Consider the following 47,391-nt stretch of genomic DNA (forward strand, 5'->3'; position numbering starts at 1 on the left):
TAGGCTGCCCCGCGTGACGACGCCTCCCCGCCTTCCCCCCGCCGATCTGCCGCTGCTCCTCGCCTTCGACCTCGACGGGACCCTGCTGCCCGACCAGGGCCGCGAGGTGCCGGGGGCGAGCGTGGCGGCGCTGGCGCGGCTGCGGGAGGGGGGCGTGCGCGTGGCGATCATCACGGGCCGCGACACCCCTCCCCGGCAGGTGCGCGACGCCGTGCAGCCCGACGCAGTGGCGACCAACAACGGTGGGCGCATCGAGATCGGCGAGGAACTGCACACCCAGGCCCACTTCACGGCGGGCGAACTGGAGGCGGTGCTGGCGCACGAGCTGGAGGATGCCCGCGTGGTCGTCTTCACGCCCGACCAGCTCTACATCGACCTTCCGCCGGGCCGCGAGCCGGAGCCGTGGATGCGCCACCGCTCCTACCGCCCGCTCGCCGAGGCCCCCACCGAGGGCGTGCTCAAGGTCGGCTTCTACCACCCCGGCGTGAGTGACTTCGCCACCCGTCTGCGCGGCAAGCACCCCGGCCTCGTGCTGACGGGTGCCCAGCCCCCCTACGACCACTTCCTGACCGTTACCCCGGTCGGCGCGCACAAGGGCGCGGCCCTCACCCTGATCGCGGAGGCGCTGAACATCCCGCTGGAGCGCACCGTCGTCTTCGGTGACAGCGACAACGACGAGGCGATGTTCGAACTCGCCGGGCACGCCGTTCAGGTCGGCACCCTGCCCCTCCTCGCCCGCCACGCCCACGAGCAGGTCGCCTCCCCCGAGGAGCTGGGAGCGTATCTGGACGCGCTGGCCGACCGGTTGGAGGAAAGGCTGGCGGGTCAATCGTCGGAGGGATAACTGGGGACTGTGCCGGTCGCTGGAAGCTGGCCGCTGACTGCCCCCTCCAGAGGTCGGCTGAACGCCACCCGCCCGCCCTCCAGATGGAGGTGATGCGTGAGACCGTGCGGCGCGTCCGTCTCCCGGTGCGCGATGACCAGGATGTGCGTGCCATTGCGGGCGAGGTCCGGCAGCAGGGTGAGGAAGCGGGCGCGGGCCACGGTGTCCAGAAAGTCCAGCCCCTCGTCGAGGATGAGCAGGCGTGGTTGATGTGCGACCGCGCGGGCGAGGAGCAGGCGGCGCAGTTGCCCCTGCGAGAGCGTCTCGGCATTTCTGTCCAGAAGGTCGGTGAGACCGAGGTGGGCGGCCAGCGTGTTCACCCGCCCGGCTTGCTCCGGCGTGAGGTCCGGGCTGAAGCCCTCCGTGCCGCCCCACGCGCTCCCGATCACGTCCTGTCCCGTCCACGCGCGCCGCTGGCGGATGCCGACCTCCGCACCGACCAGCCCTAGCGTGCGCCGCCGCTCGGTCAGCAGGTCGCGGGGGAGGTAGGGCCGCTCCACTGTGCCGCCAAATGCCGCATGAAGCTCCCCGGCGATCAGCCGCGCCAGGGTGCTCTTGCCGCTGCCGTTTTCGCCCGTCACGAGCCAGTGTTGTCCGGCCTCCCACGTCCAGTCCAGCGGCCCGAGGGCGAGATGCCCGTTGCGGTACACCCGCACGTCCCGCAACCGCACGAGGTCGCCGGAACCGGGAGGGGAGGGAAGGGGAGTACCCGTGTCCGACGTGTGGCCTGTCTCTCCATCCGCCGTCACTCTCCCTTCCCTAACGTGCAGCGTCCGCCAGGGAAGGGAAGGGGCTTCCTCCGGCCTGTGGGTGGCGAGGACGACCGCCACACCCGCCCCATACACCCGCGTCAGCACGTCGCCCAGTTCGGCCCTCGCCCGCCCGCTCAACCCATCGGTGAACTCGTCGAGGAGGATGGCCTCTGGACTCGGCATCAGCGCCCGCGCGAGGACCACCCGCCGCCGCTGCCCGTGGCTGAGGGTGCGGAAGTCGCGGTCCAGCAGCGGCCCCACGCCCGTCAGCGCCGCGACCTCCTCCAGCCGCGCCACCGCCCCCGGCGTAGGGTCCCACAGCCGCAGCGTGTCGCCCTCGAATCCCGCCAGCAGCACGTCCCGCGCTGTCTGCGCCCACTCCCGCGTCAGGTAGAAGGCTTCCGCGTCCGGCCCGACCACCGACAGGGTACGTCGCGCCCGCACCGCCGACCATTGCGTCCCGTTTCCCAGATGGTAAATGCGCGCCCCGCTCACGGGTGCCACCTCGCCCGCTAGTAGGCGCAGCAGGGTCGTCTTGCCGCCGCCGTTCGGCCCAGCCAGTCGCAGGGCCTCGCCGTGTCCCAGGCACAGGTTCACCTCCTCCAGCAGCACGCGCCCGCCCGCGCGGACCGTCACGTCCCTCAGTTCCACCAGCGGCCCAGTCATCGCCGCCGAGTGTAGAGCGGCGGGTGGACAGGAGAAATGAAAAGGCCGCCGCGCCTCAACGACGAGAGGCGCGGCGGGTAGTGCCCGTCAGGCTTACTTCAGGAGCGAATTGTGCTTCTCCAGGCTCTTGAGGAGCGCGGTCTGGCGGATGCTGAGCTTGGTGAGGCTCAGGGGGGAGGCAGTCTCCTCTGTCCAAGTCGAGGCGGTGTCCGAGGTGTTTGTCAAGCTGAGGCTGATGGTGCCGCTGCTCGTCGCCCCGTTGGCCGTCACGACGGCGCTACTCTTCAGGATGTTCCAGCCCGTGTGGAGGCGGGCGTTCTGAGACAGCGTGCTCGTTACAGTCACGCCTTCTACCGTGTCCGTGCAGTTCACGCTTCCACTGAGGTTCACATCGCGGTCGGCGTACACCCACACGCGGCCATCAAAGGTGATCGTCGTTTGAGTGTTGGTCGAAGTCTGGGTATAAGTCCGCGCCAGGATGGTCCGGCTGCTGCCTCCGGCAGTGGCTGTCAGGCTTCCCACCGGGTAGACCTTCGCGTTCTGGTCACTGACCGTCAGGCTGCCGCTGCATCCCGAGTCGTTGTAGGTGAAGTTCTCGACCGAGAACAGGTACGGCGTAATCGCGCTCGCCGCCGGGAGGGCCAGTTGGAAGGTGCCGTTCGCGTTCAGGGCCGCGCTGCTCAGGGTCGTCGTCCCCTCTTGGGCGCTCACCGTACCTGCCCCGGCACTCCACCCGCTGACCGTACCGTTGATGGAGGTGGGCGTGGGCGTGGGCGTCTCGGTGCAGGCCGTCAGGAAGCCACTGAGCAGGAGGACGGCGGGGGCGGAGCGTTTCAAGATTTGCATACGTGCCCAGCTTAGGCAGGTGGTGTGGAGGTCATGAGCGCAAATGTGCTTGCCGAAAGAAGTATGAGCTTTTGATAAAGTTGAAGAGTCGAGCCAGAAAAAGAACCCCCTCCACTGGGGAGGGGGTCTGCGTTCGCCGTGCTCGCTCAGCGCTTGCTGAACTGGGGCGCGCGGCGGGCCTTCTTGAGGCCGTACTTCTTGCTCTCCACCTCGCGGGGGTCGCGGGTCAGCAGACCACGGGGCTTGAGCTGGGCGCGGAAGTCGGGGTTGACCTTCAGCAGCGCGCGGGCGATGCCGAGCTTGATCGCGTCGGCCTGACCGCTGGGGCCGCCGCCCGTCACGGTGATCACGGCGTCGAAGCGGCCCGCCGTGCCCGTCTCGCGGAAGCCCTGGAGGGCGTGGACGGCGCGCAGCAGCCCACGGAAGTAGGTCTGGAACTCCTTGCCGTTCACGATGATCTTGCCCTCGCCGGCGCGCAGGAACACGCGGGCGACGGCGGCCTTGCGGCGGCCCGTGCCGTAGAACTGTTCAATCGCCATACTTACCGAACCTCAAGCCGCTGGGGCTTCTGAGCTGCGTGGGGGTGGGTCTCGCCCGCGTAGACCTTCAGGCGGCCATGCATCGCGCGTCCCTGGCGGCCCTTGGGCAGCATGCCGAAGACGGCGTGCTCGATCACGCGCTCGGGGTGCTTGGCGAGCGCCTGGCGCGCCGTCTCGGTCTTCAGGCCACCCTGGTAGCCCGTGTAGCGGGTGTACACCTTGGTGTCGAGCTTGCCACCGGTCAGCACGACCTTCTCGGCGTTCAGCACGACCACGAAGTCGCCCTGAATCACGTTGGGCGTGAAGTCGGGGCGGTGCTTGCCACGGATGCGGCTGGCGATCAGGGTGGCGAGGCGGCCCAGCGGGATGTTCGCCGCGTCCACCACGATCCAGTTCTGCTCGTCGTTCTTGGGAATGTAGGTTTTCACCGTCTTGCCTCGTGTGTGGGGATTTGGCTGCGACACGCCCCGCGACCTTGGGGGACAGGTGCTGCGTGCGTGTCCGGGTGCCTCCCGGTCGCCTCGGCCCTACCAAGCACGAGACACTAAAGGCCAGGGTAGCAGAGGAGGGGGGAGGGGGGCAAGCTCTGTGAGCTACCACGTAAGCTGAGCCGGATGACCGAAGCCGGGTTGCGCGAGTTCTTGTGCTGGTTCAAGGTGGAGTCCGAGCGTTTCTGGACCGGGCATGAGCCGGAGTTCTTGCCGGGAACATACCCCAGTCCCGGACATACTGTCACCGACTGGTACCAGGGCACGAGATGGCAGCCCTACACGGAGGCGCAGGTCACGGCGCTGGAAAAACGCTGGGGGCTGGAGTTCCCGTGGGATTACCGACTGTTCCTGCAACTCCTCGGCACGCCGGATCGGCCACAACTGGTTTCGGGCTTCCGCGACGGCGACATGATCGAAGTGTTTGAGCGGGACGGTTTCATGAACTGGCGGGCTGATGACCTGAGGGTGGCTGACCGCTTGAACTGGCCCGCAACGGGACTTCTTGACGGCACGGAACGTCCCTGGTGGTGGACGGACGAGTGGGGGGAATGGCACACCGACCCCTGGGAAATGCCTTCAAGTGAGGCGGCAGGAAAGATTCTCGGGGTGACGCGAGCGGCCCCACAACTCGTCCCCCTCTATGCCCACCGTTTCCTTTTGCCACAGCGGGGACAGCAGAGTGTATGCCTCTCCGTCATGGGATCGGACATCATCGTTTGGGCACACGACCTATATGGTGCCCTTTTGAACGACCATCTTGACCTCGTGATAGACCCTTGTGCCTACAATTCACCAGCCAAGTTCGAGGAGGAGCACGCAAAACTCTTGCAAAGCTCTTGCAAAGCTCTCCTCTTCGGGACTTGCCCCAGTACCCGGAACAGGATTTCTCGGCCATCCCGTTCTGGGGTCATTTCCTCTAGCTCACGCCCAGCAAGAACTCCAGCGCCCCCGGCAGCCTCCCCGCCCACGCGCGCTCGTGGTGCTCTCCCTCCGGGTCGGCCACAAAGTGCAATCTCTCGCCCATGCCCTTTTCGAGCAGCAGGTCGCGCATGGCGTGGGCGTCGTCCCAGTAGGCGCGCGACCGCTCGGGCCGCTCGGTGCTCTCCCGTCCGCCCACGTCCAGCCACACGCGCCCGGTGGGGGGAGGGCTGACGCGCACGAGCCGCTCGGCGTCGCCGGGGCAGGCCCAGAAGGCGGGACTCATCACCCCGGCGCTCCCGAACACGTCCGGGCGGGTCAGGAGGGCGTAAAGGCTGATCAGCCCGCCCATGCTGGAGCCGATCAGGGTGGTGTGTTCTACGTCGGGCAGAGTTCGTAAGCTGCCGTCCATGAGCGGCTTCACCGTCTTCGTCAGGAAAGCGAGATAGGCGTCCGCGCCCCCACCGCCCTCCTCCGGGAACTGGGGATTGGGCGACGTGCTGTACTCGTGGAAGCGCCGCTCGCCACCGTGGGGAATGCCGATTGCGATGGCCTCCACGCCCCGTGCCGCCACTCGCGTCAGCGTCTCGTCCGCCTCCCACTCGGAGCCGAAGGGGTTGGTCGCCGCGTCGAAGACGTTCTGCCCGTCGTGGAAGTAGACGACGGGGTAGCGGCGTTCCGGCTCGCGCTCGTAGGAGGGTGGCAGCCAGGCGAGCAGGGTGCGCGGGGCATGGTTGGCGTCCTCCACGCCCTCCCACTCCAACAGGGTGCCCGTGACGGTGCTTTCAGGCCGGGCCGCATAGGGCCGCCACGTCACAGGGCGCTCTCCGTCAGGGCCTCCATCGCTAGGCGGTAGCCGAGAAAGCCCAGGCCGCTGATCTTGCCCCGGCACACGGGGGCGGTGACGGAGGCGTGCCGGAACGCCTCCCGCGCGTCCACGTTGGTGATGTGGACCTCCACGACGGGCAGGGGCTGCGAGGCGATGGCGTCTCGCAGCGCGTAGGAGTAGTGGGTCAGGGCACCGGGATTGATCACGATGCCCGAAAAGCCGTTCGTCTGCGCCTCGTGGACCCATTCGAGAAGCTGGCCCTCGAAGTTGCTCTGGCGGCAGGCGACGGTGAGGCCGAGTTCGGCCCCCCAGCCCTCGCACAGGCGTTCGAGGTCTTCGAGCGTCTGCGCGCCGTACATGCCGGGTTCACGCAGGCCGAGGCGGTTGAGGTTGGGACCGTTCAGGACGAGGATCAAGGGCGGACCTCCGGGAGTGATGAGGGGTGAGTGATGAGTGATGAGCAGGGGCAAGCAGAGGCTAACGCGAAAGCCTCTCCCGTGTTCGATCAAGGCTCAAAAGCAAGTGCCAAAAGTCGCCTCAACGGTCAGGCAAGGCGAGTCACAGGGTCTTTTTCCTCCTCCCTCCTTGCGGGGGAGGCCGGGTGGGGGGTGGCAAGCCCCGCTTGCCCTACACACTCAACCGGGGATCAAAATCTTTGCAACCTCATCCCGCCACCCCTCGAACTCCCGCCGGAGTACGTCCCCCGGCACCCGCGCCAGATACGGCCTCGCCAGGTCATGCAGCAGGACGAAGCGCACTCCGTCTGCATCGGCTTTCTTATCGCGGGCCATATAGGGCCACACGTCCTCGAAAGTCAGGGTGGGAAGGGACCGGGGCCGCTGCCAGCGCAGGAAGGCGAGGGTATGTCCGGTCAGGTCCGCGCCGCCGAGGGCACGCGAGAGCCGCGCGGCGTAGTGCATCCCATACCCGACGGCTTCCCCGTGCGTGATCGCATGGTCGGTCACGGCCTCCAGCGCGTGCGCGAGCGTGTGCCCGAAGTTGAGGAAGGCCCGCTCACCCCGCTCCGTCAGGTCGCGCGTGACGACTCCTGCTTTGACGGCGATGGCGTCCGCGAGGGTGTCCTCCAATTGAGTACCGCCGGGCCGGAAGTCGGGGGAGAGGACGCGGGGCAGCAACGTCGGGTCGGAGATCAACCCATGCTTGTACGCCTCCGCCGCGCCCTCCGCGAAGACGGCGGGGGGCAGGGTGGTCAGCGCGTCCGTGTCGCACCACACCGCGCGGGGGGGCCAGAACGCGCCGACGAGGTTCTTGCCCTCGGGAAGATTCACGCCCGTCTTCCCGCCCACCGCCGCGTCCACCATGCCGAGGAGGGTGGTGGGCAGCGTGTAGAAGGCGACCCCGCGCAGGTAGCTCGCCGCCACGAACCCGGCGAGGTCGGTCGCTGCGCCGCCGCCGAGACCCACGACCGCCCCATCACGTGGGAGATTCGCCCTTGCCAACTGCGAGAGCACGTCCGCGAAGATTTCCAGCGTCTTGCAGTCGTCGCGGGCGGGGACGGGCACGGTGACGGCGGGGGAGAGGGCCGCCCACACCGTCTCCACGAGGGACGCGGGCAGGTCTACCGGGTGGATGAGAGCGATATGCCGTTCGGGGACGCGCACTTGCGAGAGCAGCCCCGCGCCGACCTCCACCGCGTAGGCTTGAGACCCGCCGACCTCAATCCGCCGCACGGTCAGCCCCGGCGAGTTCGGCCTCCTGCGGTTCGGCACTCTCCTCCTCGTCCCACTCCGTGTCAGACCACGCCCACAACCGCTCCACGATCTCCCCGGCGATCTCCTCGGCGGGGCGACCGTCGCTGTGGACGTGGAGGGTGCCCTGACGGTAGTGCTCCTCGCGCTCGTCCATCAGCGTGCGGATGCGCGAGAGGGGGTCGAAGGTCTGGAGGAGGGGGCGGTCGCTGTGCTTGGTCCGCTGGTAGACCGTCTCCGGCGTGGCCCACAGCACGACGACGGGGCCGCGCTCCAGCAGGATGTGGCGGTTGGCGTCGTGGATGAAGGTGCCGCCGCCGAGGCTCACGACCGCGTGATCGAGGCGGGTGACGCGGCGCACGACCTCCTGCTCGCAGGCGCGGAAGTAGCCCTCGCCCTCCTGCGCGAAGACCTCGGGGATGGTCTTGCCCACCACGCGGGTGATGAGCTTGTCGGTGTCCACGAAATGCAGCGCGAGCATCCGCGAGAGTTCCCAGCCCACCCGGCTTTTTCCGGTGCCCATGAAGCCCGCCAGCGCCACCCACGTGACGGGGCGCTCGATCAGGCCGGACCCGTGCATGGGGGACAGTCTAGTGGAAAGCCCCTCCGTGAGCGTGACCGTCACACCCTGCCCCCCTTCCTCTCCACCCTCACCCACACCCTCGGGCGGCTCCGGCTGCGCGAGGTAGGCCGCCAGCCCCGCCTCCACCTGCTCCACGAGCGACCCCACACCGCCCCCCACAGCGCCTCAGTACGTCCGCGCGTAGGCCCGCGCCGCGTCCACCCGCTCCTGAAGCTCGGGCAGCGTATCGCCCCCGAACTTCTCCAGCAGCGCGTCGGCCAGCACCCAGCCGATCACGCACTGGAGGATCACCCCGGCGGCGGGCACGGCGGTCGTGTCGCTGCGCTCGCGGGCGGCGTCCGACGCCTCGTGCGTGACGACGTTCACGGTCGGGAGCGGCTTCATCAGCGTGGCGATGGGCTTCATGGCGACCCGGACGATGAGTTCCTCGCCGTTCGTCATGCCCGCCTCCAGGCCGCCCGCCCCGTTCGTCTCGCGGCGGTAGCCCTCCTCGTCCCGGAACACGGCGTCGTGGACACTGCTGCCGGGCCTCACCGCGTTCTCGAAGGCCCGCCCGATCTCCACGCCCTTCATCGCCTGCACGCTCAGGCACGCCTGCGCGATGCGCCCGTCGAGCTTGCGGTCCCAGTGGACGAAGGACCCCAGCCCGACGGGCAGCCCCCGGAAGCGCACCTCCAGAATGCCGCCGAGGGTGTCGCCGTCCTTCTTCGCCCGGTCGATCCGCTCGCGCATCTGCGCCGCCGCGTCCGCGTCCGGGGTGCGGAGGTCGGACTCCTCGATGGCCTCCAGCGCCTTCCACGAGAAGGGCTGCCGCGTCTCGATGCCCGCGAGGCTGGAGACGTAGTTCGCTCCCTCCACGCCGAGTTCGGAGAGGAGCTTGAGCGCCACCGACCCGACCGCCACCCGCGCCGCCGTCTCCCGCGCCGAGGCCCGCTCCAGCACGTCGCGCAGGTCCTTGTGGCGGTACTTGATGCCGCCCGTGAGGTCGGCGTGGCCGGGGCGGGCGTCGGTGAGGGCCTTCTTGCGCGGCTCGCCCCCCGGCTCGGGCGACATGATCTCGGTCCAGTTGCGGTGGTCCCTGTTTTCGATGGCGAGGGTGATGGGTGCGCCCGTCGTCCGTCCGGCCCGCACGCCACTCAGAATCTGCGCCTCGTCCGTCTCGATCACCATGCGGCGGCCCCGCCCGTAACCGCCCTGCCGCCTCCGCAGCCACGGGTCGATGTCCCCCTTGCCGAGCGGCAGGTGCGACGGCACCCCCTCGATGATGGCCGTCAGTTGCGGCCCGTGCGACTCCCCGGCGGTCAAGTACCTCATGGGGGAAATCTAGCGTTGGGGCCGTGGGTGCTGAGGGGGGCTGATCAGACGAAGCGGGCCGGAATAGAGATTGCCCTCCTGGCGACTGGCGACCCTCCATCAAAAGAAGACGCCCCCACGATGGAGGGCGTTCCTATCCAACTTGTGTCTCTACTTGATGACGGTGCCGGTGATGATGACGAGCAGTTGGGTCTGCGTGCGGTTGGTGGCCTGCTTCCCGAAGGCGGCACCGATGATGGGGAGGCTGCTCAGGAAGGGCACGCCGTCGTTCGTCTTCGATTCGGTCGTGCCGAGCAACCCGCTCATCAGCACGGTCTGGCCGCTCTTGAAGGTGATGCTGCTCTGGGCCTCGCTGTTGGTGAAGTTGAGCAGGTTGGGCACGGTGGTCGTGGGCAGGGTGCCCGCGATGTTGTTGACCTGCCCCCGCACACGCAGGCTCACGGTGCCGTCTGGCGCGACCTGCGGATCGAAGAAGTCGAGGTTGAGGCCGTAGTCGATCTGCCGGATGATGTTGCCACTGCTCGACGGGATGTTGATCTCCAGCCGCCCGCCGCTCTTGATGCTCGCCGCCGCGTTCGAGGAGGCGTTCTGGGCGCTCGTGCCCGTGCCCAGCGACCGCTGGCCGCTCTGCATGGTGAGGTTGCCGTCGTACACCCGCTTGGTGAGACCCTGATTCTCCAGCGCCGTCAGGGTGGGGAAGATGTTGAAGCCCACCAGGCTACGGGTCGGGTCGAACGACGCCCCCAGGCCGCCGCTGCCCACGCTCACGTTGAAGCCGCCGAAGCCCACCTTCCAGTCCATACCCAGGGTGCGCCCGGCGGTCTCGGTGATCTCCTGAATGCGGACCTGCACGTTGATCTGCGGCACGACCTGATCGAGCTGCGGCACGAGTTCGGCCACCTGCGAGACCTGCTGGGCCGTGCCCCGCACGATCAGCGTGTTCGTGCGCTTGTCGGCGATGATCGTCGCGGCGTTGCTGTTCTGGGGCGTCGGCTGAGCGCTGGGCTGGGCCTCCGGCTGCGCCCCGCCTGTGCCCGTCGTCGGCACGGTGACGGTGATCGCGTTGCCGTTCGCGTCGGTCGCGTTCACGGGCACGTTGGCGAGGGGCGGCTGCTGGGGCGTGACCTCGCGGGCGAGCGTGCCCTCCAGCGTCGCCTTGACCTCCTCGGCGCTGGCGTTCACGAGCTGGAAGACGCGCTGCACCGTCTGGGGTCCGGCCTGCGCGGGGGGAGCCGCGCGGTCCACCTGCGCCAGCAGGGCGAGCGCGGCGTCGAGCTGCGTCTGCGGCCCGCTGAGGATGAGTTGTCCGGTCTGGCCCACGGGCGTGACCTTGAGGCCGGAGTATTGCGAGGCGAGCAGGGCCGTCACGTCCGACTGCTGCCCCTTGACGGCGTAGATGCTCTGCGCGGTGGTGACGGCAGCCACGGGGCGGTCCACCTGCCCGAGCAGGGTCAGGGCCGCGTCGAGCTGGGCCTGTGGCCCGGTGAGGAGGAGTTGCCCCGTCTGCCCTACGGGCGTGACTTTGAGGGCGGGATACTGCGCGGTGAGGAGGGCCGTCACGTCCGCTTGCTGCCCCTTGACGGCGTAGACGCGCTGAACCTCGGTCGTCGTGACCGCGCGGGCCGCCGCTGGCTGAACGGCGACGATCTCGGAGAGCAGGCGCTCGACCTGGGCGACCTCCTGATTGGTGCCCCGGATGATGACGCTGTTGGAACTCGGCTCGGCGATGATCCGCATGGTGGGCGAGTCGAGGACGATCTCCTCACGTGAGGCTTCGGCGGTGTTCGCGCCCGTGCCGCCGCTCTGGCTGCTCCCGGCCTTCAGGCTCCCGAACGAGAGCTTGAGTTGCCGCTCCACGCGGGGGGCGTCCAGCGTGATCGGCAGCCGCACGATGCGCTGCACCGGCTTGGCGCTGACCCGCAGGACGGGCTTGCCGCCGATCCGCATGGTCTCGTAGCTCAGGCCGTAGATGTCGAGCACGAGCGGCCAGACCTCGTTGAACGGCTTGTTCACGAAGGAGTAGGTGACGCGTGAGGGGGCGGCGGTGGGCGTTGCGGCACCCTGCGCGGTCGCGGCGGACGCGTCGCCCTCGGTGCTGTGGGCGCGCAGCACGGCGTCCACGGAGGGTTCGAGGATGATCTCGTAGCCCGCGCTCTTCGCCAGCGCGAGGAACACGGAGGCGAGGTCGCTGCCCGCGCGGCGCAGGTCGAAGGTCACGTTCGCGCCCGAGAGCTGTGTGTCGGCGAGGCGGGCCAGGGGGGCCGGAGCGGGGGTGGAGGGCGTCTGCGCGGCGGCCATGCCGAGCGCGGCGGTCAGCAGGAGGGCGTATCTCTTCATGGCTCACCTTCGGTCGAGGAGTCGAGGTTCAGCAGGTGGGTTTCGGTGCCGAGCGCGAGGGTGGCACCCGTCGCGGTCACGTCCCTGACGGTCACGCTGGAGTCGGGGAGGGTCTGCCCGGCGGACACGACGAGGAAGCCGTCCTTCGAGCGCAGGATGGCGGTGTTGACCGGCCCGAGAACCCCGGCGTCGAAGGCGAGTTCACGCCGCCGCACGAGGTCCGCGAGGGGGCTGAGAGGGACTTCCGCCGCCGCGCCGTCCGCCCCCAGGTGCGTGATGGGCTGGGGCAGGGCGGGGGTGGGGGGAACCGGGGTGGCCGTGGCGGGGGCGGCGGGCGTCTCCACCGTGGCCCGCCGTCCCAGGAGGGCACCGAGGTCGAAGGTGCCGCCGGGCACCCGGACCCCCGCGACGGGAGGCCGCACCGGGGCGGGGGTGGGCACCGCCGCCGGGGTCGCCGGGGGCAGCGTCACGACCCGCGCGCCTGCGGGAGTGGGGGTGGGGAACGCGCCGCCGCTCACCGGGGCGGAGAGGACCTCCACCCGCACGCCCGTGCGCGGCAGCGGCGTCACGGCGGCCACGCTCACGGGCTTGCTGACGGGGGCTGCGTTGCGCTCCACCACGCTCACTGGGGGCCGCGTCAGGGTCACGGGGGTGGCGGTGACGGGGGCGGGCGGCACGAACGCGGGCGTGACTGGGGCCGGGGTCACGGCGGGGGGCGTCACCGGGGAGGTGGCCTGCGCCGTCTCGGGGGTGGCGCTCCCGTCCAATTCCACCGGGCGGAAGGGGTTACGGGAGGGCAGGGCGGCGAGCGGGGTGTCGGGGTTGATGCCGCCGGGCGCGGGTGTGGCGGGGGCCGGGGTCTCCTCCCCACCGGGCGCGGTGGCGGGGTCCTCCCCGAAGGCCGGGATGGAGGGCACCTCCACCTGCCCCTCGGGCTGGACGGTCACGCCGGGGGCGGCGGGGCCACCGTTCGCCGTGGGCGTGCCCTCGGGATCGGGGGCGTCCGTGCCCGCCGTCTGGTCCACCGTCTGCGCGAGGGCGTCGTCCGTCTGCCGACCACCCAGCCACATGTAACCGCCACCGACGAGGGCGACGAGCAGCAGCAGGATCAGCAGGACCTTCATCTCGCGCGAGAGCTTGAGGCCCTGGAGCTTCAAGTTCTCGGGGAGGCGGAGCGCGGGGCGGCTCACTGGGTGCCTCCCTGGGGGGCGGCGGGGGCGGCCTCGGGCGCGGCACCGGGGGCCTGGGGGGCGTTGGCCGCGTCCCCGGCGGCCTGCGTCTGGTCGTAGGTGTACACGGTGAGACTCAGCGTGCCCTCCAGGCTGGGGTCGAGGGCATCCGCCTGCGGGAGCTGCAGGCCCAGGCCGCCGACGGTCGTGAAGCGGTTTTGCGTCTCCAGCGACCGGAGCGCCCCGAACACCTCGGCGAAGCGCCCGCTCACACTCAGGTTGAGGTTGATGGGCCGCACGCCGCCCGGCAGCCCCGCGACGTTGCCGCCCTGCACGGCGAAGTCGGTGAGTTCGGCCCCCGAGGCGGTCACGTTGCGCCGCACCTCGTCGAGCACGGTGCCGAACTGCGCGGTGGCGGGGAGCGCCCGCAGGAACCTGTCCTCCTCCACCTGAAGTCGGGCGACCGCCTCACGCAGTTCGGGCAGCGCCCCCTGGGCAGCGCGGTACTGCTCGGCGCGGCTGCGGGTGGTCTCCACCTCGCCCTGAAGCAGCGTGATCTCCTGCTGGCGCGGCTGGAAGCGCATCATGTACCACATCCCGACCACCAGCGCGCAGCCGACCAGGACGAGGATGAAGACGAACCGGGGCGCGAGCTTGACCGAGGGCAGGCCGGGCGACGCGAGTTTGGTGGCGCTGAGCTTAGCGAACATCGTTTCCTCCCGACGGGGCCGCCGGGGCGGGGGTGCCTGTGGCTGTGCCTGTGCCGGGGGTCGCTGCATCAGGGGTCGTGCCCGCTGCCGGGGCCGCCTCCCCGACCAGGCCCACCGAGGCCGCGAAGGTGAAGCGGCCCGTCTCGCCGTCCTGCTGGAGGCTGCGGAAGTTGACCGCGAAATCTGGGTCGTTCTCGTACACGTTCAAGAAAGTCACCACCGCCTGCTGGCTGCGCGCCGTGCCGGCCAGCTCGATCTCGCGCACCACGTTCCTGCCCAGGTACACGCCGCCCCCCTGGAGGGAGGCCAGCGCCCCCGCGTCGAGGGATTTGACGGTCATGGAGGTCAGGGCCACGTCATTCCCCTTTGGCAGCCGCGCCGAGAAGGCCGCCACGTCGTTCGTCCAGTAGGTCTTGTTCTGGCGCAGCCCCTCGGCGGTGGCCGTCACGCCCTCCAGGGTGCGCCGGGTGGCCGTCAGGCGGTCGAACTCGCTCTTGGCGGCGGTGAGCGCGGCGATCTCCCCGTTCAGGCGGTCCTGCTCGGCGCGCAGCTCACCGATCTTCCCGGCGACCACGCGTTCGGGAAAGATCAGGGCGAGGCCCGTAAGGGCGGCGACGGCGACGCTGGCGTACTTCCAGACGTTCGGCTCGCTGCGCTTGCGCTCCTGAACGGGGAGGAGGTTGAGTTCAACCACGGGACACCCCCCTCAGCGCCAGCCCCAGCGGCACGGTGAACTCGGCGGCGTGGGTCTGGAGGTAGCCGCTGTCGGTGTTCGCGCCGTCGGTCTGCACCGCGAGCCAGGGGCTGGCGACCTCCACCCGGAAGCCCAGCGCGTCGCCGATGGCGGCGGCCAGCCCGCGCAACTTGGCCCCGCCCCCGGCGAGGAGCGTCCGGTCGATCACCACGTCGCCCGACTGCACCCGGTAGAACTCCAGCGATCTGCGTATCTCGGTGATCAGGTCGCCCAGCACCGGGCGCACGACCTCGAACACGCGCGCCGGGGAGTACTGCTCCCGCGAGAGGTCGAAGTTGAGCAGGTCCTCCTCGTCCTCGGTGGGGGTGGTGGCGGTCGCGTAGCCGAGCTTCACGTCCTCGGCGGCGGTGAAGTCGAGGTCGAAGGCCTTTTGCAGCGCGGTCGTGAAGTCGTCCGCCGACACGCCGATGTTGCGCGCCATCAGCACCCGCTCGCCGCGCACGAGGCTGATGACGCTGCTGCTCGCGCCGATCTCCAGCACGAGGCCGACCTCGCCCGCGCCGACCAGCCCGCCCGTCGTCGTGCCGCCCTCGGTGTTCTCCACCGTGAGATGCGCGCCCAGCAGGTTGCCGCGCAGGGCACGCAGCGCCGCGAAGCTCTTGAGGTCCACCACCGTGGGTTCCAGCCCCGCCAGCCGCAGCACCTCGACCTGCCGCAAGATGGCCTCGGTGGGGGCCGCCGCGATGACGACCTCCATCTGCCCGTCCTCCGGGATGGCCGCCGGGTCGTCCAGCAGGTCGAAGTCGAGGCACACCTCGTCGATGGGATAGGGGATGTACCGCTCGGCCTCCCACTTGATCGCTTCCTGAAGGTCCTTGCGCTCCATGCGCGGCACCATGATGTTGCGCGTGACGACGGCCTGGTTGGGGACCGCCGTCACCGCGTACTTGTATTTCCCCGTCATGCGGTGTTCGGCGAGGAGCGCCCTCAGTTCCTGCGCGACCGCCTGCGGCTCCACCACGAGACCGTCGCGCATGGAGCCGATGGGCGTGGGCACCATCACCGCGTGTTGCAGGGTCGGGGGGGAGCCGGGGCGCAGCGCGACCACCTTGATGGCGCTCGTGCCGATCTCCACCCCGATGGCCGCCGGGCGCGGATTGAGTAGGCGTTGTAAGAAGCTCGTCATTCTCCCTCCTGGGTGCGAGACAGGCTTTAACGTCCCCTCACGCGCGGGCCGCCCGCGACGGGCGCGGGGGGGCGGCAGAAGGGTGAAGATGGGCGGGGGCAGGGGTGCATAACCAACCTATGCAACCACCCGCCCACTTACGAGACTCTGACACCTGTTCGCGCCCACCGCGTTTTTTCACGAGTCGGAGCGGGGGTTTTCCTGTTTGACCGTGCGGCTCGCCCGCCGCCGCGTGGTGCCCCCGAAGGATGAAGGGTCGGGCGGGACAGCGTTCGCCTCCTCCTCATCGGGAGGAGAAGCCCTCACTCCGTCTTGAATGTTGTTGTGACTCAAGGACCGGGCGGAGGGGGTACTTTCGTCGTTCGGCAGGAGGGCGAGCGTGGCTCGTTGCCCCCTCCCCGACCCTCCCCCACAAACGCTTAATGTGAATTGCACATCGGGAAGTTGAGGCGTTTCCGCCGTCTGGCAGAAGGACGAGCGCTGCTCGTCACCCCTCTCCCCAGCCCTCTCCCGCAAGGGGAGCGGGAGAATAAAGCACGTCTGGGACGTTCACGTCCTACTCCGTCCCAAGCGTTCAGGGGGAAAACCAGCGTCGAGGGAAGAAAAGATGCTCCAGTCTCGGCCCTCACCGACTCAGCGGCGTCAGATTCACGTCGAAGACCCGCACCGTGCCTCCCGGCGAGACCGTGACGACCTCGGTGCCGACGAGGCCCACCCGCCCCGGCCCGTGGGGCACGCTCGCCAGCACCCGGCCCGTCGCGTCCACCCGTTCGAGGGCCGTGCCCGTCAGGCGGTAGGTGCCCGCCCCCGTGACGACGCCCGGCGTGTCCGCCGTCGTGACGCCCGTAGGTGTGACTCGCAAGGCGGGCCTAGGTGCGCGGTCCACGATCACCCCGTCCTCCACTCGGCGCAGCGTTCCGGCGAGGAGCGCGTAGTCCTGCCCGTCGCCGCCCGTCGCCACCGCTGTCGGCGTGCCCGCCACCCCCGTTGCCGCCGCCCCCGCGAAGGTCACGGCGCTGCCGTCCTCCCGGTAGGCGCGCGTGTTCGACAGGGCCACGACCCGCCCCGCCGTCACCGACCGCGCCGCCCGGTCGAGCGTGACGAGCAGGCCCGCACCCGGCACCGCCGCCCAGGCGTCCCCACCGTTCCACGCGACCGCGACCACCGAGGGCAGCGCCGGGCACAGGGCACGGTACGAGGGGGCACGCGCGACGCAGGCCCGCCCGCCATCCACCCACGTCGCGCCGTCCTCGCTGAAGGCGGCGTCGAAGCTCGGCGCGCGGGTCGTGGCCGTGGGCGCGCAGGCGAGGAGAGACAGGGTACAGAGGGACAGGGGCAGAAGACGGCGCATGGGTGGATTGTTTCGCCCACCTCGCTGAGAAAGGCGAGGGTGGACGTTACATCTCCCCGGTGGCCCGCTCCCGCAGCAACGCCACCACCACGTCCAGCCCCACGCCCTCCCCGGCCCGTTTCTCGGGAGTCCAACTGATGCCCCGGCTCGCCTTCACGAGCACCACGTCCCCGCCCCGCACCTCGGCGAGGAGGTCGGTCAGGAGGTCGGGGACGGTTCGGAAGGCCCGCTCGCCCAGTTCCGAGGCGAACAGGCCCACCCCGTAGGTGAGGTCGGCCCGTCTCCGTGCGTGGGCACCGACCTCCGCGTGGAGTTCGCGCTCCGTCTCCCCGAGTTCGAGCATCCGCCCCAGCACGCTGATGCGGCGGCCCGGAAAGGTGGCGAGGGCGTCCAGCGCGGCAGTCACGGCGAGCGGCGAGGCGTTGTAGGCATCGTCGATAACAGTGAGGCGACCGGGATGGACCCGGTAGCGTCCGCCCGGCACCCGCACTTCTGCGAGCTGTGCCGCCGCGTCCGGCAAGTCCAGTCCAGCCCCCTCCGCGAGCGCCAGCCCCAGCACCGCCGCCTCCGCCTGCACCCGCGAGGCGAGGGGGAGCCACACGGGCACGCCCCGGAAGGTGAAGTGCGCTCCTTCCGGCGTCACCTCCAGTTCCTCCCCCACATAGGTCACGCCCTCACCGAAGCCGTAGGTCTCCACTCTGGGGTAGAAGGGGGCCGCCTGCGTCCCGACCAGCCCGCGCACCCCCCGCAGGATCACGCCCTTCTCGCGCGCCACGCCCTCCACGCTGCCGAGCGCCTCCAGGTGCGCCGCGCCCACGCTCGTCACCACGCCCACGTCAGGCCGCACGAGGTCCACCAATTCCGCCATCTCGCCCACCCGGTCGATGCCCATCTCCACGACGAGCGGACGATCACTCCCCCCGAACTGGGTCAGGAAGCAGGCGATGGCGGGCAGGGTGTTGTAGACGGGCATGAAGTGGGCATCCAGCGCCGCCGCCGCGTAACTCTTGGCGGTCGTCTTGCCCACGCTGCCCGTGATGCCGACGACGAGGGGGTTCCTGGCCCGCTCCGCCCGCGCCCAGGCGAACAGGGCCTCCCGTGCGCCGGGCACCCGCACCGCCCGCTCCACGTCGAGGTCGGTGAGGACGAAGGGGGCACCCGCCGCGAGCGCCGCCTCCACGAACCGGTTGCCGTGCATCCGCTCCCCCGGCAGCGCCACGAACGCCACCTCCGGCGACGCCTCACGTGAGTCCCACGTCAGGCGCACGGCGGGGCGGGCCTGCGGGTGAACGGCGGCGGTGAAAGGGAGGGAGGCGTGCGGATCGAGCATGGGGCCGAGGATAATCCGTAGCCTGTGAGTCATGACGGACCACCACCTCGGCACAGGTTCCATTCACACCGTCTGGGACCGCGACCTGACGCCCGCCCTGAGCGTTCGCCCCGGTGACACCGTGACGTTCGGGACGCTGGACGCCTCCGACGGCGGAGTGGCCCGGCGGGTGGTAGCGGGGGAGTTGACGGCACCTGCCGAACTGACCGACCTCATCTCCGCCGACGCCTTCCCGGCGAGAGAGGGACCACGCGGGCACCCCCTGACCGGCCCCGTCTTCGTGGAGGGCATAGAGCCGGGCGACGCGCTGATCGTGGACATTCTGGAGGTGCGGACCGCCGCCTGGGGCTGGACCGGCTGCCGCCCGAATGGAATTGGCCTGCTCGACGCCGCGCTCGCCGAGGAGGGCCTGCAACCGTACACTCACCTGTGGGACCTGCGGGCGGGCACCCACGCCAGCTTCCGCCCCGGCATCCGCGTCCCGCTCGCGCCCTTTCCCGGCGTGCTTGGGGTAGCACCCGCCGAACCCGGCCCACACCCGACGGCCCCGCCTCGTCAGGTCGGCGGCAACATGGACATCCGGCAACTCGTGGCGGGCAGCACCCTGTACCTGCCCGTCGAGGTGCCCGGCGCGCTCTTCTCGGTGGGCGATCTGCACGCGGCGCAGGGCGACGGCGAGTTGAGCGGCACCGGAATCGAGTGCGCCGGGTCGGTCACGCTGCGCTTTGGGGTGGAGCGCGGCGCGGGCCTGACCACGCCGGAGTTCGTCACGCCCACCCACGGCGGCACGAGTCGGCGCTGGCACGCCACGACCGGCCACCATCCCAACCTGATGACGGCGGCCCGAATTGCCCTGCGCCCCCTCCTGCGCCGTCTTCAGGCACGCGGCCTGAGCCTGGAGGACGCCTACATCCTGTCGAGCGTGTGCGTGGACCTCAAGATCAGTCAGGTCGTGGACGCGCCCAACTACACGGTGAGCGCGTTTCTGCCGCTGGATGTGTTCGGGGAGGGGTGAACGGAACTTTTGCGTTGAGCTTGAGAGGTGTCCTTCAACGGAAGCGGGGCGGCTCATCTCTTCAGGGTCACGCCGCCCGGCCCGGAGGAGCAGACCGCATTCCACCAAACCTTCCGGTCCTCCGTCCACACATGCACGAGCAACTCGCGGGTTTTGCGAACCCTGTACAGGGGGACGTTCCTGACTTCCTCCCTGCCCGAGCCTCTTCCCTCCGAGCGTGGTGCCGACACCAGATAGACCACATGGGGATCACGTAGCCCGGCGAGGGCAGGGGCAACCAGCGGCTCACAACGGCGTTGAAGTTGCGCTGGAGCCACGCCCCACGAGTCGTGCCAGACGGCCAGAGCGGGCACGATCCACATGGTCCCCAGCAGGTACATCGCCCAGCATCCTGGGTTTATCGCTGGTGGCTTGCGAGGCGGTGGCCGGGACATCGGGTCAAGGTACAGCCTCCGTTCTTACAAATGAAAAGCGGCAGAGGACGTTCCCCTGCCGTTCTGTCTCCCGATACGTTCCCCCTACACCTCCCCCCGCGCGAAGCCCGCCATCACGCCCGGAGCCGCGCTGTCGAAGCCCACCACGTCGAGCATGTCGGCCCGGTCGGGGTCGGCGATGGTGAAGCCGGTCGCCGTCAGGCCCACCACGATCAGGCGTGCGGGCAGACCCGTCTTCTGGCGGTAGCGGTCCAGCGCCACGGTCGGGTGGACCCCGCCCGCCCACGTCTCGTTGTCGGTGTACACCACGAAGGTCTCCACCTTCACCCCCTGTCGCGCGGCCCACAGCATCGGCTGGGCGCAGTCGGTCGCGCCGAAGCTTGCGGCCTGGGCCTTCCGCATCGCCCCTTCCAGCGTGTCCTTCGGGGTGAGGCCGAGCCTGCGGAACTCGCTGGCAAAGCCCATCGTCAGCGCGTCCGGCTCGGTCCGCAGGGCGACGAGGCTCATCGCGGCGGCGGCCATGTTCGGCGTCAGGCCGGGCGTTCCGGCGACCGTGCCGCAGGTCATGCTGCCGCTCACGTCGAGCGCGAGCAGGTGCCGCGTTCCGGCGGGCCGCACATTCCCGAAGGCCGTGTGGAAGGCGTCCTCCAGCGCGTCCACCACGCGGGGTACGGGGACCCACTCGCCGCCGCCCCTCACGCCGCGCCCCTGGCCGTACACGAGGCGGGCTTTCAGCACGTCGAGGGGGTGGATGCGGCCCCGCTTCAGGTTCTCCGCGTCCGTCACGCGCTCGATGACGGCCCGCGCTACCTCGCGGTCGTTCACGCTCAGCACGCCCACGCGCCCGAGGTTGCCGAGGTTGCGGAGCAGCCACGTCAGGCCGTTCGTCGCAAACGCCGCGCGGTAGACCTCGGCCCCGCGCAGGTGGGTGGGCACCGCCTCGATGGGTAGGCCGTACTCGCGCATCAGCCGCGCCGCCTCGCCGTCCGTGGTCGCCCCCAGCGCGAGGAGGTGGCCCTCGATCACACGCAGGGCAGGGTCGGTCGCGCCCTCCAGCAGGCCGCTCACCATAAACTTCAGCACCGCGTTGCGGGCCTCGTCCGTGGTCCTGGGGTGCGCGAGGCGCAGGGCGTCACGCTGGCTCCAGCCGTCGCGGGCCTTGTACTTCACGGCCCACAGCGCCAGGCGATCCAGCGGCACGTCCTCGTACACGCGCGCCACGCCCCGGCGGGTCAGGCGACCCCAGCCGCCGAGCGCGTCCGCAAAGGCCAGGAAGTGCAGCAGCATCGTGCCCGTGCGCGCCACCTCGGGCAGCGCGGCCCACGCCGCCTGACGGTCGGCCACGTTCGGGGCCGTCTTGGCGATCAGCGCTAGCACGAGCAGCGCGGGGTCCGCCTTCGGCGCATGGTTGCCCCGCACCACATCCAGCGTCACGCGCAGGGCGGTGGCCGCGTCGCGCGTCACGAACTCGCGCACGAAGTCGGTGGCCTGGACGGTGTGCGCCCGCTCGCCCGCGTAGAAGGTGCCGCCGCCTACGCCCAGCACGAGGAAGCGCGTCAGCCGCCCCTCGTCGGGGAGGGCGTACACGTATCCGCCCGCGTTGTTGGGAACCTGCCGCGTGTCCAGACGCTCGGTCTGCTTGCGGCTCTTGGGGTTGATCACGTTCAGGAGGTTCTTCATGGCTTCGGCCCTCCTTTCAAGGGGCACAGTCAAGGGGGCGAGGGGCGCTGAACTCGCCAGCGGCGACCGGGCACCGAAGAAGGTGCCGAGTGGTGAACTGGGCAGGAATCGAACCTGCGACCTGCTGGGCTTCAACCAGCCGCTCTGCGCGTCTGAGCTACCAATTCACGTGGTGGGAACGGGCGGGATTCGAACCCGCGACCTCTCGATCCGAAGTCGATAAGCCTGGACCTTCGGCCCGCCTCTTCCGTAGAACAGGGGGCAAGGGGTGGTCAGGCAAAGTGCTCTGTCCGCTGAGCTACCGTTCCCATAGGTTGAAGAGCAGTTCGTTAGAGTGATGACGGACGACGAAGAAAGAGCCTGTGCTGAAATGCCGCCTTTCCGTTGCAAGACGAGTCGTCCACGCTCCGGGCCGGGCAGGTCCGTCAGGGCAGAACGTAGCGGGCTACCGCAGGCGTGCCCTGAGAAGCCAACTGGTTCGTCAGTTGGTGTGTAACAGACCGGCGCGACTCGCTCTCGTCGCCGCCAGAGCGTCGGAGGTTCATCGCCTCCGACGTGATGTTGTGGGGTGGGTGTTTGGAGTCGAACCAAGTTCACCGAGAACCCTCGCGCGTCGGCCCGCCGATGTAGTCGGGGACAAGGGATACGGAGGGGTTGAACACCCACCATGAGGGGTCGGGAAAGATGACTCTCTCGCTTCGGCCCGGAGCCGGGCGAGGGGGAGGCCACGGAGATGTGCGCGGGGCACAATTCCTCCGGCGTGGTGAAATAACTGTGACCAGTCGGCCCTGAGCGTGTGCGGCGTGGTCCTCGAAAGGAAAGACCGGGCGAGTGGGTGACGCTGGGAGTTCTTTTGCAGAGAACCCAGCGTCTCCGGCCCGGTCGGCGAAGCTTGGCGCGGGACGCCTCGCCTCACCTGGGGCAGAGTCTAGGGGCACGGCGGGGCAGAGGATATTGGCTGCATGGCGCAGGGGGGGAGTAGGCCGAAAGGCGCAGAGGGCAGAGAGCAAAAGGCAGAAGGCCGGAGCATCCTTGCCCCGGCGCTCCACTTTCCCGATTTATTCGATGGTCACGAGGTAGTCGTACAGGTCCGGCCCGCCCGCGTGCGTCTCCACCTCGGCACCGGGGAACTCCGCGCCGATGCGCTCGGCCAGCGCCTGAAGGTCGCCTTGCGTCTTCTGCGGCCCGCCGAACACGGTGATGACCTCCTGATCGGTGTAGCCCCGGCGCAGCATCTCCAGCACGGACTCCTCGGGGGTGCCGCCCGACTGCACGAGTTCGTCGTCCTGCAACCCGATCACGTCGCCCTCGGCGATGTCGAGCGTGCGCCCGTCCCTCGTCGTGATGTTCGTCGTGCGGCTGGCGCGCGTGACCTCGAAGGTCGTGACGCGGGCGGCGGCGGCCTCCATTCCGGCCCTCAAACTTTCGGCGTCGGTGCCTTGCTGGAAGGCGAGGGCGGCCCCCATCCCCTGCCCCAGCGTGCGCGTGGGCACGACGACCGCGCGGCCCTCCATGAGTTCCATCGCCTTTTCGGCGGCCATCAGCACGTTCTTGTTGTTCGGCAGGATCAGGACCTTCTCGGCGCTCACCGACCGCACCGCGTCCACGATGTCCTGCACGCTGGGATTGGCCGTTTGCCCGCCCGAGACGATGCGCGCCCCCAGCGAGCGGAACAGCTTGACGAGGCCATAGCCGTTCGCCACCGCCACGAGGCCGGAGGGGGGCAACTCCTCCTCGGCGCGGGCGACCGCACCCGCCATGCCCAGAATCTCGGTGTGCTGCTCGGACATGTCCTCCACCTTCGTCCTGAGCATCTTGCCGTAGCGGCCCACCGTGGCGAGCAGTTCGTCCGGCTCGTTCGTGTGGATGTGGCCCTTGACGTAGCCCTCGGCCCCCACGACGAGCAGGCTGTCCCCGAAGGGAGAAACGAGGTCCCGAATCTCCTCGATGGGCTTGGTCGCCTCCGACATCAGGAACTCGGTGCAGTAGCCGAACTCCTCGGTCTCGAACTGCTCCTGCGCGTAGCCGGTGATCTCCGGCGCTTCCGGCAGCTCGTCGCCGCGCAGGGCCGCGAGCATCCCCTGCACGATGTACAGGTAGCCCTGCCCGCCCGAGTCGATCACGCCCGCCTGCTTCAAGGCCGGGAGCATCTCGGGCGTCTGGTCCAGCAACCGCTGCCCGCCGAAGAGTGCCCCCTCCAGCACGGCGTCCACCGTCTCGGCGTCGCGCGGTCCCTCGGCCCCGTCCGCCACGCCGCGCGCCACGGTGAGGATGGTGCCCTCGACGGGCTTCATGACGGCCCCGTATCCGGCTTTCTGCGCCGCACGGAAGGCCGCCGCGAGCGTGCCCGCGTCCACCGCCTGCCTCTCGCGCACGACCTCCGCGAAGCCCTTGAGCAGTTGCGAGAGGATGACCCCGGAGTTGCCGCGCGCCCCCAGCAGCGCCCCGTAAGAAATGGCGCGGGCGACCGACGCCATCTGCGTCTCGTCGCAGGTGTCGAGTTCGCGCCGCACCGACTGCATGGTGAGGTGCATGTTCGTGCCCGTGTCGCCGTCGGGGACCGGGTAGACGTTCAGGGCGTTGACCTGCTCGCGGTACACGCCCAGCCAGTCGGTCGCCACCCGCAGCATCCGCGCGAGGTCGGCGGGCTTAAGGCTCGTGGTGTGCCCATTCTGAGGAGACTCAGGCACGCTGCACCCCCACCGCATGAACCCGCGTCGCCCCGAGCGTGATGCCCGCCTGGGTGCGGACGGTGTGCTCCACCCGCTCCACGATGTTGCGCGCGACCGTGGGGATGCTCACTCCGTAGGCGACCACCACGTACAGGTCGGCGTGGTAGGCGCTTCCCTCGCGGGCGATCACCACCCCCTCGCGGGCGTTGGCGCGGCCCAGCACGCGTGAGATGCCCTCCTTGAGGGTGGCGGGGGCCATGCCGACGACGCCCGGAATCTCGTGCGCCGTCAGGCCGATAAGCGAGGCGAGCGCCGCCTCGGTGATAGTGATGGTGCCGGTCACAGTGGGGGGCAGTATACGCGAGCGTGGGGAGGCTTCTTCTCAACTGACGAGGAGAGTCGTTCGCCGCCGCATGGGGTCTCCAGCTTCCCCCCGTCCAACCCCCATCCCCGAGAGGAGGGAGACGAACTCAACAGTTGTTGTGTATAGTTTTTCACATACGGAGGAAGCTGTGGAAAAACCGGTTGGAGAAAAACGTGGCTTTTCCCACGACTCTCGTCTGGACAGGCATTCTCGGGGGCTACTTGGGCCAGACGGAAGTGCCGTTCATCCGGCGGAGGCGGGGGAGTGGAGCGTCCGCACGCGCACCTCCGCCGTCGACGACCGACTCAGGCTCGGCGTTCAATTCTCCATCGACCGGCTCGCCACCCTTCTCTACGGGGTCGTCGCCGTGCTGTTGTGTGCCAGCCTGGTCTTCGAGTTTGCCGTCTACTTCTCCCCGGACCTTCCAGCGGGGACCCTGCTTCACAATTCGACTACCCTGAACGGTGAGGGCAACATTCCTGCCCTCTTCTCGGTAGTTATGCTCCTTGTGTGCGGCTGTGTGACGTTTCTCGTCGCGCGGCTGGGAGGCCGTTCCGCCCATTCCTCCTCCGGGCCGAGGTACTGGGGGCTACTCAGCGCCGTTCTCTTCCTGATGGCGGCGGACGAGTGGTTGCAGCTCCACGAAACCGTGGGCGGGGTGCTGGGAAGAGTGTTGAACCTCTTCGACGTGTATGCCTGGGTTATTCCCGGCACACTCCTGGTGCTCCTGTTCGCGGTCTACTTCCGCAACTTCGTGAATGGTCTGCCCGCTCCTACCCGGCGCTCCCTCTGTCTGGCCTTTTTCCTGTTCGTCGGCGGTGCCGTCGGCCTCGAAGTCGGCGAGGCCCTGGGCTTTCTCCTCACCGGTCATCACGGGATTCTGGACATCCTCCTCACGAGCAGTCAGGAGGTTCTGGAGATGCTGGGCGCGGTGATCCTCCTGCGGACCCTGCTGCTGTACGTGAGGGACTTCCTCGGCTTTTCGCGCACGCAACTGATGGTGGAGTTCAGCCGCTAGGTCGGCCTTCCCAAGCCGACGCCACACGCTTCCCGCTCTATAGGGAAGGCGCGGACCACGAGTGGAATCCGCGCCTTGCTGATCGGCTGTTTGACAGCCCACCCTCATCGGGAAAACAGGGGAGTCGCACGCTTTGGGCCTCCACCAGCCAGTGAAGGCCCAGGTTCAGGTCGCCGGGTCGAGCTGCCCCCGCACCAGCAGCCGCACGCGCTGGCCGACCCGCTTGTACAGGGGCGGGGCGTAGTGGGCGCGGAAGTCGCGGGTCGCCTCCTCGCTGCCGACATCGTGGCCGTACTTCTCGGTCAGGAAGTAGCGGTGGTCCATGATCCACAGGTAGAGGTCGGCCTCGGTGCGGCCCGGAAAGCGGGCCATCACGTCGTGCCCCTCGATGTTCTGAACGACGCGCAGGTACAGGCGGCGGTACCAGCTCTCGACCGCCTCCTCCCACGTGACGGGGGGCAGCCCCGCGCGTTCCGGCTTGCGGTCGAGGAAGTACTGCCGGGTGCGGATGTGTTCCAGCAGGCGGTCGTAGCGGCCCGGCCTCGTGAAGAGGATCGGTCGGTGGCCGGGCACCACTTTGTCAAGGTTCGTCTCGTGCAGGAAGCGGGCATACTCGCCCTTGACGATCAGGTCGCGCAGGCTGTCGTGCTCGTCGGGTGGCACGGTCACGTTCAACTCGATGACGTAGGCGTCGATGTACTTCTGGCCCTGGCGACGGGCCACCGAGACGCGGTGGTTGCCGTCCTTGACGAAGTACAGGTCGCCCACCTTGTACACCTGGATGGGCGGCAGCTCCTTGCCCTGGAGCTGGGCACTCCGGACGCCGATCCAGCGTTCGTCGAGGTGCCTTTCCTTCGGCAGGTAGTGGCGGTCGAATTCGCGGTACCGGTCCACGGAACCGATGATCTGTTCGAGGGAAATGGTCTGAAGGCCGAGGGTATGTTCTCCCTGCGGCGCGAGGTGGCGTACCCAGTCGAAGGGCAGCAGTTCGTTCGGTTCGCGCCGCAGGATCGCCAGCAGGTCGCGCACGTCGCTCAGAAAGCGGGCGCGTTCCACCTCGTGTCTGGCCTGGTCGGTTGCTCGCATGCGGGGTCTCCTCGGTACCGTGAGGCACCTGGACCGGGGCGCATGGACACGGGGAGAGAGAAGTCGCCCCGATCTTGGTGTACATGGTACACCTATTCCTCTTACGGCTTCCTGACAGCGGTCCGGCGGGCCTTGAGGGTCGGTTGGGGAGGCGCTCATGGAGGTGTAGCGGCTTTCTTCACAAAGCGCGAAAAGGTGGGCGTTCCTCTACCGTCACCGTACCGCTGGGCCGTTCAATGCGCCCATGCTCGGCAAGTTCTTCAAGAAGCCCGCAGACGACATGGGCGGACGGGTGCCGCCCGGCCAGACGCTGACGACCCGCTTTCCCGTCCTGACCTACGGCCCGACCCAGCAGTACGCGCCGGAGGAGGTGGTGGTGCGGGTCTTCGGGCTGGCGGAGGAGAGGACCTTCACCTGGGCCGACCTGCTCGCCCTGCCGCAGACGACGCTGACGTACGACATCCACTGCGTCACCCACTGGAGCAAGCTGGGCACGACGTGGACGGGCGTGCGCGTCACCGACCTCATGGCGCATCTCCAGCTCCTGCCCGGAGCCACCCACGTCATGCAGCACAGCGTCGGCGGGTACACGACGAACCTCAGTTTGGACGATTTCACCCGCCCTGAGAACCTGCTCGCCCACACCTTCGACGGACAGCCGCTCGACGCGGAGCACGGCGGCCCGCTGCGGCTGGTGGTCCCCCACCTGTACTTCTGGAAGAGCGCGAAGTGGCTCACCGGGCTGGAGTTCATGGCCGCCGACAGGCCGGGCTTCTGGGAGCGCAACGGGTATCACATGCGGGGCGATCCCTTCAAGGAGGAGCGGTACGACGACGACTGAGGATGGGCGGCCAGCTTCCAGCGGCCAGCCGCCAGCGGGCGAGGATTACCTCGTCCCGGACGTGCTGCAACCGGGGCTGACGCTCGTACTTGTCGGCACGGCACCAAGCCGCATCAGTGCGCGGGCGCGGGCTTATTATGCCAACCCGGAGAACAAGTTCTGGCGGGTCCTTGCCGAAGTCGGGCTGACGCCGAGACAACTCGCCCCGCGCGAGTACGCCACCCTCCCTCAGTACGGCATCGGCCTGACGGACGTGGCGAAGCGGCATAGCGGCGTGGACTCCGCCCTGCCCACAGAGGCGTGGGCACCGGACGAACTGCGCGCCAAGCTCCGGCACCACCAGCCGGCCATTGTCGCCTTCACCTCCAAGCGCGGTGCCTCCGAAACGCTGGGGCTGCCGACGGGCAAGCTCCCCTACGGCCCTCAACTCCTGCCGCTGGAGGGCACTGAGGTCTGGGTGCTGCCGTCCACGAGTCCGCTCGGGCACAACCACTTCCAGCTCGGGCCGTGGCAGGCGCTCGCGGACCGGGTGAGGGAAGTGCGCGGGGAAAGGGAAATGGGAACGTGAGGGGCGCGGGAACCAGCCCGGCGTTCGTCGCGTACCCTGGGGAATCATGCCCTCCGTGGACCCCATGACCGTCCTCAGCGCCGCCCGCACCGGCTCGCGGGTGGTGCGGTATCTGATTCGCCCGGCGCGTCGCCTGTCCGCCCGTTCCCGCGACGCCTGGGAACGCGACCCGTGGCTGCCGCCGTCCAGTGGGCCGACGCAGAGCCTCCGGCGTGGGGTAAGCGTGGTGCGGCGGGCGGTCGGCCTCGTCGTGCTGCTCGCGCTGGGTGTGCTGGGGGCGCTCCTGCTCGGGCCGCTGCTGCTGCTCCTCGGCTTCGGCACCGCGTTCGGGAGCGATGTGGCGGGTTGGCTCCTCGCCTTCACGCTGCTGCTCGTCACCCTGGGCGCGGTGTGGACGGCACGGCGGGCGGCCCTGCTGATCCGGGCGCGCGAGGAGGACCATACCGACCTCGTGACGCTGGAGGAGCCGAGAGCGGTGGGCGCTTCGAGGAACAACGATGAAGCGGGTCTGCTCGCCCTTCTGCGCGGCGGCGAACGTGTCCTGCCCGTGCCCACCCGCACCGCGCTCCGGGCCACCGTACTCGCCACCCGCGACGCCCTGCGGCTGACGGCGGGCGACCTCTCGCTGGGCCGCGACGCCTACGACGCCCGGCAGGCCGCCCGAGAGGACCTTCCCGACCTGTTGCGGACCTACCGCGCCGCTCCCCGCACGCCCGAAGCCGACCGCCTGATGCTGGAGCAACTCGCCCTCATGGAGCGCCGCATGGGCGAGATCGTCCGCGAGCGGCAGGGCGCGCGGACCCGCACGCTGGACGCTCAGCGCCGCTATCTGGAGAGCAAGTACGGGAAGGAGTGAGGAGAGAGTAGCCCCCTCTTCTCCCAACGACTAACCCCTAACCCCTCACAACTCCGTCCGCACCTGCCACAACTCGGGAAACAGCACCGTCTCCAGCGCCCGCCGCAGATACCCGGCCCCGCTCGTGCCCCCGCTGCCCGTCTTGAAGCCAATGGTGCGCTCCACCGTCGTCAGGTGGTTGTAGCGCCAGCGGCGGAAGTTGTCCTCCACGTCGAGCAGCTTCTCCGCGAGTTCGTATAGGTCCCAGTACCGCTCGGTGTCTCGGTAGACGGTGAGCCACGCCGCCAGAACTTCCGGGTGCGCGGTGGGCGGTTGCGTCCGGTCGCGGTTCAGCACCTCGTCGGGCACGGGCAGGCCGCGTGCGGCGAGCAGGCGCAGGGCGAGGTCATACACGCTGGGGGCCTGGAAGTCGGCTTCGAGCGGGCCGTGTACGTCCGGGCGGTGTGCGTGGGGGCGGAGCAGCGCGGCGTGACGATTGCCGAGCAGAAATTCCATCGTCCGGTAGTTGGCGGACTGGAAGCCCGAAGCCGCCCCGAACGCATCCCGGAATAGAAGGTAGTCGGCGGGAGTCATCGTCTTCAGGACCTCCCACGCCTGGGTCAGTTGCTCCTGGGCACGCACTACCCGGCTCAGGCCCTTGAGCGGCGCGTCGATCACTCCCTCTTCCAGATGCCGCATGGCCGCCCGCAATTCCACGTTGATGAGATGCAGCCACACCTCAGAGACGTGGTGGACGGCGATGAAGAGGTGTTCGTCGTGCGCGCCCGTGAGGGGTTGGTGGGCGCTGAGCAGCGTGTCCAGCCGCAGGTAGTCGCCGTAGGAGAGCGAGCGGGTGAAGTCGGTCTGGGCGCGTTCGGGAGAATCGGCGTCGGGTCGCTGGGTCATCTCAAGTCACCGCGTTTCTCTCGGCGTGGCGGGCGTCCTGCCAGCGGCCCTCGCGCATCACGGTTTCGAGGGTCTGGACGGCGTGCCACACGTCCTCGTGGCTGGTGTACAGGGGCGTGAAGCCGAAGCGCAGGATGTCCGGCGCGCGGAAGTCCCCGATCACCCCCGCCGTGATGAGGGCCTGCATGATCTCGTAGCCGTGCGGGTGGGCGAGGCTGACCTGACTGCCGCGCCGCTCGTCGTCCCCCGGCGTGACGAGCCGGAAGCCGTGGCGGGCACAGAGGGGCCGCATCAATTCAATGAAGATGCGGGTGAGGCTCAGCGACTTCTCGCGCACCTGCCCCATGTCCACGTCCTCGAAGACTTCCAGCGCGGCGTCGAGCGCACTCAGGCCCAGGATGCTCGGCGTGCCCGTCTGGTACTGCCGGATGCCCGACGCGCCCGCGTACCGCGACGTGAACTCGAAGGGCGAGGCGTGCCCCATCCACCCGCTCAGGACGTTGGGGGCGGAGGCGTGATGACGGCGGGCGACGTAGAGGAAGGCGGGCGCTCCCGGTCCCCCGTTCAGGTACTTGTACCCGCACCCCACCGCGAAGTCGGCCCCCGCCCCGTTCAGGTCCACCGGGAAGGCCCCCGCGCTGTGGGCGAGGTCCCAGAGGGTGAGTGCCCCGCGTTCCTGCGCCCGCCGCGTTACCGCCGGGAGGTCGTGCCGCTCGCCCGTCCGGTAGTCCACCTGCGTGAGCATCAGCACGGCGGTCTCGTCGTCCACCGCGTCCGCGACCCCGGCGGGGGAGACCAGCCGCAACTCCGCCCGCGCCTCCCCCAGCAACTCCGCCAGCCCCTGCGCGATGTACAGGTCGGTGGGGAAGTTGTCTTCCTCGGCCACGATCACGCGCCGCCGGGAGTCCTTCCTCGCGGCCAGATGGAGCGCCGCCGACAGCACTTTGAATAGATTCACGCTCGTGCTGTCGGCGGCAACTACTTCGTCCGCGTCCGCACCGATCAGCCGGGCGATGCGGGCACCCACGCGGGCGGGCAGATCGATCCAGCCGTGCTTGTTCCACGAGCGGATGAGGTCCACCCCCCACTCCTCGCGCACCACCTTCTCGACCCGTGCGGGCACGCGGGCGGGCAGCACGCCGAGGCTGTTGCCATCGAGGTAGATCACGCCGCCCGGAAGCAGGAACTCGGCGCGTTTGGAGGCCAGGGGGTCGCGGGTGTCCAGATCGCGGAGGGTGGGGAGGTCGGGTGGGGTCATGGGGGTAGGGTAGGGGAAAGTGGGGCGGGGGTGTGCCCTCAGCGCCGCGCGAGCCGACCGAGCGCCGCCGATGCGGGCGAGCGGGTACGGCGGGGACGGGCGACAAGTTCACCGCCACAGTTGGGGCAGACGAGATTCATCTCTCCCGCACAGGTCGGGCAGAAGGTGCATTCGAAGGAGCAAATTGCCGCTTCGCCGTCTGCCGGGAGGGGAGCACGGCACCGCTCGCAGGCGGGCTTCATCTTGAGCATGTGGGGAGCATACGAAGAAACCCCCGCACGCGGCAGGGGCCTTCGCTGGTCGCTGGCGGCTGGAAGCTGGCCGCTTACCGCAGCCTCTCCCGAATCCACCCGCTCAACTCGCTGATCTTCACCCGCTCCTGCTGCAACGTGTCCCGGTCGCGGACGGTCACGGTGTCCGTCAGGCTCGCGTCCTCCCCCTTGCCCACGGTGTCGAAGTCCACCGTCACGCAAAAGGGCGTGCCCACCTCGTCGTGGCGGCGGTACGCCTTGCCGATGTTGCCGGAATCCTCGTACAGCACGCGGCCCAGGCCGAGGCCCTGAAGCTCGGCCTTGATCGCTTTGGCGACGCTGGTAATTTCCTCCCGGTTACGGGCGAGGGGAATCACGGCGACCTTGATCGGTGCGAGGTGGGGCCTCAGCTTGAGGACGATGCGCTCGTTGCCGTTCTCCAGCGTCTCCTTCGTGAAGGCTTCGGACAACACGGCGAGCATCGCGCGGTCCACGCCTGCCGACGGCTCGATGACGAAGGGCACGACGGGCTTGTTCGTCTCCGGGTGGGGAATGGTCAGCTTGGCGACGGAATCGAGATTTTCCTCGACCTTCGCCACCAGCCCCAGCTCACCCTGCGCCTTGGTGTGGCTGCCCAGGTCGTAGTCGCTCCGGTTGGCGATGCCCTCGATCTCCTCATGCCCCAGCGTCGGGTAGTCGTACATCAGGTCGTAGGTGCGCTTGGAGTAGTGGGCGAGGTCCTCTTTCGGCACGTCCAGAATCTCGATCTTGCTGCGAGGCACACCCTGGGCCTCCCACCATGCGAGGCGTTTTTCGAGCCAGTGCTGATGCCACTCCTCGTCCGTTCCCGGCGTGCAGAAGAACTCGATCTCCATCTGCTCCAGCTCGCGCACGCGGAAGATGAAGTTGCGCGGCGTGATCTCGTTGCGAAACGCCTTGCCGATCTGCGCGATGCCGAAGGGGAGGCGGCGGCTGGTGGAGTCCACCACGTTCTTGAAGTTGGTGAAGATGCCCTGCGCCGTCTCGGGCCGCAAGTAGCCGTAACTGTCCTCGTCGGCGACCGGGCCGATGGTCGTCCTGAACATCATGTTGAAGGGCTTCGGCTCGGTCCAGTCGCCCACCTCGCCCGAGAAGGGGTCGCGCACGCCCGCTGCAATCAGCGCCTCAGATGCCCGCGCCGGATTCTTGACGAGCGCCGCCACCACCGCCGGGAAGTTCCCCGCATCCTCGCCGATGCCCTCGGCCACTTTCGCCACCACGTCCGCCTTCTGGTCCTTCACCAGATGGTCGAGGCGATACCGCTTCTTCGTCTTGCGGTTGTCCACCATCGGGTCGGAGAAGGTAGCCTCGTGGCCGGAGTGCCGCAGCACGAGGCGGTGCATGATGATGGAGGCGTCCAGACCTTCCATGTCGTCGCGCTCGTAGACGTTCGTGCGCCACCACGCGGCCTTGATGTTGTTCTTCAGCTCCACGCCGAGGGGGCCGTAGTCGTAGAAGCCTTGCAGGCCACCGTAAATCTCGGACCCCTGAAAGATGAATCCCCGGCGCTTGCAGAGGCTGACGAGTTCTTCCATCGACTGTGCGGGCATAACCTCTCCTTTCCCGCATCCGCCGAGGCGCTTCCCTGAGCAGGGCAAAAGAAAAACGCCCCGGCGAATGCTCGCCTGGGGACGCAGATTTCATGTTCTACGCGGTTCCACCCCAGTTCCAGCCCGGCGCTCTGCCGATGCTGGCACTTTTGTCAGTTTGAACAGGCTCCCCGCCGCCCTTCCCGTCGCCGCTGGCCGCCTGACTCTCACCGTCTCAGGCTCGCTCATGACCCGAGGCATGTCGGGCCGTTGACTGCTTTGCGGCGGTACTCCTGCGGATCAACGCCTGAGCAGAGTGTGGCGCAGGTCGGTGATGGGGTCAAGGGTCAGTCGGGCGGAATGAACGTGATGTGCGGCTTCATCTCGCCGTCGTCGCTCACAACCATCAGGCACAACTTGCGCTTGCCGGGGTGGAGGTCAAGCTGAAGGGCGGGCTTGTCTTCCCGGTCCAGCAGCGTCCAGAGGGCGGGCGTCTCCATGTGGCCGTGGAGGCTGGCGGTGAAGTCGGGCGGCAACAGGGGCAGGTCGCGGAGGCGGGTGCCGTTGTCGGCATGGAGACCCAGCGGAAACCACACCACGTGGTCCTCGGCGTCATCCCGGAGATCGGCGGCCCGGTTCCTGCCGCCTGCGAGGCGTTCGGGGCTGGGGCGCGTGGCGTGGGAGAGGAGTATCCGGCTCTCCGGCGCTCCAACTTCCAGCCACAGCCGCCCGTGTTCCCTCAGCCAGCGCAGGTCCTCGGCCAGAGCGCCCGCGTCCCCCTTCCCGCTCCAGCCGTAGGATGCGGCGGCCTCCCGCCCCCCGACCTTCCACCACAGGTTCATCAGCGCCCGGTCGTCGTCCAGCACGCCAGCGGTGGCCATGACCTCATGGTTGCCGAGCAGGACCTCGGCGCGGCCCGACTCCACGAGGGAACGCACCGTCTCCAGCACCTCGCGCGAGTCGTCGGGAGTTCCTGCGGTTGCTCGTGCCCGCCTCGCTTCCCGCCGCCTCGTCGAGTCGTCGATCAGGTCGCCCAGGAAGACGAGGCGCGACCGCCGATGGGGACCGTTCGCCACCTCCATTGCCGCGCGCAGCCGGGCCGCGTGGCCATGTATGTCGGGGATGACAAGCCAGGAGCCGTCCCAGCTATCGGCCTTCCAGGTGAGCAGGGTTTTCATGGCCGGGGCGTCGGCGGCAGCCCACCCCGGCTCAGCCATGCGCGGAAGACGACCGTTTCCGTCAAGAAGGCGCGCAGCCAGGCGAGTTGGGTTTCGGGGGTCGAGCCGCGCAGGTTCAGGCGGCGGCTGAGCCTCACCGCCGGGTCGCCGAGTGAGTTCGTTCCGAGGCTGGCCGTGCTCTGCCGGGTCCGGTTCCACGCCTCCACCTGCGCCTGGGTGGGCAGCGGCAGATCGCTGTCGTCGAGGTCGCACAGGGAGCAGGGCAGGGTCTGTACGACCGTGACCTCACGGCAGGGGCCGGGAGCACAGCCCGCGAAGTGGAGGTCCACCTGTCGCCCGTCGGGCAAGCGCAGCCGCGCCAGCGGCTTGTCGGGGTCGGGCACCGAGATGATGCGGTAGCCCGCGTCCAACGTCGCCAGGACGGCCTCGAAGGTGGGAGGTGTGGTCGCCACGGTGATACCAGCGAGGAGGAGGGCACCCACGGTGAGGGCACGCCTCACGCCCCGACCCTCAGTTGAGGTTGCGGGGGCCGTCCCCCGACCCCTTGTTCTTCTCCTCGGCGCGGCGGCGCAGCTCGGAGGCAAGGTCGCTGAAGTCCTGGGCGCTCGGCAGCACGCGGCGGGTCTGCTCCTTGGCCTCCTGTACCACCTTCACCTGCTCGCGCTTCTCGAAGGGGAGGCCCTGCCGCTTGCGCTCGAAGTAGGTCTGCGCCACCCGCCCCAGCGCGAAGGTCCAGCCGTACACGGCGGGCGCGGTGATGATGCCGCCGATGACGGGCAGGGCGAGCTTGGCGAGGCCGCGCATGACCTGACGGGCGATGACGCCGTAGCCCACGGTGACGCCGAGTTCCTGCGCGATCTCGCGGGCGCGGGCGGGCGTGACCTCGAAGCCGTAGATTTTGCCGATGTGCAGGACCATCTTCGCCTGCAAGGGCGTGATCAGCAGGATGTCCGCGAAGGGGACGGGTTCCACCGCGATGGCACCCGACAGGAGGGCCGCACTCTTGATGACCTCCTCAACGTTCTCGTCCTGCGTCAGGTCCGGGTCCACGTCGAAGTTGAAGTTGTCGAGCACCTGCTTGACCAGCGGCAGCATGGGGGGAGTGTACCCCCGCACCCGCCCGGCATCCAAATTGGTCCGGCCAGACGAAAAAGCACGAGGGCACGCCGGGGAGGAGTGGCGTGCCCTCGGAGGGGGAGGGAGAGCGCGATTGCTCGGCGCTCAAGTACAGGGTACGGATGCCCTATGACAGCTTTCTGACAGGCTGTTCGTCAGGAGGAGTCACCGGGGACCAGTCGCCAGTCAGGAAGAGAGGGGCGTGAGCCGGGGCGTCTACCTCCCCCTCAACGCCGCCAGCGTGGTCCCTCCTTCGTGTCTTCCACGGTGACGCCGACGGCGCTCAGGGTGTCGCGCAACTCGTCGGCCTGAGCGTACTGCTTGTTCAGGCGGTAGTTCTGCCGCGCCTTGAGCACGAGGTCCATCAGGGCGTCCACCACTCCCGCGTCGTCCTGACGCTCGGCGGCCCCCTCCGCGAAGAGGCCGAGCACGTCCCCGCCGAGGGTGCGGTAGGCATCGCGGGCGGCCTCCAGCGCCTCCCGCCCGACCGGGCCAGCGTTGAGCGCCGCATTCACGTCAGTTGTCAGGCCGAAGAGGGCGGCGATGACGCGCGGCGTGTTGAAGTCGTCGCGCAGGGCGTCCTCAAACTCGCGGGTATGGGCCTGGGTCCTGGCGAGCAGGGCGGGATCGGCGCGGTCCGGCGCACCCGGCAACCGGCGCTCGACCTCGTGCAGCGCCTCGGCGAGACGGCGGTAGCCGCTGCGGGCGCTCTCGAAGGCGGCGTCGCTGAACTCCGTCACCGAGCGGTAGTGGCTGGACACCAGCAGGAAGCGCACCACCATCGGGTCGTGGGCGGCGAGCACGTCCTGAACGGTCGTGAAGTTGCCCTTGCTCTTGCTCATCTTCTCGCCGCCGATGGTGAGCATGTTGTTGTGCATCCAGTAGCGGGCAAAGGCGTGTCCCGCCGCCTCCGACTGCGCGATCTCGGCCTCGTGGTGCGGGAACTGGAGGTCCAGCCCGCCGCCGTGGATGTCGAAGCCCTCGCCGAGGTACTTGAGGCTCATCGCGCTGCACTCTATGTGCCAGCCGGGAAAGCCCACCCCCCACGGCGACTCCCAGCGCATGATGTGGCCGCTTTCCGCGCGCTTCCACAGGGCGAAGTCACGCGGGTCGCGCTTCTCCTCGCGCACCTCCTCGCGGGTCCCCTCCTCCTGATCGTCCAGTTTCCGGCCCGACAGCTTGCCGTACTCCGGCCAGCTCCGCACGTCGAAGTAGACGCTGCCGTTCGCCTCGTAGGCGTGCCCGCGCTCGATCAATTCCTCGATCAGCGCGATCTGCTCGGGGATGTGGCCGGTCGCGCGGGGGTTGATGCTCGGTTTGAGGACGTTCAACGCGTCCATGTCGCGCACGAAGGACCAGAAGTACTTGTCGGCGACCTCCATCGGCTCCAGCCTCTCCAACCGGGCGCGGGCGAGCAGCTTGTCCTCGCCGTCGTCGGAGTCGTTCTGGAGGTGGCCCACGTCGGTCACGTTGGTGACGTAGCGCACCGCATACCCGAAGTGCATCAGCGCGCGGCGGATCACGTCGAAGGCAACCTCCTTCTTCGCGTGCCCAAGGTGCGCGTCGGAGTAGACGGTCGGCCCGCACAGGTACATGCCCACCCGGCCCGGCGTGGTCGGCGTGAAGCGGACCTTCTGGCGCTGCATGGTGTCGTACAGGAAGATATCGGGGTCGGGCTGGCGGGCGCTCGGTTGCGTCATGGGTGGCTCCTGGGAGACAAAGAAAACCGCCGCGCCACATGAAGGGAGGGCGCGGCGGCAGGATCGCTGCTGACCGCTAGGGGAGGCAACAGGCGAGACTCATGGGGTCACTCTAGCAGAGCCGGTCAGTGCTGACGGCTGAGAGCTGACGGCTGACGGCTCCCGCCTGCCCGCCCGATATGATGGCGAGCGTGATCGCCCCACCCCGACCGCCCAACGCCTTCCAGTACGTGTGGCGCAGCCCGTGGGTGCGCGCGGTCGTGTTCGGGCTGGCCTTTTACGTCGCCTACCGCCTGCTGGGGCGCGTCACGACCGTGGTGGTGGACTTCGCGCTGGGCTTCCTCATCGCGTACCTCGCCAATCCGCTGCTCAACTGGCTGGAGCGGGGGCGGGTGGCGCGCGGGCTGGGCGTCTTCTTCGTCCTCCTGATCTTCCTGGGCATCTTCGCGCTGGCGGGCGTGCTGCTCGTCACCGTGTCGGCGCAGTTCATCCAGCTCCTCGACGACCTGCCCGAGCAGATCGGTCGCCTGAGCCTGCTGCTCGACCGCTCGTTCGCCTGGCTGGGTGAGCGCGGCGTGACCGGGCTGGACGGGGTGCGGGGTCGGCTCACCGAGGCCGTTCAGACCTACGTGCAGAACCTCGGCCAGAACATTATCCCGATCCTGCAAAACCTGCTCAACTCCACCGGGTCCATCTTCAACCGCCTGATCTCCATCGGCGGCGTGCTGGGACAGGTCCTCCTCATCCTGCTGCTGAGCGTGTACCTGATGCTGGACTACAGCCGCGTAAACACGGCGCTGCTGCGCGCCTTCCCGCGCCCCTGGCAACCGCGCGTGCTGGAGCTGAGCGGGCTGATCGGCACGGCGGTCGGCGGCTACGTGCGCGGCCAACTCCTGATCGCCCTCTTCATCGGCGTCTTCGTGTGGCTGGGCCTCACCCTGATCGGGATTCCCAGCGCCGCCGCCATCGGCTTTCTCGCCGGGGCCTTCAACATCGTGCCGTATCTGGGGCCGATCATCGGCGCGACGCCCGCGCTGCTGCTCGCCCTGCCGTCGGGCTGGGTGACGATGCTCCTCGTCGTCGTGATCTTCGTGGCCGCCAACCAGATCGAGAGCAACTTCCTCAGCCCCTACATCCTGAGCAGGACCACCGACCTCCACCCCATCACGGTCCTCGTCGCCATCCTCGTCGGCGTGGCTCTGCTCGGCTTCACGGGGGCGCTGCTGGCCGTGCCGACCGTGGCGTTGGGGAAGCTGTTGTTGGAGAAGTACTACTATCCGAGCCGGGTGTACACGGAAGGGCCGTAGGGACGCGGAAGGTCGAAGGCAGAAGGCTTGCTGAGGCCATCCGCCTTCTGCCTTTAACCCTCTGCCTCCAGCAACTCCACCTGCCGTCCGTCGGGGTCCTGCACGAACGCCATGTCGCGCCCGCCGGGGCTGGGCTGGAGGTCGCGGGTCACGGGGACGCCCTCGGCACGGAGGTTGGGAAGGAGGTCGCGCAGGCCGGAAACGTGCAGGGCGATGTGTTCGGCCCAATGCGAGTGCGGATTCGGCGTCTCCGTCCCGATCTGGAAGAACTGGATGCGCCCGCCGCCCAGCCGCACCACGCCGCGCCGGAAGCCCTCGGGCGTCGTCACGTCCTTCTCCACCACGCCGCCCAACCGCGCGTAGAAGGCGAGGGTGGCCGTGAGGTCGCGCGTGAGGAAGGAGACGTGCTTGAGCATGGGAGGGAGCGTAGAGCATTCGCCCGAGGCTGGCGGCTGGGCGCTCCGACGCGTACCCTCTCCCGATGCCCCCACCCCCCTGGACTCTGCGCGGACGCGGGCTGCTGACGCTGTACGCCCCGGCCCCTGGTACGCCGCTCGGTGCCCTGATGCTGCTGCGGTATGCTGAGTCACCCGTCGGTCCCTACGACGAACTCCTGTGGTTGGAGGCTCCCGTCGCCAGCCCCGCCGGGCCGCGTCCACAGGTCCGGTCCATCGTCGTCAGCACGTCCGAGAGCGTGGCGTGGGGCCGCCGCAACTGGGGCATTCCCAAGCGACTCGCCCAGTTCGAGTGGGAGAGGGGACAGGTGCGCGTCACCGACTCGGATGGACGGGCCGTCGCGCACCTTGCCTTCCGCGTCGGCGGGCCGCGTCTGCCTGTGACCACCGCGCTCCTCCCCGCCGCGATGCGAACGCTCGCGCAGCCTGCGTTGGACGGGGCGGAAGGTTGGCTGTTCACGACGCTGGACGCTGCCGGACACGTCTCGCCCGCCCGTCTCACCGTTTTGCACACGGACGGTCTACATCTGCCCCTCGTCCACGCCCGCCCACGCCCGACGCTGGGTGTGTCGAACCTCCGATTGGTCTTCCCCGTTCCCGAGAAGGCATAAAAAAAGCCGCCCTCTCAGGCGGTGATGGAAAGAAGATAGCGCGGTATGCACCGAGTGTCAAATCATGCAGCCGGGTTTTCCGCTCGTCACCCCGACTTGCCCTCCTGCTCCCCCTCGAACCGCTCCATCTCGCGGCGGACGGCGGGGGGCCAGTCCACATGCTGCTCGCCTTCCTTCGAGCCGCGCACCTTGCTGCGCTCGGCCTCTCGGCGCTCCTCGGGACTCAGGGCTTCCCAGACGGCCCTCGGCAGGTAGCGGCTCACGCTGCCCTCGTGGCGCGCGTGGTCGTCGCCGTCCACCGTCTGCCAGTCCTGCCCGGTCCACTCCTCCAGCGAGCGGGCGGCCTCGTCCTTCTCGCCGAGGTAGCCGCCGCCGTGCGCCTCGTACTCGCGGACGAGCAATTGGCTCTTGCGCGCCGACCACTGGCCGGGCTGACCGCCCCTGTCGGACGCCATGATCTCGTCCTTGAGGCGTTCGCGGAGTTCGGGGTCGGTGTACTTCTCCTCGGGCTTCTTGTTCATGGGGCCTCCTGACCCGAGGGTGGACGAACCCCGGCGGCTGTTCCGCAAGCTAGGGCGTGATCTCAAGGCTTGATGATGGCCGTGGGAGTGCCGAACTTCCGGCTGGTGTTACCCATGTTCAAGCGGGAATAAAAGCCGCCCGATTATGAACGGGGCCAAGAGAAGGACCGCATAGGGTGCGAGGTACGTCAGAGAGCGGGTAGGCTAGCGCATGGCAGGAGAGACAGCGTTTGGAGCGTGGCAGAAGGAAATCTTTGCGCGGCACGGCGCGGGGGAGTTCCGTGAGGCGTTGAATGTCCTGTCCTCGCCTCCGCCTGACCTGACCCCAGCGCAGTGGGCACGAGCGGATTTCTGGGCTGCCTGTCTGCGCGCGACGTTAGGGGAGCCAGAGGCGGCAGTGGAGGCGCTGGAACGTGTGCGTGACCGGGGCGATTGGTTCGCGCCCGTGCTATTGGAGCGGGACGCTGATCTCTCGCCCATCCGGGACCACCCGCGTTTTGTGGCGTTGCTTGCGGCTTGGCGGGAACGGCAGCGTGTGGAGGCTGGGCGACACCAACCCTCCCTGACCTTGCTGGAGCCGGAGGGCACTCCATCTGGAACGCTGATCGCCCTACACGGCAACGCGGGCACCTCGGAAGCTCTGCGCTCCCATTACGCCGACCTGGCTGGAGAGGGCTGGCGGGTCGCTCTCGCGGGCAGCGGGCAGTACGGCGGCCCGGAAGCGTTCGTCTGGGACGACGCGGCGCAGGCCGACGCCGAGGCCGGGGAGTGGACGCGTGGGTTGGGTGGACGCCCCATCTGGGCCGGATTCAGCGCGGGGGCAGGGGTGGCGTTGCGAAACGTCATAACAGGCGCGGTGCCCGCTTCAGGCGTGCTGGCCGTGGCTCCGAGCCTCGCGGCGGACCTCCGGTGGTGGCCTGAATCTCCGGCACAGGTGCCCGTCGCCCTGGTGTTGGGAGAAGCGGACCCACACACCGCCCGCGCTCTGGTGCTGGCCGAGCGGTTGCGTGCGGTAAACGCCCCCGTCAGAGAATGGATGCATGCGGGCGGCCACACCCACCCTAAAGACTGGGAGACCGTGCGCGCTGGGGCGCTGGCGTGGCTGGCCGCTCCTCCTGCCTGACCGCTCGTTCGGGGTGCATTGTCCCCGTGGGGCGGTGGGATACTCCGCGCATGGAATACCGGAAGTTGCTGGGAACCGACCTTACCGTGAGCGCGGTGGGCTTCGGCGTCTGGACGGTGGGGACGACGTGGTGGGGCGTCAAGGACGAGGACATGGCCGTGCGGCTGCTGCGCCGCGCCTACGACCTCGGCGTGACCTTTTTCGACAACGCCGACACCTACGCCTCGGGCCGGGCGGAGGAGATTCAGCGCCGGGCGCTCGGCGACGTGCGCGACCGGATCGTGATCGGCACGAAGTTCGGTTACGACATCTACAACCACCCCGACCGTCCGGGGCAGCAGGAGCGCCCGCACGACTGGACGCCCGCGTACCTCCGCCGGGCGCTGGAAGGCTCCCTCAAGCGGCTGGGCACCGACCGCATCGACTACTACCAGCTTCACAACTGCCGCCTCGACGCCATCCGCAATGACGACCTGTGGGCGGAATTGGACCAGCTCAAGTCGGAGGGCCTGATCCGCGCCTACGGCACCGCCCTCGGCCCGGCGCTGAACGAGCGGCAGATCGAGGAGGGCATCGCCAGCGTCCGCGAGCGCCGCGCGCCCACCCAGATCATCTACAACCTGCTCGAACAGGTCCTCGGTGAGCAGATTCTTCCCGTGGCCGAGCAGGAGGGCGTGGGCGTGATGGCCCGCGTGCCGCACGCCTCCGGGCTGCTGGAGGGGTACATGACGCTGGACACCGAGTTCGAGCCGGGCGACCACCGCAACTGGCGGATGACGACGAACGCCCGCCGCAAGGCGTGGATGGAGGACGGGCTGAAGAAGGTCGAGCAACTGAACGAGCGTTTCTTGGACGGTCGGACCATCGGCCAGCTCGCCCTCCAGTTCGCCCTGCGCTCCCCGGCGATGGCGAGTATTCTGCCCAACATCTACGACGAGAAGGGGCTGGAGGAGTATGCCGCGACCTTTGCCGCCGCGCCCCTGACGGACGCCGAGTACGACGAGATTCAGGCGCTCTACCGCGACAATTTCGGCCTCATGACCGACCTGCGCGGGCAGGAGGTGGCGCGGTGACGGAGAAGCCATCAGCCGTCAGCGGTCAGCCGTCAGCGGAGACGCCGCCCGCCTCCGGTGGGAGCCGTCCCGCCCGCCCGAAGATGATGGTGGACCTCGACCCCAGCGGGCAGGTGACGGGGCGGGAGGCCGATCGCGCCCAGCGGCAATTCCTGAACTATGCCTTCTTCAAACTGGACCCCGCCTTCCGCCGCCTGCCCCAGGCCGAGCGCGAGGAGCTGAAGGCCGAGTTCCTCGCCGCCGCACAGGGCTGGGTCACGGATGCCCCCGCCGAGAAGGGCCTGATCCAGCGCAGCTACAGCCTCGTCGGGGTGCGGAGTGACGTGGACTTCATGCTATGGCGCATCGCCTTCGATGTGCGGGAGTTTCAGGACGCGCAGGCCCGCCTGAACCGCACGCGGCTGATGGGCTACCTGACGCAGCCGTTCAACTTCGTCTCCATGAACAAGCGCAGCCAGTACGTCAACCGCATCGAGGGCAGCGGGCACGGGCTGGAGATTCTGCCGGGGCAGGGGCAATTTCTGTTCATCTACCCCTTCATCAAGACGCGGGCGTGGTACGACCTCACGCCGCACTCGCGCCAGGGCATGATGGACGAGCACATCCACGCCTCCGGCCCCTTCAAGGGCGTGCGGATCAATACCTCGTATTCCTACGGCATCGACGATCAGGAGTTCGTGGTGTCCTTTGACTCCGACTACCCGCAGGAGTTCGTGGACCTCGTTCACCGCCTGCGCTACACCGAGGCGAGCATGTACACGCTGAGGGATACGCCGATGTTCACGTGCGTGAAGAAGGAACTGAGCGCAGTGATGGAGGATTTGGGGTAGGTGCGGAAGGCGGAAAGGCGAGGGCAGGGGGCGGGAGGGGTGGCCTTCTGCCTTCGCCTTTATCTCCTCCAGCCGAGCGCGCCGAACAAGGCAGCCAACACCAGACAGAGCGGTGTGTAGAGGCGGGCGTCGTTGCGGGCGAATGCGGTCCCGCGTCGCTGGCGTGTGAGGCCCACCCAGCGACCGTCTCCCACGGCCCGCAGCAGGAACACCAACGCGATCAGGCGCAGGGGCCAGCGCATCCGGGGGGAGTTGGCGTTTAGAGCCGCCGCACTCATGGTCGCCAGTCCCGCCGCCACACCCAGCGTCATCACGGGTGGGGGCGTGAAGAGCGGCTGGCCCTCGTCGTTCTGGAGAAGGGAGGCTGCCATCCCGGCCCGACCTCCGGCGGCCCAATACACATGCACGCCTGCCAGCGTCGCGGTGAGAAGGGCGGCGGCGGCACGAACCGGGGGTGGGGGCATGGGATTATCAAACGCCGCAGGACTCAGGCGGAATGTCCTCCGGCACCCGCCTCACCCTCCCAGCCTGCGCCCCACCCCATACCCGATGACGGGAAGGCCCAGAAAGAGCGCGATCAGGAGCGGAAGCGGCGCGAAGGCAGTCAACGAGAGGCCGAACAGCATCCCCAGGGCGTAGAGCACCACGCTGGCACTCACCCCCAGACACAGGCCCCAAAAGGCCGAGAGCCGGGGCCGCAGCACGCCGTCACGCGCGGCGTGGGCACGCAGCACGAGCAGGACGACGAGCAGCGGGACGAGGACGGGAGTCAGCGTAGTGAGCACCGACCCGCCCAGGACCAGGAGAACATCGGGCCAGGTGGCCGACCCACGCCCATACCACCTCCACAGGACGATCAGCGGTAGGAGCGCCGAGGTCAGCGCCACCACCACCGGGGGCAGCAGCGGCCACAGCCAGGGACGGAGCGGCGGCCTCCTCATTCCTCCAACCGCGCCAGCCCGTGCCGCAGCGCGTACAGCGCCGCCTGTGTCCGGCTCTCCAACCCCAGCTTGCTCAGGAGGCGGCTCACGTGCGTCTTCACGGTCGCCTCGCTCACGCCCTGATCGGCGGCGATGTCGCGGTTGGAGTGGCCCCGCGCGATGAGTTGCAAGACGATGGTTTCCTTCGGGGTCAGCGTCTCGCGCATGTCGGGGGATCGGAAGTCGCGCACGAGGCGGCGGGCGGCCTCTGGGTGCAGGCGGACCTCGCCCCGTGCGGCGGCGTGGATGGCGTCGGCGAGCGTGTCCGAGGAAGCGTCCTTGAGCATGTAGCCCACGGCCCCGGCCTCGATGGCCCCGTTGACCTTGTGTTCCTCCAGCGTGCTGGTGAGGGCGATCACTTCAGTGTCGGGATGCTGGCGGCGCAGGAGGCGGGTGGCCTGAATGCCGTCCATCACGGGCATCATCAGGTCCATGACGACGACCTGGGGACGCAGGACTTCTGCCTGCGCGAGCGCCTCCTCCCCGTTGGCCGCCTCGCCGACGACCTCGATGGAGGGGTCCAGCCCCAGGAAGAGCCTCAGCCCGTGCCGGACGACGGCGTGATCGTCCACGAGCAGGACGCGCACGGTGGGGGAGGGGAGGGCAGCGGAGACAGTGGGGGCGGGGTCGGTCATGGCAGGAGGTCTCCTTCGGGGAGGTCGGGGTCGCGCAGGGTGAGGCGGCTCGATTGCGCGTCGAGGAAGAGGTCGAGGTCGGGGGTCTCCAGCGCCTCCGGGTCGCTCGCGGCGGTGGCCCCCTGCCGCACCCACCCGGACGGCAACTCGGCGGCGTGGCGGTCGGTGAAGCGCACGCGGATGGAGAGGCCGCGCGGGAGGCGCAGGCTCACCCGGCCCGCCTCCGAGCGCACGTCGAGGGACCCCGCCGCCCCGTCGGGAACGCTGAGGCTCACGTCGCCCGACCCGGTGGTGACGCTCAGGCGCTCCCCGCGCGGCAACTCGCCCGTCACGTCGCCGCTGCGGGTGCCCACATATACGGCCTCGGCGCGGGCGGTGCCCAACTCCAGGCTCACGTCGCCGCTCTCGGTGTTCACGCGCAGGGCGGGCGAGCGCCACTCGGGCCGGGCGCGCAGGGTCACGTCGCCCCCCAGCGTCACGAAGGTCAGCGCCCCGCTCTGGCGTCCCGGCAGCGTCGCCGTCACGTCCCCGAAGCGCGAGCGCACGTTCAGCGCCCGCAGCCGCAGTGCGTGGAGGTCGAGCCGCGTGTCGCCGCTGTACGTGTCCGTGGAGAGGGTGACGGGCACGCCCCGCGTCAGTCCCACGTCCAGCCGATGTTGCAGACCGGCGGTATTGCGGACCACGCCCCCGCCCAGCGGCTTGACGTTGAGCTGCACCCCGGCTTGAAGGGTGCCCGCCCGCCGCTGGGTGCCCAGGCTCACCGGATTGCGCTCCCGCCGGGTGGCCGTGCCCACGAGGGCCGCCCGCTCCGGCCACGCCAGCCCGGAGACGAGGAGGGCCGTGCGGTCGCCCTCCAGCCGAACGTCGAGCGCCTCGGCCCCGGCGAGGGGAACGCGCAGGGGCGTTTGAACGGTATTCAGGCCGGGAACGGGCGTGATCCGCGTGCCGTTCCACCCTAAGACCCCGCCGCCTGCTACAACGAATAACCCGAGGGCGATGCGCGCGAGGACGGGCGGCAGCGGGCGGTCGGGGGGGCGACGGGCGACGGTCACGCGCCCACCTCCGCCGGGGGAAGGGGAGACGGACGCGGCGCGGCGGGCAGAGTCAGGGTGACGGTGGTGCCCGTGCCCGCCGCGCTCGTCACGTCCAGCGTGCCCCCGACCTCCCGCGCCCGCTCGCGCATTCCGCGCTGGCCGAGGGTGCCGCCCGGCAGGGCCGCCGGGTCGAAGCCGCGCCCGTCGTCGCGGACCCGCACCGTGACGCCCTCCTCCCCGGTCTCCACCGTCAGCCACACCTGCGAGGCGCGGGCGTGCTTGACGACGTTGTGCATCGCCTCCTGCGCTACCCGGTAGGCGGCGGCCTGAGCGGGCGGGGTCAGCGGCGGCTCGGCCCCCAGCGTGGCGTGGACGGTCAGGCCGTGGCGGGCCTCCAGCGCGTGCGCGTGCTGCGACAGGGCCGCGACCAGCCCGCCCTCCTCCAGCGCGTCGGGGCGCAGGCTGAAGAGCAGGGCCTTCATCTCCGAGACGCCGCCCTCCGCGAGCCGGATGGTGTAGTCGAGGCTCGCGCGGGTCCGTACCTCGTCGCGGCCCAGGGTGGCGCGGGCGGTCTTGGCTCCCAGGGTGATGCCGTACAGCGCCTGCGCCACGCTGTCGTGGAGTTCGCGGGCGAGGCGGGCGCGTTCCTGCTCCCCGGCCCGCGCCCCCGCCCGCGCGATGAGTTCGGCGGCGTGCAGGGCCGTGCCCGCGTGGTCGGCGATGCTCAGGAGAAAGGCGAGTTCGTCCGGCCCCGGCCCCCGCCCCGGCGCGTACACGGCGCGCAGGGTGCCGCCGTCCGCCCCGCCCGCCACGACCGGGAGGGTCGCCACGGTCCCGTCTGCCGCATATCGCACGTCCGCGCCCCCCGCCGGGAGCGCCGGGGCCGGGCCGTGCAGCGCCGGGTGATCGGGGCCGCTCGCCGCTCGCACGCTGCCGTCCGGGGCACAGAGGGCCACCGCCCGCGCGGTACTCGCCGCCCGCGCCTGCCCCGCGAGGTCGGCGAGGGTCGCCCCCAGGTCGTCCCCGAGGGCCACCCGGCCCGCCGCCCGCCGCAGGGCCGCGACCTCGCGCCGGGCGTTGACCTCGCTCTCGCGGTTCGCCAGCAGCGCGAAGGCCAGCCACGCCCACACCCGCCCCAGCAGGTTCAGCACCCCCGCCGTGACGATCAGCCCGCCGAGGCCCGCCAGCACCAATCCCGCCGCGCCGGGACCGGAGAGGGCGACCGTCCCACCGTCCCACAGCACGGGGAGGATGGGTCGCCCCACCCACAGCGGGGCGGTCAGCGCGAGGAGCGACACGCCGAGCAGTCCGCCCAGTACCAGCCAGCACAGCGCGGCGAGCGGAAGCTGGACGGTGTGGAACATCAGCGCCCGGTAGGTCGCCCCGTCGGAGAGCGTGGCGCGCAGCCAGGGCAGCGCCCCCGCGTGGGCCGGGGGCGGCAGCACCCGCGTGAACTCCACCCCCAGCAGCCCGGCCAGCCACCGCTGCACGCCCGCCAGCCCCGGCACCAGCCACAGCGTCCCCAGCAGCACCCCCGCGCCCACGAGCAGCGGCAGCGTCAGCACCCCCGCCAGCGTCCCCGCCGCGAGGAGGAGGAAGACCAGCCCCCCGAAGGGCAGCGCCAGCCCCACGTAGAGCGCCACGCGGTAGGTCCGCGCGCTCAGGAGGTCGGCCAGCGGCCCCTCCCGGCGCTCGTGCCCGTGCGCGGCTGGCCCCGTCATCACCTCCATCATGCCCGCAGCGTAGGCGGGAAGAGGTGGGGGAGGCGTCCGCCGAAAGGGGGAAGGGAGGTGGGCGCGAGTAAGGGGAACGAAAGGTTCTGCTCTTTACGCTTCATCGGTGCAAGTTCAAAAAGCCCTGTTGCCCTTCCTGCTCCTGGGTGCGTTGAGTGCCCCGACCTGACCGCCTGACAGAAAGTATGAGAAAGCGTCCCCGGTAGGGGACACTTTCTGTTTGTGACAACTGAAAATGCCGCCGGGGACGCTCCTCGACTCTACCAGGCTGTCCTGGCTCAGCTCCAGACTG

At 69.4% G+C, this 47,391-nt stretch carries 46 protein-coding genes and 2 tRNA genes; 11 read left to right on the top strand and 37 right to left on the bottom strand.

Annotated features, from left to right (window positions below; genetic code table 11):
* The first annotated feature begins 13 nt into the window (after positions 1-13).
* Positions 14-844, top strand: coding sequence for an HAD-IIB family hydrolase (locus tag V3W47_RS13085; RefSeq protein ID WP_331825664.1), 831 nt, complete (start codon positions 14-16; stop codon positions 842-844).
* On the opposite strand, the gene V3W47_RS13090 is transcribed toward V3W47_RS13085, so the two are convergent.
* The 16 genes from V3W47_RS13090 to murF all read right to left on the bottom strand — a co-directional run bounded on the left by V3W47_RS13090 (position 826) and on the right by murF (position 18,307).
* Positions 826-2,301 carry an ATP-binding cassette domain-containing protein gene (locus V3W47_RS13090; protein ID WP_331825665.1) on the bottom strand — a complete coding sequence of 492 codons (1,476 nt, stop codon included), beginning with the start codon at positions 2,299-2,301 and terminating at the stop codon, positions 826-828. The genes V3W47_RS13085 and V3W47_RS13090 overlap by 19 nt on opposite strands.
* A 93-nt stretch (positions 2,302-2,394) precedes the next feature.
* Entirely contained in the window at positions 2,395-3,147 is a 753-nt protein-coding gene (locus tag V3W47_RS13095; protein WP_331825666.1) for a hypothetical protein, read from the bottom strand.
* Positions 3,148-3,293: 146 nt separating this feature from the next.
* Positions 3,294-3,686, bottom strand: a complete 393-nt coding sequence (gene rpsI / locus V3W47_RS13100; RefSeq protein WP_331825667.1) for a 30S ribosomal protein S9 — start codon at positions 3,684-3,686, stop codon at positions 3,294-3,296.
* 2 nt (positions 3,687-3,688) lie between these two features.
* On the bottom strand, positions 3,689-4,114 hold the full coding sequence (gene rplM, locus V3W47_RS13105) for a 50S ribosomal protein L13 (RefSeq protein ID WP_331825668.1): 426 nt from the start codon (positions 4,112-4,114) through the stop codon (positions 3,689-3,691).
* Between the two features lie 979 nt (positions 4,115-5,093).
* Positions 5,094-5,912 (bottom strand): alpha/beta hydrolase, encoded by an 819-nt coding sequence (locus V3W47_RS13110; RefSeq protein WP_331825669.1) that lies wholly within the window; start codon positions 5,910-5,912, stop codon positions 5,094-5,096.
* Positions 5,909-6,340 (bottom strand): type II 3-dehydroquinate dehydratase, encoded by a 432-nt coding sequence (aroQ, locus tag V3W47_RS13115; RefSeq protein ID WP_331825670.1) that lies wholly within the window; start codon positions 6,338-6,340, stop codon positions 5,909-5,911. The genes V3W47_RS13110 and aroQ overlap by 4 nt, the downstream gene beginning before the upstream one ends.
* A 219-nt stretch (positions 6,341-6,559) precedes the next feature.
* A complete protein-coding gene (gene aroB, locus V3W47_RS13120; protein ID WP_331825705.1) occupies positions 6,560-7,615 on the bottom strand; it encodes a 3-dehydroquinate synthase in 1,056 nt (351 codons plus the stop codon).
* Positions 7,602-8,258 carry a shikimate kinase gene (locus V3W47_RS13125; RefSeq protein WP_331825706.1) on the bottom strand — a complete coding sequence of 219 codons (657 nt, stop codon included), beginning with the start codon at positions 8,256-8,258 and terminating at the stop codon, positions 7,602-7,604. Before V3W47_RS13125 ends, aroB begins: the two co-directional genes overlap by 14 nt.
* Positions 8,259-8,381: 123 nt before the next feature.
* Positions 8,382-9,530, bottom strand: a complete 1,149-nt coding sequence (gene aroC / locus V3W47_RS13130) for a chorismate synthase (RefSeq protein ID WP_331825671.1) — start codon at positions 9,528-9,530, stop codon at positions 8,382-8,384.
* 150 nt (positions 9,531-9,680) lie between these two features.
* Positions 9,681-11,867 (bottom strand): secretin N-terminal domain-containing protein, encoded by a 2,187-nt coding sequence (locus tag V3W47_RS13135; RefSeq protein WP_331825672.1) that lies wholly within the window; start codon positions 11,865-11,867, stop codon positions 9,681-9,683.
* Positions 11,864-13,057: a hypothetical protein gene (locus V3W47_RS13140; RefSeq protein WP_331825673.1), complete on the bottom strand. Its 1,194-nt coding sequence runs from the start codon at positions 13,055-13,057 to the stop codon at positions 11,864-11,866. The genes V3W47_RS13135 and V3W47_RS13140 overlap by 4 nt, the downstream gene beginning before the upstream one ends.
* Positions 13,054-13,746 carry a type IV pilus inner membrane component PilO gene (locus tag V3W47_RS13145; RefSeq protein ID WP_331825674.1) on the bottom strand — a complete coding sequence of 231 codons (693 nt, stop codon included), beginning with the start codon at positions 13,744-13,746 and terminating at the stop codon, positions 13,054-13,056. The genes V3W47_RS13140 and V3W47_RS13145 overlap by 4 nt, the downstream gene beginning before the upstream one ends.
* The gene (locus V3W47_RS13150) at positions 13,736-14,440 is read right to left on the bottom strand and encodes a fimbrial assembly protein (protein ID WP_331825675.1); all 705 of its coding nucleotides are present in this window, start codon (positions 14,438-14,440) and stop codon (positions 13,736-13,738) included. Before V3W47_RS13150 ends, V3W47_RS13145 begins: the two co-directional genes overlap by 11 nt.
* Positions 14,433-15,626, bottom strand: coding sequence for a type IV pilus assembly protein PilM (gene pilM / locus V3W47_RS13155; RefSeq protein ID WP_331825676.1), 1,194 nt, complete (start codon positions 15,624-15,626; stop codon positions 14,433-14,435). Before pilM ends, V3W47_RS13150 begins: the two co-directional genes overlap by 8 nt.
* A 625-nt stretch (positions 15,627-16,251) precedes the next feature.
* On the bottom strand, positions 16,252-16,977 hold the full coding sequence (locus V3W47_RS13160) for a hypothetical protein (protein WP_331825677.1): 726 nt from the start codon (positions 16,975-16,977) through the stop codon (positions 16,252-16,254).
* A gap of 46 nt (positions 16,978-17,023) precedes the next feature.
* Complete coding sequence (gene murF / locus V3W47_RS13165) at positions 17,024-18,307, bottom strand: UDP-N-acetylmuramoyl-tripeptide--D-alanyl-D-alanine ligase (RefSeq protein ID WP_331825678.1); 1,284 nt, start codon at positions 18,305-18,307, stop codon at positions 17,024-17,026.
* Between the two features lie 31 nt (positions 18,308-18,338).
* Here murF and V3W47_RS13170 point away from each other — a divergent pair, with 31 nt between their 5' ends.
* Complete coding sequence (locus tag V3W47_RS13170) at positions 18,339-19,322, top strand: acetamidase/formamidase family protein (protein ID WP_331825679.1); 984 nt, start codon at positions 18,339-18,341, stop codon at positions 19,320-19,322.
* A gap of 518 nt (positions 19,323-19,840) precedes the next feature.
* Here the strand turns inward: V3W47_RS13170 and rsr are convergent.
* The 5 genes from rsr to V3W47_RS13195 all read right to left on the bottom strand — a co-directional run bounded on the left by rsr (position 19,841) and on the right by V3W47_RS13195 (position 24,451).
* A complete protein-coding gene (gene rsr / locus V3W47_RS13175; RefSeq protein WP_331825680.1) occupies positions 19,841-21,436 on the bottom strand; it encodes an RNA-binding protein Rsr in 1,596 nt (531 codons plus the stop codon).
* A gap of 90 nt (positions 21,437-21,526) precedes the next feature.
* Positions 21,527-21,603, bottom strand: a tRNA-Phe gene (locus V3W47_RS13180).
* A 7-nt stretch (positions 21,604-21,610) separates the two neighbouring features.
* A tRNA-OTHER gene (locus V3W47_RS13185) sits at positions 21,611-21,744 on the bottom strand.
* Positions 21,745-22,494: 750 nt separating this feature from the next.
* The gene (locus V3W47_RS13190; RefSeq protein ID WP_331825707.1) at positions 22,495-24,066 is read right to left on the bottom strand and encodes a DAK2 domain-containing protein; all 1,572 of its coding nucleotides are present in this window, start codon (positions 24,064-24,066) and stop codon (positions 22,495-22,497) included.
* A gap of 52 nt (positions 24,067-24,118) precedes the next feature.
* Positions 24,119-24,451, bottom strand: a complete 333-nt coding sequence (locus tag V3W47_RS13195) for an Asp23/Gls24 family envelope stress response protein (protein WP_331825681.1) — start codon at positions 24,449-24,451, stop codon at positions 24,119-24,121.
* Positions 24,452-24,620: 169 nt separating this feature from the next.
* On the opposite strand from V3W47_RS13195, the gene V3W47_RS13200 reads away from it, so the two are divergent.
* Positions 24,621-25,490 carry a DUF8692 domain-containing protein gene (locus V3W47_RS13200; protein ID WP_331825682.1) on the top strand — a complete coding sequence of 290 codons (870 nt, stop codon included), beginning with the start codon at positions 24,621-24,623 and terminating at the stop codon, positions 25,488-25,490.
* A gap of 165 nt (positions 25,491-25,655) precedes the next feature.
* On the opposite strand, the gene V3W47_RS13205 is transcribed toward V3W47_RS13200, so the two are convergent.
* The gene (locus V3W47_RS13205) at positions 25,656-26,576 is read right to left on the bottom strand and encodes a DUF4032 domain-containing protein (RefSeq protein WP_331825683.1); all 921 of its coding nucleotides are present in this window, start codon (positions 26,574-26,576) and stop codon (positions 25,656-25,658) included.
* 244 nt (positions 26,577-26,820) lie between these two features.
* On the opposite strand from V3W47_RS13205, the gene V3W47_RS13210 reads away from it, so the two are divergent.
* From V3W47_RS13210 to V3W47_RS13220, 3 genes are all read left to right on the top strand, one after another.
* On the top strand, positions 26,821-27,417 hold the full coding sequence (locus tag V3W47_RS13210) for a sulfite oxidase-like oxidoreductase (protein ID WP_331825684.1): 597 nt from the start codon (positions 26,821-26,823) through the stop codon (positions 27,415-27,417).
* Positions 27,418-27,478: 61 nt separating this feature from the next.
* Positions 27,479-27,985, top strand: coding sequence for a mismatch-specific DNA-glycosylase (locus V3W47_RS13215; RefSeq protein ID WP_331825685.1), 507 nt, complete (start codon positions 27,479-27,481; stop codon positions 27,983-27,985).
* A gap of 46 nt (positions 27,986-28,031) precedes the next feature.
* On the top strand, positions 28,032-28,841 hold the full coding sequence (locus V3W47_RS13220; protein WP_331825686.1) for a hypothetical protein: 810 nt from the start codon (positions 28,032-28,034) through the stop codon (positions 28,839-28,841).
* Between the two features lie 45 nt (positions 28,842-28,886).
* Here V3W47_RS13220 and V3W47_RS13225 read toward each other — a convergent pair whose 3' ends face one another.
* The 8 genes from V3W47_RS13225 to cysS form a co-directional block, all read right to left on the bottom strand.
* Positions 28,887-29,726, bottom strand: a complete 840-nt coding sequence (locus V3W47_RS13225; RefSeq protein WP_331825687.1) for a tryptophan 2,3-dioxygenase — start codon at positions 29,724-29,726, stop codon at positions 28,887-28,889.
* Between the two features lies 1 nt (position 29,727).
* Positions 29,728-30,984 (bottom strand): kynureninase, encoded by a 1,257-nt coding sequence (gene kynU / locus V3W47_RS13230; RefSeq protein WP_331825688.1) that lies wholly within the window; start codon positions 30,982-30,984, stop codon positions 29,728-29,730.
* 38 nt (positions 30,985-31,022) lie between these two features.
* Positions 31,023-31,235, bottom strand: coding sequence for a DUF1272 domain-containing protein (locus V3W47_RS19705; RefSeq protein WP_442877225.1), 213 nt, complete (start codon positions 31,233-31,235; stop codon positions 31,023-31,025).
* Positions 31,236-31,309: 74 nt separating this feature from the next.
* Positions 31,310-32,824, bottom strand: a complete 1,515-nt coding sequence (locus tag V3W47_RS13235; protein WP_331825689.1) for a glycine--tRNA ligase — start codon at positions 32,822-32,824, stop codon at positions 31,310-31,312.
* Between the two features lie 326 nt (positions 32,825-33,150).
* Entirely contained in the window at positions 33,151-34,020 is an 870-nt protein-coding gene (locus tag V3W47_RS13240) for a metallophosphoesterase (RefSeq protein ID WP_331825690.1), read from the bottom strand.
* Positions 33,978-34,481, bottom strand: coding sequence for a hypothetical protein (locus V3W47_RS13245; protein WP_331825691.1), 504 nt, complete (start codon positions 34,479-34,481; stop codon positions 33,978-33,980). Before V3W47_RS13245 ends, V3W47_RS13240 begins: the two co-directional genes overlap by 43 nt.
* Positions 34,482-34,491: 10 nt before the next feature.
* Positions 34,492-35,076, bottom strand: coding sequence for a YcjF family protein (locus V3W47_RS13250; RefSeq protein WP_331825692.1), 585 nt, complete (start codon positions 35,074-35,076; stop codon positions 34,492-34,494).
* 248 nt (positions 35,077-35,324) lie between these two features.
* A complete protein-coding gene (gene cysS, locus V3W47_RS13255; protein WP_331825693.1) occupies positions 35,325-36,797 on the bottom strand; it encodes a cysteine--tRNA ligase in 1,473 nt (490 codons plus the stop codon).
* A 191-nt stretch (positions 36,798-36,988) separates the two neighbouring features.
* On the opposite strand from cysS, the gene V3W47_RS13260 reads away from it, so the two are divergent.
* The gene (locus tag V3W47_RS13260) at positions 36,989-38,104 is read left to right on the top strand and encodes an AI-2E family transporter (protein ID WP_442877226.1); all 1,116 of its coding nucleotides are present in this window, start codon (positions 36,989-36,991) and stop codon (positions 38,102-38,104) included.
* Between the two features lie 53 nt (positions 38,105-38,157).
* On the opposite strand, the gene V3W47_RS13265 is transcribed toward V3W47_RS13260, so the two are convergent.
* Positions 38,158-38,520, bottom strand: a complete 363-nt coding sequence (locus V3W47_RS13265; RefSeq protein WP_331825694.1) for a VOC family protein — start codon at positions 38,518-38,520, stop codon at positions 38,158-38,160.
* Between the two features lie 65 nt (positions 38,521-38,585).
* Between V3W47_RS13265 and V3W47_RS13270 the strand changes: the two genes are divergently transcribed.
* Positions 38,586-39,170 (top strand): hypothetical protein, encoded by a 585-nt coding sequence (locus V3W47_RS13270; RefSeq protein WP_331825695.1) that lies wholly within the window; start codon positions 38,586-38,588, stop codon positions 39,168-39,170.
* 86 nt (positions 39,171-39,256) lie between these two features.
* Here the strand turns inward: V3W47_RS13270 and V3W47_RS13275 are convergent, their stop codons facing one another.
* Entirely contained in the window at positions 39,257-39,691 is a 435-nt protein-coding gene (locus V3W47_RS13275) for a DUF5872 domain-containing protein (protein WP_331825696.1), read from the bottom strand.
* 211 nt (positions 39,692-39,902) lie between these two features.
* On the opposite strand from V3W47_RS13275, the gene V3W47_RS13280 reads away from it, so the two are divergent.
* The 3 genes from V3W47_RS13280 to V3W47_RS13290 all read left to right on the top strand — a co-directional run bounded on the left by V3W47_RS13280 (position 39,903) and on the right by V3W47_RS13290 (position 42,717).
* Positions 39,903-40,814, top strand: a complete 912-nt coding sequence (locus V3W47_RS13280) for a TPR end-of-group domain-containing protein (protein ID WP_331825697.1) — start codon at positions 39,903-39,905, stop codon at positions 40,812-40,814.
* 50 nt (positions 40,815-40,864) lie between these two features.
* The gene (locus tag V3W47_RS13285; RefSeq protein ID WP_331825698.1) at positions 40,865-41,887 is read left to right on the top strand and encodes an aldo/keto reductase; all 1,023 of its coding nucleotides are present in this window, start codon (positions 40,865-40,867) and stop codon (positions 41,885-41,887) included.
* Positions 41,888-41,970: 83 nt separating this feature from the next.
* Positions 41,971-42,717 carry a chlorite dismutase family protein gene (locus V3W47_RS13290; RefSeq protein WP_331825709.1) on the top strand — a complete coding sequence of 249 codons (747 nt, stop codon included), beginning with the start codon at positions 41,971-41,973 and terminating at the stop codon, positions 42,715-42,717.
* 59 nt (positions 42,718-42,776) lie between these two features.
* Here the strand turns inward: V3W47_RS13290 and V3W47_RS13295 are convergent, their stop codons facing one another.
* From V3W47_RS13295 to V3W47_RS13315, 5 genes are read right to left on the bottom strand one after another with little or no spacing between them, the layout of a single operon-like run.
* Complete coding sequence (locus V3W47_RS13295; protein WP_331825699.1) at positions 42,777-43,181, bottom strand: DUF3995 domain-containing protein; 405 nt, start codon at positions 43,179-43,181, stop codon at positions 42,777-42,779.
* A 51-nt stretch (positions 43,182-43,232) separates the two neighbouring features.
* Positions 43,233-43,658 carry a hypothetical protein gene (locus V3W47_RS13300; protein WP_331825700.1) on the bottom strand — a complete coding sequence of 142 codons (426 nt, stop codon included), beginning with the start codon at positions 43,656-43,658 and terminating at the stop codon, positions 43,233-43,235.
* On the bottom strand, positions 43,655-44,332 hold the full coding sequence (locus tag V3W47_RS13305) for a response regulator (protein ID WP_331825701.1): 678 nt from the start codon (positions 44,330-44,332) through the stop codon (positions 43,655-43,657). Before V3W47_RS13305 ends, V3W47_RS13300 begins: the two co-directional genes overlap by 4 nt.
* The gene (locus tag V3W47_RS13310; RefSeq protein ID WP_331825702.1) at positions 44,329-45,384 is read right to left on the bottom strand and encodes a toast rack family protein; all 1,056 of its coding nucleotides are present in this window, start codon (positions 45,382-45,384) and stop codon (positions 44,329-44,331) included. Before V3W47_RS13310 ends, V3W47_RS13305 begins: the two co-directional genes overlap by 4 nt.
* Complete coding sequence (locus tag V3W47_RS13315) at positions 45,381-47,099, bottom strand: sensor histidine kinase (protein WP_331825703.1); 1,719 nt, start codon at positions 47,097-47,099, stop codon at positions 45,381-45,383. The genes V3W47_RS13310 and V3W47_RS13315 overlap by 4 nt, the downstream gene beginning before the upstream one ends.
* Positions 47,100-47,391 lie beyond the last annotated feature (292 nt).

Source organism: Deinococcus sp. YIM 134068 (genome assembly GCF_036543075.1).
Taxonomy (GTDB): Bacteria; Deinococcota; Deinococci; order Deinococcales; family Deinococcaceae; genus Deinococcus; species Deinococcus lichenicola.

Excerpts from the sequence above, each read along its gene's own strand:
- rsr (WP_331825680.1), bottom strand. The coding sequence starts at position 21,436 with ATGAAGAACCTCCTGAACGTGATCAACCCCAAGAGCCGCAAGCAGACC.
- V3W47_RS13095 (WP_331825666.1), bottom strand. The coding sequence starts at position 3,147 with ATGCAAATCTTGAAACGCTCCGCCCCCGCCGTCCTCCTGCTCAGTGGC.
- V3W47_RS13190 (WP_331825707.1), bottom strand. The coding sequence starts at position 24,066 with ATGCTGCGGGTGGCGACCGACTGGCTGGGCGTGTACCGCGAGCAGGTC.
- V3W47_RS13235 (WP_331825689.1), bottom strand. The coding sequence starts at position 32,824 with ATGCCCGCACAGTCGATGGAAGAACTCGTCAGCCTCTGCAAGCGCCGG.
- V3W47_RS13135 (WP_331825672.1), bottom strand. The coding sequence starts at position 11,867 with ATGAAGAGATACGCCCTCCTGCTGACCGCCGCGCTCGGCATGGCCGCC.
- V3W47_RS13300 (WP_331825700.1), bottom strand. The coding sequence starts at position 43,658 with ATGAGGAGGCCGCCGCTCCGTCCCTGGCTGTGGCCGCTGCTGCCCCCG.
- V3W47_RS13205 (WP_331825683.1), bottom strand. The coding sequence starts at position 26,576 with ATGCGAGCAACCGACCAGGCCAGACACGAGGTGGAACGCGCCCGCTTT.
- V3W47_RS13280 (WP_331825697.1), top strand. The coding sequence starts at position 39,903 with ATGGCAGGAGAGACAGCGTTTGGAGCGTGGCAGAAGGAAATCTTTGCG.
- murF (WP_331825678.1), bottom strand. The coding sequence starts at position 18,307 with ATGCTCGATCCGCACGCCTCCCTCCCTTTCACCGCCGCCGTTCACCCG.
- V3W47_RS13240 (WP_331825690.1), bottom strand. The coding sequence starts at position 34,020 with ATGGCTGAGCCGGGGTGGGCTGCCGCCGACGCCCCGGCCATGAAAACC.
- kynU (WP_331825688.1), bottom strand. The coding sequence starts at position 30,984 with ATGACCCCACCCGACCTCCCCACCCTCCGCGATCTGGACACCCGCGAC.
- V3W47_RS13160 (WP_331825677.1), bottom strand. The coding sequence starts at position 16,977 with ATGCGCCGTCTTCTGCCCCTGTCCCTCTGTACCCTGTCTCTCCTCGCC.
- rpsI (WP_331825667.1), bottom strand. The coding sequence starts at position 3,686 with ATGGCGATTGAACAGTTCTACGGCACGGGCCGCCGCAAGGCCGCCGTC.
- V3W47_RS13275 (WP_331825696.1), bottom strand. The coding sequence starts at position 39,691 with ATGAACAAGAAGCCCGAGGAGAAGTACACCGACCCCGAACTCCGCGAA.
- V3W47_RS13220 (WP_331825686.1), top strand. The coding sequence starts at position 28,032 with ATGCCCTCCGTGGACCCCATGACCGTCCTCAGCGCCGCCCGCACCGGC.
- V3W47_RS13225 (WP_331825687.1), bottom strand. The coding sequence starts at position 29,726 with ATGACCCAGCGACCCGACGCCGATTCTCCCGAACGCGCCCAGACCGAC.
- V3W47_RS13210 (WP_331825684.1), top strand. The coding sequence starts at position 26,821 with ATGCTCGGCAAGTTCTTCAAGAAGCCCGCAGACGACATGGGCGGACGG.
- V3W47_RS13145 (WP_331825674.1), bottom strand. The coding sequence starts at position 13,746 with ATGTTCGCTAAGCTCAGCGCCACCAAACTCGCGTCGCCCGGCCTGCCC.
- V3W47_RS13270 (WP_331825695.1), top strand. The coding sequence starts at position 38,586 with ATGCCCCCACCCCCCTGGACTCTGCGCGGACGCGGGCTGCTGACGCTG.
- aroC (WP_331825671.1), bottom strand. The coding sequence starts at position 9,530 with ATGAGGTACTTGACCGCCGGGGAGTCGCACGGGCCGCAACTGACGGCC.
- V3W47_RS13305 (WP_331825701.1), bottom strand. The coding sequence starts at position 44,332 with ATGACCGACCCCGCCCCCACTGTCTCCGCTGCCCTCCCCTCCCCCACC.
- V3W47_RS13285 (WP_331825698.1), top strand. The coding sequence starts at position 40,865 with ATGGAATACCGGAAGTTGCTGGGAACCGACCTTACCGTGAGCGCGGTG.
- V3W47_RS19705 (WP_442877225.1), bottom strand. The coding sequence starts at position 31,235 with ATGCTCAAGATGAAGCCCGCCTGCGAGCGGTGCCGTGCTCCCCTCCCG.
- pilM (WP_331825676.1), bottom strand. The coding sequence starts at position 15,626 with ATGACGAGCTTCTTACAACGCCTACTCAATCCGCGCCCGGCGGCCATC.
- V3W47_RS13315 (WP_331825703.1), bottom strand. The coding sequence starts at position 47,099 with ATGATGGAGGTGATGACGGGGCCAGCCGCGCACGGGCACGAGCGCCGG.
- V3W47_RS13090 (WP_331825665.1), bottom strand. The coding sequence starts at position 2,301 with ATGACTGGGCCGCTGGTGGAACTGAGGGACGTGACGGTCCGCGCGGGC.
- V3W47_RS13170 (WP_331825679.1), top strand. The coding sequence starts at position 18,339 with ATGACGGACCACCACCTCGGCACAGGTTCCATTCACACCGTCTGGGAC.
- V3W47_RS13295 (WP_331825699.1), bottom strand. The coding sequence starts at position 43,181 with ATGCCCCCACCCCCGGTTCGTGCCGCCGCCGCCCTTCTCACCGCGACG.
- V3W47_RS13290 (WP_331825709.1), top strand. The coding sequence starts at position 41,971 with ATGATGGTGGACCTCGACCCCAGCGGGCAGGTGACGGGGCGGGAGGCC.
- cysS (WP_331825693.1), bottom strand. The coding sequence starts at position 36,797 with ATGACGCAACCGAGCGCCCGCCAGCCCGACCCCGATATCTTCCTGTAC.
- V3W47_RS13250 (WP_331825692.1), bottom strand. The coding sequence starts at position 35,076 with ATGCTGCCGCTGGTCAAGCAGGTGCTCGACAACTTCAACTTCGACGTG.
- V3W47_RS13265 (WP_331825694.1), bottom strand. The coding sequence starts at position 38,520 with ATGCTCAAGCACGTCTCCTTCCTCACGCGCGACCTCACGGCCACCCTC.